This is a genomic window from Pristimantibacillus sp. Z349TD_6 (assembly GCF_056173205.1).
On sequence record NZ_CM149662.1, the window covers coordinates 7,550,856 to 7,608,526 of the forward strand.

Sequence of the window (57,671 nt, forward strand, 5' to 3'; positions counted from 1 at the left end):
TAAATAACTAATAGGAAATAACTAATAGGGCGAATCCGAGTAGCAAATGTCTACTGGGGTTCGCCCTAGAGGTTTTCTCAAACTAAATAATCATCCCTTATGATTGCTCGATAACGCAAACCGCAATACTCTGCTAATTGCCGCTGGCAGCACACTGACATGACTCTCATCACAAAATTTCACCATTTCAGAATAAAAGCCTTTTTCCGCAAGGGGCAGCAGCCGCTCAGCAAGCTGTTCTGCATCCTTCACCATAGCCGGAAGCTCGTCTGCACCAATAGTCAGCATCAGCCTCGGTAGATTGCCCTCTTTTATGAAACTCTTCTCAAAAGCTTCGGCTTCCTCCAGCACAGCATGATGATTCCACCAAATAGAGGGACTCCCTGCTGCATAGTTTTGAAATGCTTGAGGCCTTGTAAATAAGGCATGAAGGACTAGCAAACCTCCCAGCGAGTGCCCAAACAGGCTTTGTCTTGTCGTATTAATCGGATATTGTTTCTCAATCGCGGGGCGCAGCTCCGTCTCAATAAATTGGAGGAACGCATCCGCGCCCCCATGCTCTGGCCACTCCTGCCCATTCGGGCGAGCAGGCAGGTTCTGAACCTCTGCTGGCATTGTGAAATCATAACATCGCCTGCTCATCTCAAAGGGTTCCCTTGAAGGGTAACCGATGCCCACTATAACTACAGGATCATAACCATGCGGCTTGCGTGTTTGAAGGCGAGCGGCCTCCGCAAAGGTAGCGAATACAGCATCCCCATCCAGAGCATAAATAATTGGATAGCCCTCTGCCGGAGGCGGATCGCTCGGAATGGCTATCATCATTCGATACTCCAACTGCTTATGATTTGAGTAAATGACTTGCTCAAAACGGCCTTCGACGTAGTGGTTGCTAATATTGTTATGACTCATGGTGCAAGCAGCGTCACAACATCATTGATGATTTTTCCATAAGCAATCAGTCCGCTTCCTGTCCAATAAGTATCGTCAACCTCATAGACATGGCCAGCTTTGGCGTATGGCGTGTTCTTCCAGATCGCGTTGTCGGTGAGCTCCTTCATATTTGCAGTTCCCGTACCTTTGTTGTTCATTGTAAAAATAAAATCGGCATCTATGTCCGGTATAATTTCAAGTGAAACATCCATACTGTTCTTCGTTTCTACCAGCTTGCTCTTTCCAAGACCCAGTTCATGCGATAGAACGTATCCGCCAAAATAGTTGCCGCCAATCATATACATGCCTTTTCCATTAAAATTGATAAGTGCAGCCTTCTTGCCTTCCGCCATAGGCGCAAGCTTTGCCTTTGCTTCCTCTTTCTTCTTTTCATAATCCTTCAGCGCCTGTTCTGCCTCTGCCCCTTTGCCCAGCAAATCGCCAAGCTTTGTGACTGAGCTTACCAGATCACCTGCTGCGTTTTTAAATACATAAGTCGGCGCAATTTTGGAGTACTTCTCATAAACGCCATTTTCAGCATAGAAGGCTGTATGCAAAATAATTAAATCCGGCTCAAAAGCCATGACTACCTCTGGTGCGGGCGGAAGCCCGCCAACAAAGTTAACTTTAGGCACATCTGCTAATTGATCCTGCAAATATAACTGCCCATTTTTCCCATCTGCCCATTGCGCCACCGGCTTAACGCCTAAGACAATCATGGAATCCTCCATATATGGAGCAAAAACCTTAAGCGGCTTAGTCGGAATCGTAATCTCATGATCCAGCTCATCTGTCACTACCCGAGTTGAAGCTGTTGTCTCCGTTCCTTCAGAAGCTGCGGTTTCGTTCGGGACTGCTGTTTCTTGATTAGTCAATTCCGTTTCACCCTGCGAGCCGCATGCGGTTAGAAGGCTAATGCTCAGTATGAATACGAGCAGCACTAGTGCGCCCTTTTTGAACGATTTAATGAATGAATAGTCTCTGGCCTGCATAAAAATAATCTCCTCCTGTGATAACGTTTCTCATTTAAGAAGATTATATTTCATGCGCACGGGTGCTTCCATGGACTTTATCCGCATATGGGTTTGGACAATATCCTGTGAATAGAAGCAGCATCTCATCCAGCATTCGGTTAATGGCAAAAGCAGAGTATTCACACCATGGATCAGACGGAATAAGATAACTGCTGCCTTTCTCTACTGCTTTCAGCTTGCGCCATTCTACTTGATGTTGAAGCGTTAGCCAATACGTACGTGAAGCCCTCTCTGGACAGACCAATAACAGTAAGTGATCCGGATTAATCTCTTCAAGCTGCTTCAAGGATATTTCTTTATTGTAGAGCTTCTCTCCCTTATAAGCGGGATTCAGTCTCAAATCCTCATAAAGCACATCATGAATTGCCCTGTTGCAGTACATATGAAGGCCATTGCCATTAATGCGGATTACGGCAAAAGTTTCTTTGCCTACTGCTTCTTCCATTTTTTGTTTAGCAAAAGCCGCTTTCCGATTATAGTCTTCTATCCATGCTTTGGCTTGACGGTCTCGCCCAACAAATAATGCTATTTGATGAAGCTGTTCTTGCCAGCTTGTCTGCTTTGCAGGCACAAATAACGTCGGGGCAATGCCAGCAAGCTTCTGCTTCTCCTCTTCCAGCAAAACATCTCCTGCAACAATGGCATCCGGTCTGGCTGTTATTAACTTATTTAATTCTGTCCCGCTTTTCTCCTCGCCATAGCTCATATGCAGCTTAATCTCGTTTTGATAGACATTGTAGTAATATGGCGTCCACTTTGAATCAAGCGGAGCAGCCGCAGGTATCAAATTCAGCGCTAGCAATTGCCCCATGATGGCATGCGAATAAGCGGCGATGCGCCGCCTAGGATTTTTTATAAAAGCAGAGGGAGAGACGCCAACCTCTTTCTTAAACTTCCGGCTAAAATAAAACTCATCGCTATATCCTACCTTCAATGCAATTTCCCTCAGCCGCAAATCCGACTCGGTCAAATATCTTTTGGCACGATTGATGCGAAGATTCGTCAAATAATCGATTGCGCTCTGACCGTACGTTTTTTTGAACAAGTCTACAAAATATTTAGGACTGATGTTGGCCAGTTTAGCCAGTTGGTCAACGGATAAAGGCTCATGGTAATGCTCCTCCATAAAGCTTCGGATATTCAACAAATCCACCCGGGACGACCGAATGCGCTCCTCCTCTAGAAGACTGTTATCTGAGTCCATCATAATCCCCCTAAGCCTGCCCTAAAACAAATAGATTCATTATTTACGCAGGACTCTACTTAAATATTATTATTTTCAGTATATCAGTGGTGATAATCATTATCAATTAACAATGCAAATAAGCCCTTTATGCGAAGGGCTTCATGTTTCTTATCGTGAGTATTAGTTCTTTGTACAACGATTTATTTTGCCAACTTATCCGTTACTGTTAATAGAATACGCTTCATCACCCAGTAGAGGCTCGTACATCATAATTCCATGATTCTCTGTAACAAACTCATCTTCTAGTAGTATTTTCTCTGCGTTTAGTTAATGCACGCAAAACCTCTTTCGGAAATTACCAAACTATATTTCGTTGCTTGCGCTCTTTTAAATCAAATATAATTTAAATGAAATAGGAATTTAGTCCCTTGGTACAAAAGTATTGTTATCCCTATAATCAATGGAAGAGTAACAATTCTTATTCAACTGCTTTCAGTATCTCCTCTACCTTATCGGATATTTCCCTTTATACTAACAACTACAGCAAATATACGAGGAGCGACCGAATTGCACATCGATTTTTTGTTTACATTATTATTGAACATCCTCAGCTGCTTGATCCTCATTTGGTCCTTCTACAATGAGCATAAACAATATCGGATATTTAAAAAATCCAAAAAAAATGTTCAAGTATATAATCCATCTTTCCTTATTCCCGACAAAAAATTCACTCTCACGGTGCTGTCGTATGTAGTTATCGTTACGACCCTATGGATACTGCTTATCTTTGGTTTAGCGGATATCGTTTATAAGCACTGGTTTGCGTATGTTTTTCCCATTATGCTCACCACTATATTCTCTGGCGGTAAAATCAATTATTCAATTGGTGAAGATGGCGTGTACCATGCAAAAACAGTCATCCCTTGGGAGGATGTTGTTTATTATCAATTGACGGAAACAGATCCTTTCCATACAAAATTTTCACTCGACATCCATACAAAACATCAGGTTTTTCGCGGAGTAGTTCATGCTGATTCCAAAAAAAAATTACTTGTGCTGCTTCGAAATGTTCCGACATCAAGTAATGTAGATGAAATCCCAACTGAATAGGACGGGCTATTTTCCAATATAAAAAAACAAAAACAGCAGCCCTCGGGAATCCCATGGTCTACTGTTTTTTCGCTTTTATGTCCTTATACCCGCGCACGAATTCCATCAATATAAGCCTTTGACTCCGCCATCTGATGCTCTTTCGCTTCTTCCATGATGATGTGTACATGCGGCTTATATTGATTCAAAAGCTTCATATACAACTCATAGTTCATCTGTCCGAGGCCAGCAGTTACGGTAGCCAGCTCGCCACTCCCGAGCAGCATGCGATCCTTTGCATGAGCCGCGATAATACGATCACCGAGCAGTTCGAACGCTTGCTCAATGACCTCATCCTGCCTCGCAAAATTAGAAGATGTCAGCAGATTTCCAGGATCAATAACGACACCGATATTGGAGGAAGGAACCTCCCCCAGCATCCGAGCCAGCTCAGGAGCCGTTCCAATCAAATGGTTGTTTGCCGCTTCTAAACCGACAAAGACGCCCCACTTCTCAGCTTCCTCTACTAACTCCTCTAATGTCGCCTTCATCACAGACCAATCTCGGTCAGTGTAGTCTCCGCCTTCATTCCGTCCCGTTTCCGCAGCTACCATTGGCGCTCCGAAATACTTCGCATAACGCAGCAGCTCCTTGAATCGATTCACATTGGCACGGCGCAGCTGCTCGTCACGTTCAAATAAATGAACATAGCAGCCAAGCACCGAAATCGAAACGCCATGCTTATCGAACTGCTCGCCGATGGCATTCGCAAGACCTGGGCTTAAGTTCCCAGGCTTGCTGAAATCGACATCGCTAATCGCCTTCCACAAAGCTAGCTGCACATGGCTGAAGCCGCTCTCCGCAACCTTAGGAGCAAGCTCCTTGTACGGCAAGCTTCCGAATAAATGAGCGAGTACACCGACTGACATCTGATCGTCTCCTTCAAATTTAGGCGCTGCCCTCGAGTGCGACATCCACCTTCGGCGCGTACACTTTTTTGGCTAAATAAGATTGCGCAATCATGAACAACCCACCTGTTACCCAGTAAAGTGAGATCGCTGCCGGTGCCGATAGAGCGAATACGCCCATCAGTATCGGAGACAGGTAACCCATGAAAGCCATCTGCTTCTGCTGTGCAGCATTCGCATTTGGCTGCGTCGTCTGCGAAACCTTGAATTGTACAAAATAAACGAGCGCTGCGATAATCGGCAGCACAATATCTGGCGAGCCTAGCTTAAACCAAAGAAACGAATGATCCGCCAGCTCTGGCGTAAGCTTGATTGCGGAATATAGACCCATCAATATCGGCATCTGAATGAGCATTGGCAAACACCCGATAGCGAGCGGATTCACCTGATGCTTCTGGTAAAGCTGCATCGTTTCCTGCTGCAGCTTCTGCTTTGATGCTGCATCTGACTTGTTTTTGTACTTATCTTGGAGCTGCTTGAGCTCCGGCTGAAGGATAGCCATCTTTGTTTTCATCTGGTTCTGAGAGCGATACTGGCGCATCATGAGCGGCAGTAGAACAAGTCTGATCATAAGTGTAATGCCAATAATCGCAAAGCCGTAATTTCCGCCAAACATATCAGCCAAATATTGAAGCACCGCTGATAATGGGTAAATGACATAGTGGTTAAAAATACCCGGTGTATTTCCATCAATCGTACCACTAGCCGTACTACAGCCGCTAACTAGAAGCAGCCCTGCCAGCATCAAACCGGCCATTAATACACGTCCGTATTTTAAAGAAGTGAATACATTGTTCGTTTGCATAAAAATCCTCCTCGTTTGTTTGAAAATAGCTGAACAAACGAGTTGGAACAGTCTGCTATGTCATCATCTGGCGATTCTTTCCGCTTTACCTTGCGAACTAACCAATGATGCAGCGGAATTGAACGAATCAATACCTGCGGCAGCAAACTATACATTATACTTACAACCTGATTCCGTTCCCAGTACTCATAGGCACCAGAATGCAGATGCGAAGCGTAAGCATACGCTAATGAACAAAGCAGGCTGATTGAAATGAGATACGGTATGATGTCATGCAGTTCAAGCTCGAACAATGTACTCACCTCCCTTCATCTGAAAATAGTTTTCTTTCTATCTGGATATTATAACAGTAATTCTGATCAAATTACGACTGTCAAAATCTCGAATATGCAAACAAAAATGGCAGGCACTCATTTCTTCAATAAATGCAGTCTTTTCGCATAAATTATTCAGCATAAATATAAGTGGGTATTAATAAATATGCTGAAATTTTCACAAAAGTGGACCATTGGTTATTTACAAAGGATAGTGAACACCATATAATTTCTAATGTTGCAGGCGCATACGGCTGAAACGGAGCTATTTTATCAATATACACTCATCTCGTGATGACAGATAAGCCTGTTAAACCTATCACCTTAGAAGAAAGAGGACACCATGAATCGAAAAAAGCTCAAAGTCATTTATTTATCGCTTATCGTCTTTACGGTTCTGCTTATCGGACTCGGACAAGCCTTCCCTATGGGGAAAAGCAGCGCTTATTCCGTTAGTGCAGAGAGTGCGTCAAGCGCTCCAATTGTTGGTCAAAAAAAGAAGCTCATAATGGGCACGTCCGCCGATTATCCACCTTACGAAAGCGTCGATGCCAAAAACAACGGCGAATTCGTTGGATTGGATATCGATATAGCCAAGTATATCACTAGTCAGCTCGGATACGAACTGGAAATCACACACATGGATTTCAATGGGCTTGTTGCTGCGCTTCAGACCGGCCGAGTCGACTTCGTCATGTCCGCAATGTCCGCCACGGATGAGCGCAGGCAAAATGTCGATTTCTCTGATACGTATTACGCCGCTCGCAATACGATTGTTTCAAAGAAGTCTGCACCGCTCGAAACAGAAGCTTCTTTATCGGGTAAACTAGTCGCGACGCAGCTCGGCTCCACACAGGATCTTTACGCAGAAACGATTGAAGGAGCCACTCTTAAGAAGCTTAATAAGATTCCAGATCTTATTCAAGAGCTGAACTCCGGCCGTGTCGATGCGGCTATCGTAGAAGACGCTGTCGCCATTGAGATGACCAACCTTAACCCGGGTTTGGCGATGCATTTCCTGCCAGCTGAATCGGCGGAAAATGGTTACGCCATTGCATTTCCTAAGAAGTCCACTATTGTGAACGAGTTTAACGGTGTCCTCTCCGAAATGAAGGACGACGGCAAGCTCGATGAAATCGTGCAGAAATGGTTTACTGCTGAGAAGGAAGAATCCAATTCTCTTCTTAATTTGAACATCGACTTCAGTATACTGAAAGGATACACTCCTTATATTCTGAAGGGTGTATATGTCACGCTGCTCTTCACCCTTGTCTCCGCATTGTTCGGGCTTGTGTGGGGTACAGTGCTTTCCCTATTCAAAATATCCGGCATTAAGCCGCTCGAGTGGTTCGCAACCGCTTATACATCTATATTCCGCGGCACTCCGCTGCTTGTACAGCTGACCATTATTTATTATGCAACGCCGCAGCTATTCAATTACGATATACCTGCGTTAATGGCTGCCGGCCTTGCCTTCGGACTCAATTCAGCTGCCTATTTGTCAGAAACGATCCGCGGCGGCATTATGGCCGTAGACAAAGGGCAGCGTGAGGCTGCTATTGCACTCGGCATTCCGTACCGGAAGATGATGCTTCGCATTATATTCCCGCAGGCGCTTCGTAATATTTTGCCGGCGCTCGTGAACGAATGTGTTGCTTTGCTTAAGGAATCGTCACTCGTGTCTGTCATCGGGGTATCTGATTTGATGCGCCGTGCAGATGTGGTGCGCTCCACTGAGTTCCGCTCCATCGAAGTATTATTATTTATTGCTGCAATCTATTACGTGCTTGTGCTTGTCTTAACATCGTTTGCTCGAATGCTTGAAAGGAGGCTGCGCCGCAGTGATTAATGTAACCGACTTAACAAAAACCTTCGGCAAAAACCAAGTGCTAAAAGGAATTACAACAACCGTTGAAAAAGGAGAGGTCGTTGCTCTAATCGGACCATCCGGCTCAGGGAAATCCACCTTTCTACGTTGTTTAAATATGCTGGAGACACCGACTTCCGGCGAGATTACAATAGATGGAACAGCTATTACCGATCCCAAAACAAATATTGCCCGCGTGCGGCAGCGAATCGGCATGGTATTCCAGCATTTTCACCTATTCCCGCATATGACCGTGATCGACAATATTACGTTCGCACCCATTCAGGTCAAAGGAGTATCGCAGGATGAAGCGCGTAAGAAAGCGATGGAGCTGCTAGCTCGCGTAGGTCTCTCGGACAAAGCAGATAGTTATCCTTCCCGCTTATCCGGCGGTCAGAAGCAGCGCGTTGCGATCGCAAGAAGCTTAGCGATGGAGCCCGACATCCTGCTGTTCGATGAGCCAACCTCAGCGCTTGATCCAGAGATGGTCAAAGAGGTGCTTAATGTTATTCGCAGCCTTGCCGACAGCGGCATGACGATGCTTATTGTTACGCATGAGATGAAGTTTGCCCGCGAAGCCGCGGACACGATTTATTTCCTAGATAACGGCAAGCTTGTTGAAAAAACAAAGCCTGAGCAGTTTTTCACTAAGCCGCAAAGCGAGAGAGCTGCACGTTTTCTGGAACAGGTGCTTTAAAAAAGCTTATTAAGGATAACAGGTGCTAAACGCACATTTAAACAAAGCTCTGCGGCTCATTCTGCCGCAGAGCTTTCTCTTTTATCCGCTACCCCATCCGATCAACAAGCGACTCCATCTCAACACATGCCATAATAAAAGCGCCGACGCCGTGCAGATCGTTCTGACTCGTTGGGCGCGTGACGTAGTTTTCATAATCGCCAGCCGAGGTGCCAATGCAAATATCCGGCAGGATGAAACGCCCCTGGTCGTCTGCCTGCACCACTCGAACAAGCCCTTCAAACCCGCGCCTTGCCGCATCCAAGCACTCATCTCCAACAAGGCCAAGCTTATAGGCTCTTGCGAGCGTATAAACGAACAAACAAGTGCAAGAAGTTTCCAGCCAATTATCAGCCAAATGGCCTTTGTCCACAACCTGATACCAGAGCCCGCTTTCTCCATCCTGATACTTAATCAACGACTGGGAGAAATCAGCCAGCACGGCTTCCAGCTCAGCACGTCCCGCTTCGCCTTCCGCTATTTCATCAAGAAACTGAGCCACTGCAAGACCGTACCAGCCGAGTGACCGACCCCAAAACTCTGGCGAACAGCCGGTCTCAGGATCTGCCCAAGGCATCTGCTTGCTCTCATCCCAAGCGTGATAGAGCAGCCCCGTCTTTTCATCCCTCATATAGCGGCGCATCAGCCGCTCTTGATGCAGCACCATTTCGCGCAGCCCTATGTCTCCGTAGGCGTTCGCGTATTTTAGCGCAAATACTCCGCCCATATACAAGCCGTCCAGCCACATATTGTAGGCATATTTATCCTTGTGCCAAAAGCCGCCCTCCGAGGTGCGGTGCAGCGTGTTGAACAGGCCTCGCAGCTTCTCGGCTGCGATTCGGTATTTGCGCTCATCGCCTTGTTCATCTAAACGGAACAATAACAGCCCCACTTGGATAGCATCCAGCTCGTCACGGGCAAAATCAAAGTTGCCGCATCCATCCACCAGCTTGTCTACGTAGCGCTTAATATAAGCAGCGTAACGTTCATCCCCCTCCGCCTGCCACAGCATCTCCATCCCGCAAAGAAACACGCCTTGGTGATAATGCCAGCGGCCAGCAGGAGGAAGCTTTTCTGGCAAATAGGTGTCCATTAATGAATCACAAACGGCTCTCGCCCAATCGATAGGTGTCCATTTCACATCATTTCGCATTCAAACAGCGCTCCTCTCCATTTTCCCCTGTTACAGTTCAAGCTCAAACAAAATCAACCTTTAATCGAGCCCAGCATCGCACCCTTAGCGAAATGCTTTTGCAAGAACGGATATACGATCAGAATAGGCAGCGTCGCTACAACGATGACAGCCATCTTCACCGTCTGATCCGGCGGCGGAACCGCTGCATCCAGGTCAGAGCTGTAGTCTAGGCCGCTGGCCAGCACGACGATTTGGCGGAGCAGCACTTGAATCGGCCATTTGGCGCTGTCATCCAAGTACAGAATCGCGCTGAGATACGTATTCCAATAGGTGACCGCGTAAAATAATGAAATGGTAGCGATCGCGGGCATCGATAGCGGAAGCACGATACGGAACAAGATGCCGAAGTCGTTGCAGCCGTCGATTTTGGCCGATTCCTCAAGCCCTTCGGGTATATTTTGGAAAAAGTTTTTCAAAATAATAAGGTTGAACGCGCTGATTGCCGACGGAATAATAAGCGCTGCATAGCTGTCGATCAGCCCCATCTCGCGCACAACGAGAAATGTCGGAATGAGCCCGCCGCTGAACAGCATCGTAAATACGACGAGAAACATAATTCCCTTGCGCCCGTCGAGATCTCTTCGGGACAAGCCATAGGCCATCAACGCTGTTGTGAACATGCTGAACAGGGTGCCGACGATCGTAACGCCGGTCGATACCGTCATGGCGCGGAAAATCGTATTGGTCGAGAAAATGAATTTATAGGCATCAAAGCTCCAAATCGTCGGCACGAGGATGAACTTCTTCATCGCCATCTCGGCGCTTGTGGTGAAAGAACCGGCAACAACATGCAGAAACGGAAGCACCGTAACGAGCGCGATAATGGCAAGGAGCGTGAAGTTCACAATGGAAAATAGCCGCCCGCTAAACGTTTTATCCTCTACCATGCTGAATCCTCCTTAAGTTTTTGTAGTGTAGCTTCTGGCGATTTCAACCTTTGAGCATCTTATCCTAATAGATGCCTTCCTCGCCCATCTTCTTCGCGAGCCTATTGGCCGTCATTACAAGTACAAGCCCGATAAAGGATTTGAAGAAGCCAATCGCCGTGCTGTAGCTGAATTTCCCCTGTCTAAGTCCAGCTGTATAGACATAGGTGTCGATAATCTCAGCGACCTCACGATTCATCGAGTTCAGCAGCAGGTACACATGCTCAAAGCCAAGCTCAAGCACATCGCCGATCTTTAGAATGAGCAAAATAATAATAACGCTCCGAATGGCAGGCAGTGTAATATGCCATACCTGTCTAAGCCGGCCCGCTCCATCCATGCGTGCTGCCTCATAGAGGCCAGGATCGACGGAGGCGATGGCCGCCAAATATATGATCGTTCCCCAACCCGCTTCCCGCCAGATCACCTGAATGATATAGGTTGGTCTGAACCACTCGGGACTGAGCAGGAAATTGACTTTTTCGAATCCAAAGTACGCAAGCAGCTCGTTCACGATACCGCCGTCCGACGTTAGCATGACGAAGCTGATCGACACAATAATGACCCAAGACATAAAATGCGGCAAATACACAAGCGTCTGAAACGTCCGTTTGAAAAAAGAGAATCGAACCTCGTTCAGCATAAGCGCCAGCAGGATCGGAATCGGAAAATAAAATAATAAATTCATGCCAAACAGCAGCAGTGTATTCGTTAAAATGTTCAAAAAATCAGGCTCCGTGAACAAACGTTCAAAATGCTTGAAGCCAACCCACTCACTCCCGCCAATACCCTTGAACGGCTTATAGTCTTGAAAGGCAATAGCAAGCCCAAACATCGGAATATATTTAAAAATAATGAAGAAAAGCACGCCCGGCAGCAGCATGACATAGAGCCATTTGTTTTTCCAAAGCCGCTTCTTAAGCTCGCTCGTTCTAGGCTGAGGTACCCTTGCCAGTTGAACCGCGTTTTCCTGATGAGCTTCTTGCATATGGGTTCTTCCTTTCCACGGGAGGTTATAGAGACTGCTCGAGCATGCGAGCAGCCTCTATGGGCTATTCTTTATTTTTTGTAAGCAGCATTGTATTCCTCGATAATCTGAGCCCCGCCGCGCTTCTTCCAATCCTCAACCGCTTTGTCGAATCCAGCCTTATCAATCGATCCATAAATATATTTGTAAGTGGCATCCTTTATAATCTCCTGAAGCTCCGTGCCCTTCTCGGTATACGTTTTCGAATCAAGCGGCGCAGTAGGATCGGCAATGGCGATCTTCTCGTTCTCGATAATGAGCTGCTCCGCATGAATTCTCGCTGGAAGCTCGTGGAAACCATCGTACATACCGTTTGTTTCCGGCTCTCCAATTACGCTGTCCTTAAAGCCTTTGACCTCGCGCTCCGTAAGCTCTTTATCTGCCGATGCTTTTGCCTTGCCATCCACTACCGTATAATGAGTGCCTTCAATGCCCCAGAACATCATGTTCGCCACTTCCGGCGTCATCAGCTTATCGAAGTAAGCCAAAATCTTCTTCAGCTCGGCTTCATCTTTAATCGCAGATTTCGGGAATAACGCTACGTTGTTGTAGCCCGGAATGGACCAAGATGCCAGCTTCCCGTCTGGTCCGGCGATCATGCTGTGTGTATCAACGACTGCGGTCGGCACGTTTTTAACAAGGTCCTTCACTAGTGAGTCCACATCCTGCATGGAGCCGATGTATACGCCTGCCTTGCCGCTTGTGAACATATTGACTTGATCTGTTTTGCTTGTCGCTGCAAAGTCTACGTTCATCGCTTTGGCGTCACGAATTTTTTTGATAAAATCCATCGTGGCTGCATATTCAGGCGTCGTAAACTCTGGAACAAGCTGGCCGTCCCGCTCACCCCAGTTGTTCGGCGTGCCGAACCATGCGGAGGCCGTTTTGAACGCACCATATACAAGATCGTTTCGATCAGCTAAACCAATCGTGTCCGGCTTGTTGTTGCCATCCGGGTCGCCTGTCGTAAATTTCTCCATCATCGCAAACAGCTCATCCACGTTAGCCGGTGCGGCGAGGCCAAGCTTATCTGCCCAGTCCTTGCGATAAATGATGCCTTGGCGAGCAAGCGGTCTGCCGATGTATAACGAATATAGCTTGCCGTCCACTTTCGTATTGTTCAAAATCTCTTCCTTCAGCTTGCTCAGGTTAGGAAACTCGCTGAAATAAGGGCCAATCTCCCAAAACTGACCGTCTCTGATCGCTTCCTTCATTTGAACGAAGGTCGCTTGGTTCTTCAAATAAGTAACCTGCGGCAGCGAACCCGTCGCAAAGGATGCGTTCAGCTTCTCCTCATACGTGTCTGCCGGAAAAAATTGATACGTTAGTTTTGTGTTCGTCAACTTCTCCAGCTCGTTTTTGATTGTATCTGGCGGTGTCTCTGCGATGTTAAGAGGCAGCATGATCGTAATTTCAGTCGGCTTCTCCGGTTCTGCCGGTTTGTCTGTCTCTTCCGTCTTTGCTGGGCTGTCATTGGTTGCTGCTGGCGGCGTATTATTTTTTCCATTATTGCTGCCGCCGCTAGAACAAGCTGCGAGCAATAAACTAAATGTCAAAACTACGCCCATCAGAATCGAAAACGATTTTTTCTTCATACAGCGTTGACCTCCATATATCGTTTTGGTTGCTACCTCTTCAAGCTACCACCCGGAAGAAGAGTGCCGAAACAATCATTTGTTCATATGGCATATCGTTTTAGAGGCATCTGAGCTAATGATTATCGCCGCTTCTGGTGACACTTTTGACTGAATACCGCAACACAAAAAGGGTGAAGATCGCTCTTCACCCTCAAATCATGTATTTTATATGAAATGGCACTTATTTCATGGCGCCCTTTACTTCCAAGCAGAAACCTTGATCTTCTTATATTTGTTCACGAATCTTCTCTCCAGCTTCTTAAAAAAACCTTGGGTCTTTTTCTCTTCTTGTATGTTGCGCAGACCTCGTATAAGCAGCTGGTATCTCCATTCGTTATCATATCCGAGTTTATGTACTTCTTGGAAAAAATCAGGTTTCATCATACGTCACACTCCATGTCGTCTTATTCACTTCTGCCAACACTTAAGCAGATTCTTATTATATACTGCTGTTCTATGCAATTTCTAAACAAATTACGGGATTTTTCGACAATTATATATCTTTTTTATTTTAAAATCGATATTTATACCTAGTTCTTTATACTCATATGAACGCACTGCTATTTTTTATAAGCAAAAAAAATAGCAGCCATGCAGGGAATAAATAGCCTGCTTAGCCGCTCTATGAATAATGATATTGCCTACTGCTCTTTTACTATGCTGTCACTTGGAATTCAACCCGCTCATTGCTTCTTGAAATAAGCATCCGTATACTCGCTAATCATTAAGCTGCCGCCGCTGCGCTTCCAGCGTTCGACCTCCTGATAAAATCCTTCCATACTAATCTGTCCGAGAATATATTTGTATGTCGCGTCGGAAATGATTTTGTACAGCTCCATGCTCTTCTCATCGTACGTCTTCGATTCAAGGCCAATGACCTTGTCCGTCACGAGAAACTTATCGTTATCTGCGCTGAGACGCTCCGCCATCTCCCACATCGTTTCTTTCTCTGCTACCTTAAGTACATTCGGATTGCTTAAATCGGCAATCATAAGCGGATAAAGCGCGTTGACCTCTGTTACGCGCAGCTGCGACGTCTCTTCAGGCAGTTGAACCTCTTCACCCTCCAGAAGATAGTGCTTGCCTTCTATCCCGTAACGCATAAGATTGGCAACATCCTTATCCATCGTACGGTCAAAGAACGCAAGCTGCTCCAGCAGCTCCTCCTCCGTCCGAATCGCCTTTTTGGAAAATAAATAAAGGCCGTTATAATTCGGAATCGACCATACGCGATACCCTTCCGGTCCTTGAATGCGATTCACCAAGGTGAAGCGTGCAGCAGGATTGATCTGCTTCGCTTCATCCGAGAGCCGCTGCACGTCGGTCATGCTGCCGATATATACGCCTGCTGCGCCTCGTATAATGTTAGCCCGCTGCATCTCCTTGCTCGTTACCGCAAAATCTGCGTTTATGAGCTGCTCATCATACAGCTTCTTCATGAAATTCATCGTATCCATGTAGGCTGCCGTTTCGAACTCTGGAACTACCTTCTTATCGACGATACCCCAGTTGTTCGGCGTGCCGAAATAAGAGCTCAGCGTCTTAAAGGCTCCAAATACCAAATCATTACGGTCAGCCAGCCCGACGGTATCCTTTTTTCCATTGCGGTCCGGGTCACCGAGCGTAAACTGCCGAATGACCTCATACAGCTCCTCAATCGTTGCCGGCTTATCCAGCTTGAGATTATCCAGCCAGTCTTCCCTTATAATAACGCCTTGTCTAGACGATGGCCGCTCCGTGTAAAGCCCGTATATGCCGCCATCTATTGCGGATTGCCCCAAAATGCCGCTATTCAAATGCCTTAAATTCGGAAACCGCTCCAAATAAGGGCCGATCTCCCAGAAAGAGCCCGAACGAATGGCATTTTTCACAAAAATATAATCGGTATGCTTCACGAACGTCGCCTTCTTCAGCGAATTTGTGGAGAGAGCTGTGTTCATTTTATCTGTGTAGATGCCGTCCGGTACCCAGTTAATATCAAGCTTCACATTTGTTAAATCCTCGATGAGCGCAATGATCTCTTCACTTGGCGGATGTGGAAAGTGCAGCGGTGCCATAATGGAGATCGTCGTTTTTGTGTTTGCGTCTTTTCGCTCATTTGGAGCAGAAGATGCGGTGCATGAAGCGCAAATGAAAAGGATAAGCAGCACGACAAAAAAGCGACAGCCTGCGCGTATTCCTATGTTCCTTGAATGGATTACCACCTTAATCCCCCTTGTCTTATCAGCCTTTTCTCTTCATAATCTAAGGAAATGATTATTTGCGCGATAGATGATTATTGCTCAAAATGTATGCGTTTACTAAAATAAAGCTAATGCTCGCTCATTACTAGACAAGGTGTTGATAGCTGTGCGATCTTTAACCTTTTTAAGCAAGATGACGATCTTCGGCTTTCTGCTCAGCACGCTTCCCGTCATTTTTATCGGCGCATTCTCTTACGCGACCTCTTCCAGTGAAATTCAGAAAAATGTAAACCGCGGGAAAATGCAGCTTATCATGCAAATCAACTCCAATGTAGAGCAGAAATTGACGACTGTCAACCACACGCTGAATCAGGTTATTAACTCGACCGTGCTCAAAAAAGCGATGAATCAGCCGCTAACCGTCAACGATTTTGTGATGTATGATGACCTGCGGAACGAGATCCGCCATATGCAGTCCTTTGACACCAAGCTTGAGGATGTCATCCTGATCAATGAGCGCCATAACTGGATGATCAAAAATTCCGGACTATATTCGTTTGAACAATATGCTTATTTCGATGAACTGTCCAGCCTTATGCAAATGCCTGAAGGAACCTCATGGGTGCTTAACCCATCCAGCTGGTTTTATAGTGAGGAAGCCGCGGAAAGCGCTGCTTGCAGCTACAGCATCAGCCTCGTGAAGAAGCTGCCGACGAATGGGCTTGAAAAATACGGCTTGGCGCTTGCCAACATTCCGACCTGCAGCTTGCAGGAGCTGCTTAAGAGCGATGAGGATCCTTATTCGACGATTATGATTTTGGATGATCAATACCGCATTCTACTCCATCCTGACCAAGCATTGATCGGCAAGCCTGTGCTCGAGAGCGGACTGCATATGGGACAGCTCACTGAGCCCTCTGGGCAGTTTACAGAATCGATTGAACAGAAGGATTATTCCGTCACCTATTACCGTTCCGATCTAAACGGCTGGACCTATCTCTCAGCCACGTCCATTGCCGGCATGACGAAGGAATCAAATAAAATTGGCACGTATACACTTTATGTATGTCTATTTATGCTCACGCTATCCATGCTGCTCGCTTGGATCGGCTCACGGCATATGTATTCGCCAATTCAATTGCTGCTGAATCAAATCGGCGAGCGACTGACCGACATTCAGAAGCGGAAAACAAATGAATTTCAAGCGATTGGCGAACGCGTCACCCATTTATTCCAGTCCAAAACTGAGCTTGAAAAAGAGGTTAGACAGCATATTCATCAAGTGCGCACCTTCTTCTTCATGAAAGCCTTCCAAGGCAACATCAAGTCAAGTGAAATTCCGGAGAAGCTGGCTCAATTCGGCTACGACTCTCAGCTAAAAGAGTGGAAAATGATGGCCGCGATTACGCTGCAAATTGATTTTCCTGATAACAGCCGTTACTCCAAAAGTGATTTGGAGCTGCTCCTATTCGCTGTCCATAACATCATCGAGGAGCTTATTCCCTTTGAGCAGCGACTCGCTCCGATCATTATGGATCAAACGATTGTGACGATTATCGGCAGCGCAGAAGTGGGCAAGGACGCTTTCCACAATGCAAAATACGCGTTAACGGAGCATCTGCAGCAGCAGATCGCAAGCTACTTAAACGTGCAGGTCAGCATTGGCATGAGCTTGCCGTTCGACTCCTTCTCATCGCTGGCGACAGCGTATAGAGAAGGCCTTGAGGCACTGAAGCAGCGCATGAAATTAGGCGAAGGCATCATTATTCAGTATGAGAATGTAAATGCCGGCAAACATTATTTGAATCTCAACTACCCAGGGCATATCGAGAATGAGCTTATCGATGCGATTAAGCTGGCCGAGAAGGATAAATCGAAGGAGCTGCTGCGAGCATTTTTGCAGGCAGTATTTGTCGTGGAGCTATCGCCGCAGGAATATCAAATTCCGCTTGCCCGGCTGCTCAATAATCTGTTGATTGTTATGCAGGAATCAGGCGTAAGCTTAAATCAAATCCATCCATTAAAGGGATCGCTGCTTGAGGAGCTGCTTGAGCTGCATACCTCTGCCGAGATCGATGATTGGTTCTGGACTAGCGTTGTTTATCCGATGATCAACATATTCAAGGATCGTCAGGAGGCGCAGTACCATAACATTTCCGAGAAGATCATCGACCTCGTGCAGCATCTGTACGACACCGACCTTACGCTAGAAGAATGTGCATCGCGGCTCCACTATAATGCCAATTATTTAAGCAGCGTTTTCCGTAAGGAGACGAATTATTCGTTTAGCGAGTATTTATCGATGTACCGTTTCAAAATGGCAAAACAATGGCTCGCCGATAGCGAGCTGCCAATTAAAGACATCGCGGCAAAGCTGTGTTACAATAATCCGCAAAACTTCATCCGTTCCTTCCGCAAACAAGAGGGAATTACTCCAGGGCAATACCGCTATAAAAAACGCAGCGGATAGCCGATAAAAATAATGAAAGCTTTTGGAAAATAAATGCTCTTCAATATGAATGGGAGGCTTTACGCATGACACAACGACCGTCACGGGATGAATACTTTGATTATTATGAACAGTATATCGGCCTAGTAGGCGAAGGATCTGTTACGGAATGGCTTACAAAACAGCTCGCAAGCACAACTGAATTGCTTTCCGATATTCCCGAGGAGCAGGCTAATTACCGCTATGCGGAAGGAAAATGGACGCTTAAGGAAGTCATCGGTCACATCTCGGATAATGAGCGCGTCATGAGCTACCGTTTGCTTCGAATCGCACGGGGTGACAAAACACCTCTTGCTGGCTATGATCAGGACGAATTTATGAACGGCTCCACCTTTCAAGAATGGTCTTTATCACAAATAATCGAGGATTACATCTCGGTTCGCCGGGCTACTCTCGCTTTGTTGCGCGGCTTGTCGGATGAAGCATGGCTTCGCATAGGTGTAGCAAATGGCGGCAATATCTCCGCTAGAGCTCTCGCTTACATTATTGCTGGACATGAGATTCATCATTTGAACATCGTTCAGGATAAGTATTTAGGAAAATAAATCGTATTCGCTAATTCGCTCGTTAACCAAATGAGAAGCTAGATAAAATCCTATATGTAAACCTTTTATTATGATAAAATGGTTAACATATAGGATTTTTTGCATGAGGAGCGGTACTTCTATGACGATTCGATTACGAGGACACCATCTGCTATGTTTACTAGGCTACCGAGGTATGGGTTATTCGGATGATTTCTGCGTCAATATGACTGCTATTTACGAATTGCTGCTCGCAAAGCCTGAAACTGAAATTGAAATTATTTTAGGCCCAGACGATGTTTGCAAAGCGTATCCGCCGGACAAAGCCTATCATTGCGAGGGAACCGTCTACAGCTTGGATGCAGCGATACTCGCAAAGCTTGGGCTTGAAGTATCTGAGCGAGGAAGCTGGCAGTCCATATGTGACCGCGTAGCTGAAACGATGGTGCCTGAGGACATCAGTCATCTATGCACGACCTGCCCTTGGGAGAAATATGGCGTCTGTGCTGAGGGAGTTGGATTGCTTGTTGAGGGCAAGCCGCTGCCTAAATTAGGTGCGTAACAAATAATGAGGCAAGGAGCTGCTATCTTAGCGCTCCTTGCCTTATTTTTCAATGACAATCAAACCTTTACTGTTAATCTCGCTGAACAGTTTTTGCAATTAAGTGCTTAAGATCACGAATCCGAGTAGGGGAATCAACGCTTGAATGACTCAGCATGTCGCAAAGGGCAACAAGGTCCTCAAGCCTAGAGAGAAGCCTCCAGTTACCATTAAGAACTCCTCCGTTCTCCTGATAGGCTCGAATAAAATGTTGTTCAAATACAGAGCCGTCCTCCTCGTACCGCAGCATATTGGCAATATCAACATGCCTTCTCCACGAGAAGGCGAACTCCCAGTCGAGGACAGCCGATACAGAATAGCCATCCCTTTCATTTCGCATCAATATATTTAGACCATTGAAATCTGAATGTACAAGCACCGGTGTATCCATGCTTTCAAGCAATATGGAGCGATGTGTTTGGCAGAATGACCATACCTGCTCGGTAAGTTCGTCTCCCAGCCATTTACCGCAGGGACTGTGAAAGAGACATTTTTCAATGAAGGAAATAAACGGACCATCGTCCATTGCGAGAGGATGAACAATGGATAAATCTTTTTCCAGAAATCCGGATTCCGTAAACGTGAAGCTATGAATACGTGCCAGCACGCTGCCGACAGAAGATGCAGCAGCTGTCGCATCCTCAATCGATCCCGTTATCAACACATCACGTAGAAGAAAACCTTCTTTCCACTCCAGCACTGCCCAAGCTTTATCGAATGTGCAGCAGCTTGTATCAAGGTAGATATAGTCAGCTACAGGGACGGTTTCTCGTACAAGCTTAGCAATGGCAGCTTCTTTTTGTGCAATCTCTCCGCCTCCACGGAACAAACGAACCACATAGGGAGTCTCGCTGCCCTCCAAAAATATTTTGTAATTCGAATTGCTGTAGCCGGTACTCAATCTTTCCGCAGCAATAACCCTTTTTCCTGAAAGTACAGGTTTAATTAACTCATTTAATTGCTTGAAATCTAGAGAAATATGCTGTTCCGCTCGTTCCCAGCCTTCTTTCATCTATTCGGCTCCTTGCTCGATCTGCCAATTACCCGCATGACAGAATATTTTATTGGTTAACTCCAGTTGTCAGTCGCTGCATGCCGTTCATATAAGGCTGAAGCGCGGCTGGGATACGAATCGAGCCGTCTTCCTCCTGATGATTCTCGATGAGTGGAATGAGGATACGCGGGCTAGCCACTGCTGTGTTGTTGAGCGTATGGCAAAATTTTAACGAGCCATCCTCGGCACGGTACCGTATATTCGAGCGGCGTGCTTGAAAATCATGTAGATTCGACGACGAATGCGTCTCACCGTAAGCCTGCCTGCTCGGCATCCATGTCTCAATATCGTATTGCTTATACGTTTTTTGCGACATATCGCCAGTACATACTGCCATGACTCTGTAGGGCAGCTCAAGGCATTGAAGCAGTTCCTCGGCATTAGCCGTTATTTCCTGCAGTAGCGACTCCGACAACGCCGGATCAGCCTCGCACAAAATAACCTGCTCGACCTTGGCAAACTGATGTACACGGTATAGACCATGAACATCTCTGCCCGCCGAGCCGACCTCGCTGCGGAAGCATACCGATGCAGCAGCCAGCTTGATTGGCTCTCCTACCTCTATAATTTCGTCCGCGTAATAGGTAACCATAGGCACCTCCGAGGTGCCTACCAGCCATTTATCCTCGCCTGCAATCCGGTAGGTCTGATCCTCGCCAAGCGGGAAAAAGCCAGTATGCCTCATCGCTTCGGTGCGGACCATTAATGGTACTTCCAGCAGTGTGAAGCCTTTTCTCAACAGCAAATCGACAGCCAGCTGCTGCACGGCGCGATGGAGCAAAACGCCTGCCCCCTTCAAGTAATAATTGCGGCTGCCTGCTGCCTTCACGCCTCGCTGCACATCAATTATATGATGCAGATCACCCAGCGCCATATGATCCTTTGGTTCAAAAGGAAAACTCGGGGCTTCGCCAACACGCTTTTGCTCTATATTGTCCGCGTCCGATCGTCCATCTGGCGTGTCTGGCGATACGATATTAGGTACCAACGCCATGAGCTCAGCTGCATGCTGCTCTACTATCGCAAGCTCTGCTTCCACTGTGCCCAGCTTCTCATTCGTTTCCTTGACCTTATGCTTCGTTTCTTCCACTTCAGCTTGAGCATTCTGCCTCACAAGCGTGCCGATAAGATTCGAGAGCTTGTTGCGAATTTCCCGTAAAGCTTCCGATTCCTGCATTAGCTGACGTTTCTTCTCGTCCCAGAGCATCAGCTCTGCAATAGAAATCTGAATTCCCTTCTGATTCGCAACCGTCTGTACCTGCTCTTGATTTTGCCTAACCCATTTCATGTCCAACATGCTAACCGCGCTCCTTTTCATTTGAAAAACACAAAAAACGCCCTTCGTCCCAATGGGACGAGGAGCGTTTTTTACTCGCGGTGCCACCCAAATTGATTAAACAGACGCACTGTCTAATCCTCTTTGTTCCGCGATAACGGGCGGGCCCGGTAAACTTAGGGGGAAGGTGCTTCCCTCCCCTTGACGAGAACGCCTCCGAGTTGGATTCTCTTCACTGGCGTGATCCGATAATTAATTTTGTAGTAATATAACACATTATATAAGGCCAACACAAGTGTCATTGTGGAAATAAAATTCCAAATTGTCTTTTTAGTGTTCCTCATATGCAACTTTATCCACTTATTAACAGTCAGTAGGTTATATGAAGGAGAGGTGCATCTGTTGAGATATGGTCTTCTACTAACATTCGTACTCATCATGTTTGGGCTGGCAAGCTGTGAAAGCTCTGGAGCGAACAACGGCTTAACCACTCATACAGAGCAGGTGAACAAAGATCACCTGACGGAATCGTTGTCCAAATCTAACGATAAATTAATCATTGCCAAAAGAGTTGGCATGGAAAACCATTACGAAGATCATAAGGAAATAAACGAAAAGGAGTCCGTTTCTACAGTGAGGAATATTTTAAACAAAGGCGAATGGGAAGAAGTTAAATTCCTAATGACAAGACCAGCCGATTATAAAGTTCATTTCCAACCTACCGATGGGTCAGAAGCAAAAGCGGTATTATATGAGGTTTGGTTTACGAACGACATCGCTGAAATTTATATAAGCGGCATTCATTCTTATAAAAAAACGTCGCATGAGGATGCAGAAACGCTGGGTACTATTTTAAAATAACGGATGGATTAGAAAGAAATGAGGCATAGCGTAATGAAAATAATCCGTTCTCTTCTCCTTATAATCGTATTCATATCCCTATCTCTAACGATAGCACCTTCCAAAAGCTTCGCATGGTCATGTGCCGAGAGCGATGCACCCAAGCAATTGTTTAAAAAACATGATTTTGTATATATCGCTAAAGCTATGGAAACCTCCTATGAGGAATCAGCCGGTATGAATCCCAAAAGCAGAACAACCTTTGAGGTGAAATCAACATTAAAAGGCACCTCCAGCGATAAAGTAACCATTGTCACGACGGCTGGCAGCGAATTTACTGAAGGCACAGACTATCTTGTCTATGCTTATCAAACAACAAAGAAAAATTACTTATACAAGTATGAAGCAGGCGAAATAGCGACTGATACTTGGTGCGGCGGAACAAAACCATTGTCACTTGCAAGTTACGATCTTGAAGCGATAGATGAATATAAAAAGATGACTAACATGGTTTATTTTATTATTATTCCCATCGTTGCTGCCGCTGTTATCGTCACCGTATTCCTTCTATTGAAACGTAAAGGGAAACTAGGACGACGCTGATGCATTATTTTGGGGATTTATGATTGAGATTAGGACAACTCGTTTAAAATAACATGGAGACATAACTGATGGGCCGGATTAGACAAGCCCTTCATGAAGGAGGCTTCTCATGCTGAATGAGATAACAACAATACCGCACACGAATAGAAAGCGGAAAGGTTTTGCGGCTTTCGCCGCTTTTGGCATAACGATGACTTTATTAGCTGGCTGCAGTCAAACAGGAACGAGTGAAATGGGTGCTCAGCCTAATCCAGATTCCGCTGCAATCGCTCCCGCTAATCAAACCGAAGAAACTAATGCTGCATCAGAGAAGGATAACCCCTTCGCCGCCGCTGGCATTACGGATCCTAAAGCTTTTATCAAAATGTTTGAAGCGGTTAAGACAGCTGTTGCCGCGGGTGATAAAGAGGCCGTTGCAGACCTAGTGCTGCTGCCGCTTCGAGTAAACGGAAAAACATCAATGGAGATTACATCCAAAGCAGAGTTTATAGAGAAATATGATGCCATTATGACCAAACCCGTGAAGGATGCGCTAGCTGCTCAGAAGGTGGAGGATTTGTTCGTACGCGATCTAGGCGTAATGGTCGGAGACGGTGAGCTTTGGTTTGGCGCATCGGCCGAGGAGCCTCAAGCATACGGCATTATTGCCGTTAATCTAGAGGTTGATAGTGCGACAAAATAGATGAGAATGAACGGAATGCACAAAAAAACAGTCCACCTTCTTAACCGATGATGGGCTGTTTTACATGCATTCTAACCTATTTCTTCGTCAGAGCTTTTAACTCCTCGATCGCCATCGTGACAAGTTCCTCTCCCAATGTCGTTTCCGCTCCGTAAAAAAACAATACATTGGCTACATGGTGGGAACGATAAGGCGCCAAATCCGCCGCTGCCCAGCTATTAGCAAAATCCTCTAAGCCTTTTTTAGCCTCTTTGCTTGATGAATAAATATAAATACTAATACTTTGACTCGTATTATAGTTGAATTGCTCCGGATTAATATCGTTATAGGCTCTAGAAAATACAGCACCCGGGTTTATATCGGTTTTTGCGGTTAACGGAATGCCATGGCTTTCAAATACACTCTTTATTTGATCCAATGTTATCGTTTCTTCGTTTCTTTCGTTCGAACCGCCGCCATAAGCACAGCCTGTAACGGCTAAACAAATCATACAAACGATCATAATCATTTTCCTCATAACATCGCCCCTTTGACTGCTATGACGTGTAAATAAGGAAAAAAGTTACAATAGCTCATCCCAGCCCAGCCCTAATTCGGTAACGGTATCATGGCCTATTTGGATATCTTTTTTCGTAAAAGCCTTCGCTCCTAATCGATAGTAAAAGTTGATTGCACTATTTTTTTCCAGCACCCATACCATTAAGGTTTGATAATGATGTATTCTCAAATGATCGACCACAGCGGAAAATAGTGCTTTTCCGAACCCGAGCCCCTGGTACTCCTCCAGTAAGTATATGGAGTAAAGCTCTGCGTCGTAGTCGTATTGCTCACTTCTGCACTTCCCACCGTTTGCGAATCCTACTATCGTACCTTCATCATTTTCAACAACGTAAATCACTTCATCAGGGTTCGAGCGACTAAATACCCATAACCAATTTTTAATACGACTTTCGATGCTAAGCTTGGACAAATAATCATCCGAGATTATCCCTTTGTAGGTGGATTTCCAGCTCTCTACGTGAACATGAGCGATTTCAGGTACATCGTCAATCGTTGCCAGTCGAATCCGCATATGATCCTCTTTTCTAATCGCGCAAATGGAATGAATACACTTTATAAATCGGTTTGCCCATGTCTAACAACATAAATCATAGTACTAGCCTCATCATTTTATATATATATTTCCATTGGATATTTTTGGAATGAGTGATACTATGATTTTAGTTGATATGACTTCTATATCGCAAGATGGATGCAATATTGATTATGTTGAAATAAGCATATTATGTTCAGTACATAATTAGAATGGGAGGAACCAAAATGTTAGTTGTCACTACAGAAAATATTTCTGGCTATCATATTGATAAAGTATTAGGCCACACGTTTGGTGTTGTAGTAAGAAGCCGCGGCCTTGGAGGAAATATTACAGCCTCTGTGCGAAGTATATTCGGTGGAGAAATAAAAGAATATACAGAAATGATTGAAGATGCCCGTAAGGTCGCTATAGACCGTATGATTCAAAATGCACATGCCATGGGAGCAAATGCAATCGTGATGATGCGATTTGACTCTGGTGAAATCGGACAAACGATGTCTGAAATCGTCGCTTATGGTACTGCAGTTGTAGCTGAGAAAAATTAGCGATGCCCTATTTCATGAGCATTTACTTCGCCCTTCAATTGTTGGTAATTATTATCGCTATTATTAGCACGTTTATATATCGCCGTAGACGGCTAAAGCAACGCACGCTTCAGCCTCCAGCTGGTTTCCAGAAAACGAATGAAATATTTATTGATCCCACAACGGGCGTTCAGCAGCAAGTATGGTTTAACCCTAGTACTGGAGAAAGATTTTATGAAAGAACGGATAAGAATAAAAAATAAGCTAATTCACGGTGATTAAAGCTGCCTTGAATTAGCTTATTTTTTGTACATGTATTTAGAGTCCTGCTAAGCGCACTATAGCTTAACTACTCATAAGCCCGTATTTCAACAACTTCTGCATAAGGGCATCCATTTGTAGCTTCAATTACAACGCGGATCTTATTGGTACGGATAGGCTCCAGCTGATGCGTCCGTTTACGTTTTCTATTATCCGTCTCACGCAGCAGTACCTTCCACTGCTCATCGACAAAAGCCTCAATTCGATAATCCTTCACCAGTTCAGGAATAACTTCGAATGGCGTTCTATGATGATGCAGGTTGATTAAATCCTCATTCACATCATCATTGAAGGTAATATGAATATTGGATATGGAAACAGAGGAATCCCACTCAAGAGAAAGCCACTCCGGCTTATTGCTATCCATTCGATTAGACACCCATGTATGAGGACCGCCAAAAGGTCTTGTGTAGCCATCAATAGCAGATACCGCTTCGTATGCTGTAGTCTCAGGGAATGCCTTGAAGCAGAAAGGTGTTCTGTGCAGCCCTTTCATTTGCCAAGCCATGGTCTGCTGCGTATCCAAGAAACTGGAGAAATCAGCGGATGAATCGATCTTATTCTCGAAGCACAACACACCGTAAAGCGGCGTTTCAGACGTATACATTTGCAGCTCGGGGTTCGACTGAATGACAACGAATAAATTGATCGCTTCTTCCGCCTTATAATCAAGCGCAAAATCAACCCACTGCTTCGTTCCCTGCGTTACTTTCACGGTATGCTTGGATATAAGTCCCATTGGAATATAGTTTTCTTTTTTTCCGGTAGAATGAATTTCAATCGTCATTTCTGTATTCGCCAAAGCATCAACAAGCAAAGAAAGCTTATTTAGCTCCGAAGTGACCGGGAACGTTATTCCGACCGGATTCAGTAAAGAATAAACCTTAGACGCATCATCTATATGCACGTCTCTCATCGTACTCGAAGCAGCTGCTTGGGCGCTTCTCCCTAAATCGCCAGCATCCTCATTGCGAATACCAATAATGGAAGCATCTTGTCTAAGGAGTGTTTGCTGCAGCTCTGCAAGATGAGACTGACTTAGCTCTCTGGGCGTTATTCCCTTCATAGCAGAGAGGGCAGCTCCCGTCCCAGCCGCTTCACCCATTACCGCACAAGTAGCCATCACTCTAGTTGTGCCAAAAGCAACATGTGTCGCACTAACATTTCTGCCAGCGAACAATAAATTATTAACATTGCTGGAATACAGCGAACGGAACGGAATATGGTACGTACCATCAGCATGGAAGTGTTTGGAGCCGCTCTCTTCCGCATACATTCCCTTTGGTGGATGCAAATCGATGGACCAGCCGCCGAACGCTACTCGATCCTCAAATTGCTCCTGCGCCACGATATCATTCTGATTGAGGATATAATCACCAACAAATCTCCTGTATTCCCGCTTGCCTGGAAGAGATCCTACCCATTCCAGTGTCATATTATCCGCTTCAAACTTTCCTGAGTTTTTAATATAATCCCAGATTCCATAAATAACGGACCACAGCTCATCCCGTATTCTCTCGTTCTCATGAACGGTATCGAGCTCCCCGCCCCATTCAATCCACCAGTAGTGGCAGCCCGAATCTCCGCTTCGCATTACCCGGCGTACCGGTATGGAGGTTTGGGAAATATCCTTGGCAAAGCTTGGCGGGATATATTTGACTGGTTGGCCTGCATCCTTTGTATAAAATAAAATCGTGCTTCCGAGCGTGATGTCATCCGCAGCTTCAGGAGCCCAATCCTCCTTAAATTCATGATGCGCTTCCCGTCCAATTCGAAATTTTGCTCCTGCTAGAAAACCGACCAGACCGTCTCCGGTACAATCTAAAAACATTTTGCTCTCGAAGCGAATTTTGCGTTCAGACCCCATCATCCAGCCTGTCACGGAATGAATCTGACGATCCACCTCTGAGCCTGTTGCCTCAACCTCATGTACATCCGTGTTGAGGAACAGCTCAATGTTTTTCTCCGCTTTAACGGCCTCTAATACGATCAGATCCCAAAGATAAGGATTGCCATCAGGATTGCGATACTGATTTTCTACAAACAATTCACCCATAATACCCGTTTCTCTGGCATAACGATTCACGCCATGCCCTGTAGCGCCGCATACCCAAACGCGCACCTCGCTGCTGGAGTTGCCGCCCAAGACAGGCCGGTTCTGTACCAAGGATACTCTCTGTCCCAGTCTTGCCGCTGCAATGGCAGCGCAAACGCCGGCGAGCCCGCCGCCAATGACGGTTACTTCTGTCTTTATGATTTCAGATCTCATATCATAACGCTCCTTTTCTTTGTGAGTGATCAGCCCTTAACGGCAGAGCCGGATATGCCCTGAATAATATACTTTTGACCGATGATAAAAATTAGGATCATAGGGACAATCGCAGCGGTTGCCGCAGCCATCATGCCGTTGTAATCGACGTTATTTTCCAAAATAAAATTTTGCAATCCGAGCGGGATCGTATATAAATTGGGGCTGGATAAAAATACGAGCGCGTTCTCAAAGTCATTCCAGTGCCACGAGAAGTCGATAATCGTAAAGGTAGCTAGTGCCGGCTTCGCTAAAGGAAGAACAAGCTTAAAGAAAATGCGAAAATGGCCGGCACCGTCTATAAAAGCAGATTCCGTAATTTCCTTCGGAATGCTCATAAAAAATTGCCTTAGCATAAACACGCCAAAAATCGAGAACAAGCCCGGCAATATAAGCGCCCAATGCGTATTGTATATATGCATCCAGTTGAACATGATGAACTTCGGAACAAAAATAACCTGTGGCGGTATCATCATCATGGACAAGTAGACGAGAAACATGGCATTCCTGCCTCTAAACTCGATTCTCGCAAAACCGTAAGCAGCGAAAGCGGATAGAAACACTGCGCCAACTGTGCTAATAATGGAGATTTTAAGTGAATTCAAATAATAGGTGATGAAGTTATAGTCACCTGTCCAAATTCGTTCATGGCTTCTCCAATCAAGCTTAGAGGGCAGCCATCTTGTAAATACTTCGCTTGGACTCTGCAGGGACGTGCTGACCATCCATAGAAACGGAAGTATCATGAACACGCCGCAAATGAGCATGAGTACAGTTAACGGCATCTTGGTTTTGACAGAGCTGACTAGATTGTTCATTGAAAACTCCCCTTTCTAATAGTGGACCCAGCGCTTCTGGCTAATCCATTGAATAACGGTTATCCCCATAATAATAGCGAATAAGAACCATGATATCGCTGAAGCATAACCCATTTCATAATAGCTGAAGGCTGTTTTGTAAATGTATAGCGACAAGATCGTCGTGCTTCCGCTCGGACCGCCTTGTGTAATCGCTTGAATGATGGAGAAGGATTTCATCGTCATGATTAAGCCCGTAATGAGCAGCATAAAGGTAGTCGGACTAACAAGCGGCCATACAATTCGCCATGTGACCGTCCGGCTCTTCGCGCCGTCTATCTTCGCTGCTTCCAGCAGCTCAGGCGATACTTCTTGAAGCGCAGCAAGATAAATAATCATGTTGTAGCCTAACAAGAACCAGATCTGTATGATGTCAATCGCATACATCGCAGTCTCGGTATCAGCGAACCAGCCTGGCGGCGATACAATGCCAATCCAGCGAAGTATTTCATTGATGGGCCCTTGAGAGGGCTGAAACAAGAGCATCCAAACGAATGCAACAGCTACCCCGCTAGAAATATAGGGAAGAAAAAACATCCCCCGCAGCAGCCCTTTCATATATACATTCTTATTCAGAACGAGAGCGACGATAAAGGATAGTCCAAGCGATACTGGAACAGAAAGAAGGAATATCGCCGTATTCTTAATCGCATTATAAAACTGATCATCCTGGAACATTCGCTTTATATTGTCCATGCCCGTAAACGAGACATTTGGATTCGAAAATTGATAATCGGTAAAAATCAGTCCAAAGGAAAATAATGCAGGTACGACAAAAAACAATAATACGCCCAACATATTCGGAAGAATAAACACATAACCCAACCAGCTTTGCTTGCGCATCCAGCTCGTTTTACTCATAACAACCCGCCTTTCTTCGTTCACCCGTAAAAAAAAGTAAGAAGGACAAGGCTGCTCCTTCTTACTTTCTTTACGCAGCTTATTTCTTGATGAATTCGTTGTGCCGCTCTGCCATATTTTTCAACGTCGTGTCGATATCTTGCTTATTGAGGAAATACTTCTCATATTCTTCTTTGCGCGCATCGATCACTTGCTGAGGCACGTTAAGCTGGAATGATTCGAATTTGCCGAATACCACTTTGTTTAGAGAATCCCGATCATAATTTTCTTCATACCCTTTTAGGAGCAAATCGATCGCTTCCGTGCTGTCTACACTTTTGGATGACGGAATGCGTCCGCCCGGAGCCATTGGCAGCATTCCGCCATCAGCGTACCATTTCACAAATTCCCAAGCCGCTTCTTGATTTTTGGATTTCGCGTTAACCGAAATCACGTCGCCCAATCCGCCTGGATATTTGAAGTTGGTTTGATCCTTGGAGATACGCGGAATTGGTGCAAAAGCAATTTTGAAATCATGCGGGAAATCGACTAGATTGTTCGCATTACGGAAAATAAATTCACCCGCTGTCAGCATCGCTGTCTCGCCTTTTAGGAACATCGTATCCACCGGCATCTTGCTGGTCAGCTGCTCGCCATATTCCGGAGTTGATTTATCCTTGAACATCATGTTGTGCAAAATTTCAAACCCTTGTTTCCAATAAGCATTGTCGAAGTTCGATGTGCCGTCTGCTTTCACATAACCGTCTCCACCAATCGTACCGTCGAATTGCGTAGTGAATGCAGCATCATGCTGGAGCAAGCCCCATACATTAGGTTGTTTCAATTTCAGTGCATAATCCTGTAAATCGGACCACGTCCAATCTAGCGGAGGAATAGGCAAACCTGCCGCATCAAGCATATCTTTGTTCAACCAAATGAACGCCATGTTTTTCTTTGTAGGCATGCCGTAATACTTGTCGTTAATCATCCATTGCTTTGCTTCAGGACCCATTTGCTCGTCAATGTTGTAGTCTGTCTTTGCGCTCATATCTACGGCTACGCCAGCATCTATTCTCTTTTGAAGACGAGAGAGGGTGTAGTTCATATAAATATCTGCATCTTGCCCAGCAAGCAAAGCGGTATCCAGCTTTAAGTTGCCGGCATCATCATTAACGAACCGAACATATTCCACTTGTACATTGGGATTCTCGGCATTCCATGCGTCAACAACCGCTTGAGGTCCCGCTTCAGGAGGCACGCCGCCCCATAGCGTAAGCTTAATCTTTTTGGTTGTTGTGTCGCCGCTGTTTGTTGGTGTCCCCGAAACATTATTTTTGTTGTTCCCACCGCATCCAGCGATCAGAACCATGACAAGAATAAGAGAAAGAGCACTGATCAACATTCTGTTTTTTTTCATTTCTTTGCCCCCTACAAACTTGTTTAATTGCTTAGTTAAATCTTATCACCGGGCATTTCACGGGGTAAGGAACGATATTTGGCGATTCATGATACATTCTTTGGATCATTTATTTTGCTCTTTGCGATATTCACTTGGCGTCATGCCGCACCATCGCTTAAATATTTTAATAAAATAGTTGTCATTCTCGAATCCTACTTGCCTTGCAATCTCACCTATCGATTGGCTTGTTTCCTCAAGCAGCATCTTTGCTGCCTCGATTCGGCGGTTCTGTACATAGTGAATAAAGGTTTGGCTCGTTTTTTTCTTAAACAAATCACTCACATAGCTTGCATCCATAGAGATGAGCTCAGCTGCACGTTTTAATGTGATTTCCTCAGCGTAATGCTCCTCAATATGGCGAATAATTTTATTCATCTCTGGATGATCCGTAGGTTCAGACGTATTCTTCTTCGGAAACCACTTGGCTGCTTTTCTTAATTGCTCTCGCTGCTCTAGTTCAAGGGTTACCTTCTCTAGCGCCTGCTTCAACCCGCTCACATCCATTGAAAGCTTAAGTAAATAGCTGGACGCCCCGAACTCCAGCGACTGCCTTGCATACTCGAACTCATTCATACAGGTAAGCATAACGAATCGGCAATCAAGCCCTTCTTTCCTGACAGATTTCAGCAGCTCTACTCCATCCATCATGGGCATATCGATATCGGAAATAACCACGTCCGGCTGCAATTCTCGAATCGCCTGCAACGCTTCCTCGCCGTCATTAGCAGTGGCTATAATTTCAAAAGGAAGATTAGCTTTGCTCATCAGCTTGCTGAGACTCGCTCTTGCATGCTGTTCATCATCAACGATCAATACGGTCCACATCGCTGTCAGCCTCCTTCAAATAGGGTTTCGATAATAATAGGGGGAGATGCATCATAACCTTTGTTCCCCCTTCTGATGAGGCAAGGGTCAAGCCCGTACTCTGATTTTTGAAAAGAAGCTCCAAGCTTTCTCGAATATTTTGAATACCGATGCTCTTCCGCTTACGAAACACCTTCTTCTCTTTGGCACGTTCTACCCCTACTCCATTGTCCGCCACTTCAAGATACAAAAGATCATGTCTCGCCTCTGCTTTGATTTCAATTCGGCCGTCACTCCGTCTCCCTCCAAACCCATGTATAATGGCGTTTTCTACCAAAGGCTGAAGACAGAATTTCGGAACCAGTGCAAAGTTTAGCTCGTCACTTAGCTCATAGCTGACTGTAATATGCCCACCGAAGCGCGCGCTTTGTATGCGCATATAGGAATCAATAAGCGCAATCTCATCTTTCAGCAGGATAAGATCAACCTCTACATTCAATGTTGTCTCTAATATTTTTCCGAGCGAAACACAAATTTCATAAATGTCATCCTCATCCTTCTCAAGCGCTATGCTTTTAATAACATTAAGCGTATTCAAGAGAAAATGCGGGTTCATTTGAGATAAGAGAACCTGAAAGCGGACGACTTGCCTCTGACGTTCCTCTAATTGAAGCCGTTCCATTAAGCCATTTATATCGTCAATCATAGTATTGAAGCTTCGCGTGAGTGCAAGAATTTCACCTCGCCCTTGTTCTGGCAGCTTTACTTTGAGGTTGGTCTTGACCGATATCTCCATCTTTCGCTGCAGCGTTTTTAGAGGAACGGTAATCGTTGAAGAAATAAAATAGGTCATCATGACAAACACAAGCGTAATCAAACCGAAGATAGCGAAAAAGCGTTTTTTCAACGTTTCCACTTCTTCAAACAGCAAGGACAAGGGTACTTTTTTCACAATAAACCCATTTAACTGAGCAATACGGCTGAACGTATACAATACCTTCTCATCTTGGCTAACAATGGAGGCGGATGCAGAGGGCTCTTTTACTTCGAGCATCGCTGATAAAATGGCAGGATCAATCGCTTCATCGGCATCAGACTGCACCATTGATTTTCCTGTATGATCCAATAAATAATAAATGCCTTCGCGCTGCCTATCTCTCATCACCTTGTTGAACCATTGCTCATAATCGATGCTGATACGGGCATAGGCGTACTCTTTGAGATTCTCATCGCGGAGCATCTGATAGAGACTAAGCATATTTTGATTGGGTTTAATAACCGAACTCACATAATTGGTATCGCTTGCATTCCAAATGGAGCTTTCCCCTTCATTGGAGGAAAGCATCTTTACCCATGCTTCATTCGTAATTGAGGAGTAATTCAGTGGCTCACGAGGAGCAAAGGAGGTATAGGCATAACCTTGTTTATCTACCAGCGTATAATACACCGTTGCACCAGTCAGGAAGAAGCTGTTCTCAATGCTTGCGAACTTATTCTCCACCAGTTCCTTCCGAGTTAGCGGATCTTTCTGCTCCGGATTTTTCATAACCGAGCGGATAGTATCATCCTGTTCTAATAGCAGACCTGTCTTCATAACAAGCCCGAGCACATCTAGGAAAGACTTCTCGATATCGAGAAGCTGATCCTCGTTTTTGGCGGAGGCTTCCTCCTGTAGAACTCTTTCCGTTTCACTGAAATTATAAATAACTAATAAAACGAATGGAGCTAGCACTAACAGCAAAAAAGCCATCAATATTCTGTTTTTGAACGTTTCTGGAGTTAAGCCTCTAATCCATTTGTTCACGCGATATGCCCCCCAAGTGCTCTCATCTGTTTAAAAATTGATTCGACATACCTCTCAAGATAACGCGAATAGTCCGTAGGAGCAAGCTTGAAAATAAAGCTGATAACTCTCCTTCATCATGACATAAGCGAATGGATTGACCTAACTTGCGGTGTTTGCGCCCAGTGAAAAAAAAGGAGCCCCTATGGGCTCCTTCAAATGGCGTGTTGTCGCATACCGTAAATAATCGTCATGAAAGCACCTTCGTGCTCCGCTTAATTCTGCGTTTATAGAAAATCCATGAAATGAATAGCGATTCCTCTGCTTTATGGGTTGCAACCTTTTCTATGAAGTAAAAATCTTGGGGATCTACCTCTATTTTTGTAATGAGCAACACCGGGGATTCACTAATCCACTCGTCAAAAGACACGACAGAATGACTAACCATTTTGAACGTATCCTTTGGCAAAATGTACACCATTCCGCTCGTCCAAGGTGCTTTATTCTTAGTCTCGCTAGTGATAGAGAAGAAATAATAGCTCTGAGATGCCTTTACTTTTAAACAAGCATTTCGAAAGTTGCCTACCACCTTACTCCGATCAAAAACTGCATAAAACAATGGCCAAATGCCATCTTTTGTGCCAAATATGGCTTCTACATATTTACCGTTAAAAAGCGTCTGCTTTCTTAACTCGAATTGTTCAATATTTTTATGATTTGACCCGTGCATTATGACTGGTTTCGTCATTGCAATATACTGAATAAAACGGAATTTTGGAAATGTGCTGGCGTACATTATTTCAGATTTATTGCGGACAGCATCGGAATACAATCTTTCATATTCATTAACCTCGTCCTCTGTGAAATTAAATACAGGGGAGCGATAAAATAAAAGTCCCAGCAGCACTGATACTACCTTGGTTATCATACAATTCCCTCTATTCGGACAGAGCCATTATTTTTTCACGCTTCTTATGAAGGTATTGCCCACAACAAGCGTAACGGCGATAACAACAATAATAACTAGAGTATCCTCTGTATCGTGAACACGATGGGTTAAATCGAACAGATACCCTAATTCGAAAAACAGGATAACTAACCATATAGCAAAATAGTGTTTTGTGCTCATCGTATCAGCCTCTTTTTCGCTTCCAATTATTTTTCACAAGCATAAAAACGATAATCAACAAAAATAGGTCGCCTATATAAAACAGCACTGTATTTAAATTAATTGCTTTTCCTTCATATTCGCTCCCATACGCTGCCTTAATGAAAGAACCATCGTCCTGCTTTATCGCAATGGCCTCATTTATCGATATTTCCTTGATTGCGTAGTATTCCGTTCCTTTCGGATAAATGTTTGAGAAATTGCCAGAGTACGTTCCTTCTTCGTCTGAATAGGAAGTAACCTTACCGATTTTAGCGCCTATCTGTGTGGATTCCACTTGAGTATCTGAAACTATGTAAGACTTGCCGTCGTTCACAACGAAACGATGCGCCCAATCCGCATGAGCAGTCCCTAACGTAATAAATGAACTTACCGCGAAAAAAATGCTCATTAAAAACATAAACTTCCTCATTTGGCTCCACCTTCCTATATTGTATCTTATTATGACGAAAAGATAGAGACAGAGTTGCATGAGAATCATAATAAACAAATAAAGGGCTGTCTCAGAAGTAGGATTACCTACGCTTGAAACAGACCCTGCTTTGTTTTTTTGAAGGAGCTTGAAGGGGCTCAAGCATAACGATGCCCTTCTCCTATCATTCCTATAGCTTACGAACCTAATCACTCTTATTTAAACCATTCGTAAGGAATTAAAATTGTAACGAACTCCAGAATCGTTATTTTGAGAAAAATAGCTCGTAACACCATACATGGCATGCTATAGCGTCAATTAGGTTCGTTAAAATAAAACAAACGTAGTTTTTTGCATAATAAGCATAGTACAGTTCGTTAGAGTAAAGATCATGGGTTTTGGGTTGTGAACATCTGAGAGGCAGCTTCTTCCGCATAATTTAATATAAGTATACGTTGACCATGCCCCTCTATTCGATTCACAACTTGTTTAGCCGTCTCGAAATTAAAGGTGACGCGCCCAGTGGTCTCGAAACCTTCCGGCATCGGAACGAAGCTATGTACCTTCGCAACAACAAATACGGTATACGTATCTGTTTCCGTCCAATACCAGCAGGCAACAGGTATTCTCTCCGGCATCAGCAGCAGTCCGGCTTCCTCCACCGTCTCCCGATCTAGCGCCTCGTCAATGCTCTCGCCCGGTTCAATTCTTCCGCCAACCGTCGTCAGCGCCTGCTCATTGCGATCCCACACCATCACGATAGAGCCATCCTCGAGCAAAGGAATACTATGTATGCCAGCGATTCTTTTATCCGTCGGAAGCTCATTCACTCTCTTCAACATAAAACCCTCTCCTTCTACTTCTTGCGGCTATAAGCTGGAAAGCGCATTTCGAACAGCTAATATATATTTTGACTGATCCAGCGGATTGACGCCTCGCCTTACCCGTTCCGCCTTTACATCAGGCGGACATTCGCGGTATCCTGCGAAGAAGGTTGCAAGCGCACCTCTGCCCTTGGTTAGTGATCCAAATCTCGCAGGAAACTCGAGCGACGTAGCAACAGGAATGATCCCTTCAATTTCCATTCTCTCCTGCCTGACAACTGGCGTATCAAACTCACCTCGCATTAGAATGAGCTCGTTCATCAGCTTGCCGCCCGTCTCTTCTGGGGCAGAGAGGCGGAAGGACAGCATTGGCTCCAGCAGCTTTACTCCAATACGCGACAAGCCATCCATAATGCCCATCGGTGTTGCGACTGCAAAATCTAGCGGATGCGTATGCCATACATGATGTTCACCCTCAACGAGAGTAACCTTTATATCCGTTACCTCCCAGCCAAAGAGCCCCTGCTGAAGCGCTTCGGGCACGCTTCTTGCCACCTCGTTCTGATAGCGGTCAAGCAGCCGCTCTGATCGGACAACGGAGCTGAACGTTATCCCGCTCCCGCGCTCACCAGGCTCAATATGAAACCGCAGAATTGCCCAGCATGGCTTCGGCATCGTATAGGCAATGAAACCCTCGCCTGATTGAGCAGGCGTCTCTTTATAGATAACCGATGGCTGATCGAATTCAGCCTTTAAGCCGTACCGATTGTTCAGCACATGCGTGAGCACCTCAATCTGAATCGGCCCCATGACTTTCAGGTGCAGCTCGCGCTGCTCCTGCAGCCATTGCAAATCGAGCAGCGGATCTTCATCCGCCAGCTCATGCAGCGCTGCAACGACAGCCGGATATTCGGCTTCGTTGCTCCAGCGCACCTGTACCGTCAGCAGCGGAACAGCCATCCGCGTCTCACCGGGAACAAACTCATCGCTGCCTATAATGTCGCCAATGCGCGCCTGAGTCCAGCCGCAGACTGCTGCAATATCGCCTGCCGCGAGCAGCCCTACATCCTCGGCCTTTTGCCCATCGATTTTGCGTATCTGCGTAATTTTCTCTTCGATCTGCTGCGTCTCGTTGCGGACGGAATCACGATTGCGAATCACCCCGCTGTACAGGCGGACATAGGCGATTCTGCCCATCGCTGCATCGCGCTCAATACGGAAGACGACGCCCGACACCGGACCGTCTGAGACGATTTGGGGCGGCGGCAGCAGCGTAATCATCGCTTGCATGAGAGGCTCGATGCCTATCCCACGATTCGATGCGCCAAAAAGAATTGGAAATAATTCACCGCGCTGCGTGAGCTCAGGCAGCAGTTGATTCAGTTCTGCTTTGGGCAGTGTGCCGCTGTCCAAATATTGAACAAGCAGCGATTCATCTTGCTCTGCTACGGTCTCCTCCAGCTGCTGCAAATAAAGCTGCGCTTCCTCCGTCTCACTCCCCGATATTCCCGAAACGAGCAGGCTAACCGCACCGCTGAAACGATCCTCGATACCAAGCGGAGCCTGAACTGGCGCTGCTTGATTGGATAACAAACGCTTAATTTGCTGGATCGTTCCTATTGGATCTGCACCGATTCGGTCCAGCTTGTTCACGTAAATAAGAGTTGGAATGTTTCGTTCGCGCAGCGCATGCCATATGACTTCTGTCTGTGCCTGCACACCCTCGACTGCCGACAGAATAAGCACCGCTCCATCCATGACGCGCAGTGAACGTTCGACCTCAGATAGGAAATCGACGTGCCCCGGTGTATCGACCAGATTAATCGTTACTCCTTGCCAAGTAAAACGAGTTGCTGCTGCACGTACCGATATGCCTCTTGAGCGTTCCACTTCTAGAAAATCCGTCTGTGACGTGCCTGCATCCACGCTGCCAAGCGAACGAATGCGACCGCTATGGAATAAAATCTGCTCTGTTGTAGTCGTCTTCCCCGCATCAACGTGAGCAAATATTCCGATGTTCCTTATATATGTTGATGCATTTGGCTCCATATTGCATATCCCCTTACTCTCACTAGCTGTTCCTTTACTTATCCTACCGCTGAAAGCGTTTTACAGCAACAAAAAACGACCCGCCGGGCAAATGCCCGATGAGCCGTTAATAAATATGCTTCTTAATCCATTAGCCTTGATGAATCGCTTCAATATCGATTGAAATCTTCACTTCGTCGCCAATGAGCACGCCGCCCGTTTCAAGAGCAGCATTATACGTTAAGCCGTAGTCGCTGCGTTTCAGGCTGCCCGTCGCGCTAAAGCCTACTTTATCGTTGCCCCAAGGGTCTTTGCCTGCGCCTTCGAAGCTGACTGCAAATTTCTCGGAACGTGTCACGCCATGAAGGCTCACATCGCCAACAACGGAATATTCGCCGTCGTCTGTTTTTGTGATTGCCGTTGCAGTAAATACAAGCTTCGGAAACTGCTCGATATCAAAAAAATCATTGTTGCGCAAATGTGCGTCACGATCCTTGTTTCGTGTGTCCACGCTATCAAGATCAATCGTAAGCTGGATATCAGCTGAAGTCAGGTCATGCGCATCAGCGGAAATATTGGCTTCAAACGCATGAAAAGTACCTTTTACTTTTGCGATCATCATATGCTTTACCGAGAAATCGATGCTGCTGTGCGTGGAATCAACCGTCCATTGTGATTTTGCCATTTTAAAATTCCTCCAATAAAAATTATTAACTTACTTTTTAAAACTTACTAACTTATATTATGTATATTTATATATTATTGCGTAATCCTATTTATGTCAATTGCATTTACAAAAAAAAGACACCAGTGAAGTGGTTAAACTTCTCTGATGTCCATTATTCATTATGATTTGAGCAAGCAGCATTGCCTTAGCTCATCTTAACCCTCCAAAACTGCGGATTTCTCCTTATTATCACGCTTAACAAGCCCATATTTCTCCCATTTTCTACTCTTCCATCGGAAGAACATAATAACGGCTCGCAGCCATTCATCTGCTGCAATCGCCAGCCAAATACCAGCGAGGCCCAGATCAAGCTCGAATACGAAGAAGTAGCCAAGCGGCAAGCTCATTGCGACCATAGAACCCATTCCGATATACAGAGGGTACTTTGCATCGCCTGATGCACGCAGTGAGTTGATAAGCACGATATTAATCGTACGGCCAGTCTCCAGCACGATGCTCAGCAGGAGCACATTTATGCCTAGCCGAACAATTTCCTCATCGTCCGTAAACATTCGCATGAGCGGCTCGCGGAACAAAATAACGAGCAACACGGCAAGCAAGGTTACCGCACTTGCCCAGCGCACGCTTTTCCATACTTGACGGTAGGCAATCGTTTGCTCGCCTGCACCAACCATCCTGCCTACGATAATCGCAGTACCCATGCCAATTGCGAAAGCAAACAGATACGTAAACATCGAAATGTTATTCGCATAGTTTTTCGCCGCCAAGGAGGCCGCGCCAAGATACGTAGCATAATACAAAAATACGATTTGGCATGCCTGATACATCACCTGCTCCAGTGCAGACGGTATGCCGATTCTCAGTATTTTGAGGATATACTCCTTGGACAATGCAATATAATACTTGATTTCAATCCGTACTGACATAATCCGGTACAGCATCCAGAAGAAGACGATGAGCGCTAAACCACGACTAATGACCGATGACAGCGCCGCACCTTGAACTCCCATCTCCGGAAATCCGAATTTCCCGAAAATAAGCAAATAGTTTCCGATAATATGAACGATATTCATGCCAAGCGATACGAACATCGCTTCCTTTGTAAAACCATGTACACGAATAATGGCCGATATCGAGTTGATGATAGCTTGAAGGAAAATCATGCCGCCTACAATGGCTAGATAGCTTTTTGCATGTTCAAGTATTTCACCTTGCAAATTTAACGTTTGCAGCAAATGTCCGCCGAACAACACGAACATAAGGCTTATAAATATCCCGACTACTAGATTGAGCGAGATTGCGAGCGCTGATATTTTGGCAGCTTCTACATACTTGCGAGAACCGATATATTGCGCAACTACTATGGATGCCCCGTTGCCGATTACCTCTAATAGTAAGATTGCTATATGCAAATATTGATTTGATGCACCAACGCCGGATACAGCATTATCCGAAATTGCACTCAGCATCAGCGTATCTGCAATACCCATCAGCATAAACAAAAAGATTTCTAAAAATATGGGCCATGTCAGAAAAAATAAGCTTAAGCCCTTCTGATCCTTTTGCCCTGTTCCATTACCAGCCTCTGCTGTTGTCATGCTGTCACCTTCTTCTAATATAAAAAGTAAAACACAAGGTATCGTAGCATATAAAATAGCTTATTGCACGTTAGAATCGTACCTTTACATAAATAATTTTTTTGTATTTCTTCTACTAAAACAACCTTCCTATGATGCCGAGTCGTTACCTTTTTAGAAGCAGAAGATTCACAGTTAGAAAGAAAAATCAACTATTAAACATGTTATAATAGGTGTCTAATTTTATTCAGCGATACAGTAACAAATAAGGAGTGTACCTCATGAATTCAATATTGTTTATTGCAGCGTGGGCTATAGTTGGCATTTCTATTGGCGGTTTAATCGTGGTTTTTAAAAATAGAGCTAAGAAATAAGTATAAGCTAGCCTTCTTTACAATAAAAAAAGACTGTGCTTGGGTCGCCATAGCAACCTAAGTACAGTCTTTCTCTTTATAATATAAAATGATAGATATCATTATTGCTCTTCAGACTCTTCCTCAGCTGCTTCTTCTTCAGCTGACTCTTCTTCTGCTTCCTCAGAGGCTTCTTCCTCCGTAGCTGCAGCAGCTTCTTCCACTTCTTCTTCCAGTTCAGCCTCAACAGCTTCTACTACTTCTTCAGCTGGAGCCTCTTCCGAAATCAGTTCAGCGGTTTCTTCCACGCCTTCTTGAACTACTTCTTCTTCTTGGCTCATGTTTATTCACCTCCTACTTCTTATTACCTTAATTGTAGCGCTTTCATAGAACTAAACAAGAGGTGTAAAATGTCGTTTCATAGGAACTATTTTCGCATTTTGTATTGTTCGATTCCATTTGCGTTTCTTCGACTTTTTTTCCCCGCCAGAGGTCTAGTACTTCGTTCCGACTTACGGCGGTTTTGCATAACAGATGAACTAGATAAGATGTATAACGACTAGTAAAATCGCTTCTATAATATAACTGTATATGGTGCTATCATTACTTTCAGGGGGCTCATTCCATGCATTATTTATTCATTTATTTTGAACTCGGCACGTTAATGCTCTTTGTCATTTTTTCATTAATCGTTGCTGCCAAAGCATCAAAACTTGCTTATAGCCAAACCGAGCAGCAGCTTAATTACAAAACACGAAAGCTGTTATTTTGGTCTGTTTGCTTAAGCTTTCTTACGGTGGGAATTGCTGGAGCGGATTTAATACTGGCTTCGATGACGCATCCTCAGTTTTGGACACATCGGCTGCTCATTCACACGCCGTTTGCCATCATTCCAGTGCTGCTCATTTGGCTTGGTTCATACCCAAAAATGCGCAGGCTCATACGGCGAACGAACGCCCGGACTGAGAAGGCTAATGATGTAGCACGGCGCCGCCAAGCATCCGATCCCGTACTTATTGTTCCCTTTCAGCTAGCACCGCTTTGCTCATTTGCCATGCTTTATTTTGCTTTTATTCCGCCTCATTCATTCCGCTGGTCTTTCGTGACAATGACGACCACCTTCTTTTTGTTTATTGCTTGCATCGTCTGGATGCTTCAAACTCACCGCAACCAGCTTGCAGCGGAGGCACCACCCGTTTACCGCCCTTGGCTGCGCAAATTGCGCCATACTGGCGTTCTACTCGTTGTTATAGCCATACTGGGCATTCCCTTTATGATGGCCTTTGAGGGCAATCGCCTGTCTGAGCGGCTAAGCATTATCCCCGACGGAATAGATGAATCCTTTTCTCTGCATCCCTCGGAGCGCCAAATTGTCATCCAGCACTGACAACCCCTATGCAGAGGAGGAGTGAGTACTAGACTTTAGTCCAGCTAACCATTTTACCTACAGCAGGAGGACAGTTAATTTCATTGTATGCTATGCTGAATTCAGCCAAGCAAAAACGCCTTCAGCATCCTCTGGATACTGAAGCAGCTTTGACAGAGAAATATAAGAAAAGTAGGAGCAATTAATATACTTTCTTATATTTTAATAAAACGTTGATTGGGGTGCAATAAAACAATGAAGCTAAAAACCATTAGCGGGTTTGTCCTCCTGCTGCTCGGAGCTGTGTTATTTCTAAACCAAGGCGAAGAATTCGGCCCAGGCAAAATATTTGCCTACTTCTGGCCATCGTTATTCGTCATACCCGTTGGGCTTTTCTTTCACTGGCTGTATTTTTCTATGATTGGCAGACGTGGATCAGGCCTATTAATTCCGGGAGGCATTTTGTTCACTGCAGGTGTCGTTTGTCAGATCGCTATGTTATTCAACAATTGGGGGTACATGTGGCCGGGCTTTATTCTCGCCGTCGCCGTTGGCTTGTTCGAATTTTATTGGTTCGGCAATCGGAACAAATGGCTGCTTATTCCCATTAACATTTTGACTGTGTTGTCAATTCTCTTCTTCGCCGTCTTCTCCATTGGCTCCCTCTACAGCAAGTTTTTGCTCAGCCAGCCGATTATTGCGATCATCCTTATTCTCTGCGGCGCTGTCATCCTGCTGACGAAGAAGAAAGACATTTAACAACTCCCTCCTATGGTATGGTATAATCACATGCATCGCGAACCTAAGCACATGCTGCTTACGAGGTGGTTTGCTTCGCAAACCTAAGATTATGCTTACGAAGTGGTTTGCTTCGCAAACCTAGGATTATGCTTACGAAGTGGTTTGCTGCGCAAACCTTTAGGAGGAAATAAAAGATGTTGTCTTTTGAACAAAAGCTTGCAATAATTGAAGGCTTTCCTGAATTAGAACGGAAGGATGTTTCACTTGGCCGCACGAACTTCCATTACGAAGAAAGCGCACATGAGAAAAAGTCGGTCGTGCACCATCTACATCCGAACGGAAACGGTTATGTTTTCGCTGGCTTAGTTAAGGGTGTAGCAACCGATGACAAAGGCCTAGTCAACATTCGCGATTTCAACGAGGAAGAGCTTCGCTCGCTTATTGAGAAATCGATCCATTCTCTATCCATCGCACCGCCAGAGAAACCGGAATCGAAGAAAAAGAAAAAGCAAAAGGCACCGCAAGAAGAGCGCTGGATCGGACCGGACAATGCTGTGCTAACACTGCTGTTTGAAGAAGATCTTTGGTATCTATATGCCGATTTGAATCTGGAATCCGCTTTCGAGACCTACGAGGAAGCTGAGCAGTACTTAGAAGAAGAGCAATTCTCACGCGCCTAGCCGATACATGGCAACGAATGTTTGTTCATAGGTACCAAAATCCGTATTGCTTCATAAAAGGAGAAACGATCGCTGTTTCTCCTTTTTTCTGTGCGCCTAAACAGGATTTTTGTCATTCCGTGTCTAATTGTAAGTAGGAGCATCTTAGACCGTGGGAGGAATTATTTTTGTCGATTAAAGCTAAGCTATCCTTCTCCATATCCATAATAGTAGCTGTCATACTGACACTAAGCACCTTGCTCTATTACTACACAACAAAAACTGAAGCTGAGGCTAATCTAGAAGTTCAGTTTACTAATATTGCAAAGCAAATAAGCAGTACGGTCGAAGCGTCAGAGAACGCCCGCCAGTACATGGAGGACACGCTTGGCGACAAGCTGCGCATTGCCTCTCTAGCGGCAAAGTCACAGCTGGATCCCGAAATTAAAAATGTAACAAATGAGCAGCTCGTCAAGCTTAGCGCTCAGCTTGGCGTCGATCATATTACATTATGGCAGCGCTTTGGAAACGATGTTGTTGCGAAACGTTCCTCAGATCCCAATGAAATTAATATGAGCTCAAAAACCTGGGATTATTGGCATGTTGCCTTTTTACAGCTTTTCGACAAACATGAAGTAAACATTGTACAAGGTCAGAAGCTCAAAAACTTCTGGTCAGGCCCGTTTAATTTCTCAACGTCGGATCCGTCCGAAATTCGCAAATGGGGCTATTACCATGACGGTTCAACAAACTATATCATCAATCCATACGTCAACGCTCAGGTGCTGCTTGATTTCGACTATACCATTGGGACAGATGCAATCGTTAACAAGATCATTGCCGACCAATCCGATATTCTAGAAGTTACCGGATTCGACCTTGAGTTTTACGGCAAGGACAAAATTATTAAATACAAACAAGGCATTCCCGTTTACAACCTCGACGTTCGAGCCATCCCGTTTGGCGACTATAACTATCAGGATCAATCAAACGATTTTTTAAATATTCAACAAGTCAATAAAACCGGTAAGAGCCTTACTGTCAAAAGAAACATCAACGGCGTTCCGGTTATCAAAAACTTTATCCCGATTAAGACGAACAAAAACTATGTGTTTAGCGTTGTTTTTGATCAGAAAGCGATTCAAAAACCCGTTAATCAGCTGCTGGTTATGCAATTTGTCATTTCACTTGGGCTCGTGCTTATTACGATGATTGCGAGCTATTTCATAGCCGGCTTCATGCTGCGCGGTCTGAATCAAGTTATTCGTAAAGTAAACGCGATTGCTGCAGGAGATTTTGGGGAAGTCATTACGATACGCAGCGAGGATGAGTTAGGCTTGCTTGCCTCTCGTGTCGACACGATGGGCAATAATCTAAATCATTATACAACTCAGCTTAAAGCTGCTGCGGAAGAGCTGCAAAGCACGAAGCAGTATTTGGAATCCTTCGTCAATCATACATCGGACGCCATTCATGTCACTGATTTGGAAGGCCATGTCATACAGGTCAATATCGCTTTTGAAAAAATGTACGGCTGGAGCCAAGAAGAAGCGCTTGGCATCACGCTTGATAACGTTCCGCGAGGCTACTTAAGCTCACACCAAGAGCTTGAGGCCACTGTACTGCGAGGCGGCTCTGTAACAGACTATGAAACTGTGCGTTACAGTAAATCCGGCAATCTCATCGATCTCAGCATTACGATTTCTCCTATTCGCGACGAGCTGGGCACCATTATTGCGATTGCCACTATATCTCGGAATATTACTTCACGCAAACAAACAGAAGAAATTATTAGGCGCTCTGAGAAGCTATCGGTCGTTGGTCAAATCGCTGCGGGCGTGGCGCATGAGGTTCGCAATCCGCTTACGACACTGCGTGGCTTTGTACAGCTGCACAAGCAGACCGGCTCGTTATCGCCAGCTCATCTTGAGATTATGCTTGGCGAGCTCGATCAGATTAATATGATCGTGAGCGAGTTTCTCGTATTCGCTAAGCCGCAGGCCACGATCTATCAGCCTGTGAATATCATCCGCCTCGTTGGCGATATTATGATGCTGCTCGATTCAGAGGCAAAGATGAGCAATGTGCAGCTTGCCCTGCTCGCGGAAGCCGAGCTTCCTGAGGTGATTGGCGAGGCTAATCAGCTGAAGCAGGTTTTCGTAAATATTATGAAAAACGGCATTGAATCGATGACCAGCGGCGGTGTGCTTTCCGTAAAAGTGGCGTGTGATGCTAATAAGGTAATCATCCTGCAATTTATCGATCAAGGCTGCGGAATTGCCGAGAGTGATTTGCTTCGCCTAGGAGAGCCTTTCTTTACGAATAAAACGAGCGGAAATGGTCTCGGCCTTATGGTAAGCCAACAGATTATCGCTGCGCATAAGGGCACCATTGTGTTCCACAGCGAGCTTGGCTCAGGCACCTGCGTTGAAATATCATTGCCAACGGACAGCTAGGATAACGACCTTGCTGTCCGGTTTTATATTATTTTGTAGAAAATTAAGCTACTATGGTAAAATGTGTCCGTAGCCTATTACCCATCCATAGTTTTTTTTAATAAGTACGTATTATCATTCCGCTACATTGGGAGTCGCTTATGTCATGACTATGAATTCCCCTATGTCACAGTATATTATTATTGTCATTATTTCAGGCGTTCTTAGCGTGCTGCTTGCCATATATGCTTATTACAACAAGACTAAATTTTCGGGCATGAGCGTGTTTATGTGGATGACCGCTCTATCAGCCGTATACACCTTTGCTTTCGCATTTGAGCTTGCCAGCGATTCGCTTCAAGAAATCCGCTTTTGGTTAAACATTGAATATATAGGCATGCCCTTTATCGCTCCTTGCAGCCTCCTGCTCATCATGCACTATGTTGGGCTAAATAAATTCAATACGTTCAAAAAATCATGGGTCTTATTCGTTATTCCTGCCATAACGCTGCTCATGGTTACTACCAACGAATATCATAATCTCTTTTATAAAAACTTATATTTGCGGCCTCATGTTGCTACAACAGTGGTGGATGTAGTGCCTGGCATCTGGTATTACGTGCATGGCGGATACACTTTTGGATCTATGCTCGCCAGCTTGTTTATATTAGCGCGCCATTGGCAGAAGACAAAATCCATTTATCGCAAGCAAATGCTCACACTGGCAGTAGGCATTTCGCTCCCTATGCTAGGTGCGCTTATGTATGTGCTTGGTCAAACTCCGCTTGGGATGGACCCTGTTCCGATTCTTATGTGTGTGACATCCATATTGTATGTTACATCCATATTCTCGACTGCGCTGCTGACCGTTGCGCCTATCGCGCGGGAACATATTTTTGAGAGCATGCGCGACGGCGTTCTCGTTCTTAATTTAGAAAACCAAATCATGGACTTTAATGGCGCAGCCACAACGATTATTCCTGCGCTTACTCCTTTAGCGATTGGCCAGAAGCTGGATCACATCTGGAAGCGCGGAGCCGAATCAGGGGCCTTTTCCTTCGGAATGGACGAAACCGGAGAGTACGAGCAGGAGTTCAAATGGATTCGAGGCGGGGAAACGTTCTACTACCGGATAAGAGCCTCCAACTTATTAAAGCCAAATGGCCAGCTTGCTGGCAGAACCATCGTGATGATCGATGTGACGGAATACACGCTGCTTCAGAATAAGCTGCGCCATCTCGCGGAAATTGATGGGCTTACTTCTATTTATAATCGAACCTTCTTTATGGAAAAAAGCAGACAGCTGCTTTCCTCTGCCCATGAAACGAAGCAGCCGCTTTCGTTTATTTTGTTTGATATCGATTATTTCAAACAAATCAACGACCGTTATGGGCATAGCTTAGGCGATTTTGCATTGCAGCATGTCGTTATGATTTGCCAGCAAACGCTCCCGGCTGATGCCTTATTCGGACGTTATGGCGGAGAAGAGTTCGCTATAAGCTTGCCGAATACATCACTTGTACAAGCTGGTCAAATCGCTGAGCAGCTCCGTGCAGCCATTGCCGGAAATCCGCTCTACAGCGCGGCTAGAGCGATATCCATAACCGCTAGCTTCGGGGTCGCTGAGGCAAAAACCGCCGATGTTCCGCTTGAAGCGTTATTAAGTGAAGCAGACGTGGCACTCTACCAATCCAAGCATAGCGGAAGAAACGCTGTGCATTTGTCCAATCAGGACCGTGTACATGCAAATCAACAAAAATAACCATACTAGCATGAAAGAGATAGGTGGGATGACTTCATGTTTAAATTTGCCGCCTTGCGCGACATATTGCGTTTTCGGCCAAGTCCTCCGCAAGTGATGACCTTCGGCTTTATATTTCTCATATTGATTGGCGCCGAGCTCTTATCGCAGCCTATATCTTATTCGAATGACGTTTCGCTTTCTTATCTGGACGCTTTGTTTATGTCCACCAGCGCAATTTGCGTAACAGGACTTACTGTATTAAATCCCGGCACTCATTTTTCCACATTCGGTCAGGTTGTCATCATCGCATTAGCCCAAATCGGCGGATTAGGTTTTATGACGATGGCAACCTTATTTGCTTTGCTGTTTCGCAAGCGCATTTCGTTTCGGGAGCGGCTCGTGCTGCAAGAATCCATGAACTATGGCTCAACAGAAGGCATCGTACGCATGATTCGTAAAGTTCTACTCTACGCTCTAGTCATCGAGTTAACCGGGGCGCTACTGCTTAGCAGCTATTTCATGCTGGAAATGCCGGTCGGGAAGTCGATTTATTTTGGCATTTTCCATAGTATTTCTTTTTTCAACAATGCTGGCTTTGATTTGTTTTCCCAATTTCCCGAACGGGCAAGCAGTCTCATCCATTACGTAGAGGACCCGTTTGTAAATATCGTATCGATGCTGCTGATCTTTTTTGGCGGAATCGGGTTTATCGTCATATCAGAGCTCGTGAACTATCCAAAAAACAGAAAGCTCAGCTTACATAGCAAGGTTGTCTTGTCAGTTACCGGCCTTCTCACCGTAGTTGGCGCGATTGTTATTTTTGCCTTGGAGTTTTCCAATTCCAGTACGCTTCACCCGCTAACCGCAATCGGAAAAATTCTTGGCGCCTTGTTCCAATCGGTTACAGCTCGTTCAGCTGGTTTAAGTACGGTTGATCCCAGCATGCTGCGAGAGGTCACTCAGTTTTTCATCATTCTGCTTATGTTTATCGGCGCGGGCCCCGGCTCAACGGGCGGCGGTATTCGTGTAACGACCTTCGCTATTCTCATTGGAGCAATCGTAGCGATGATGAGGGGAAAAGAAGATGTTGTCTTGTTCCGTTATCGCATTTCCAAAACCCAAATTCATCAAGCGATTATGTTCACTATGATTGCGTTCTCGATTATTTGCGGGGCGACCATGCTTCTCTCCATCACAGAGACAGGGTCTTTTCTTGCCATATTGTTTGAAGCGACCTCGGCCTACTGTACGGTCGGCATGTCAGCAGGACTAACGAGCCACTTGAGTGAAATCGGAAAAATTATTATTATTTTGCTTATGTTTGTCGGACGGCTAGGGCCTGTCACGTTGGCCTTTGCGCTTAACACGCGTACCAAAAAAGAGCTCTACCGCTACCCTGAAGGCAAAATCACGATTGGGTAGGCTCGCATTTGCATCGATAATCTAGTGAATGATACGATAGCTAAAGGCTAGTCGTTCCGGAAGGCTACTAAAGGAGTTAACGTCATCATGATTAAAAATTCACATAACGATTCGATACTGAAATTTCGTGAGGAATGGCGCAATAGCAGTAAACGAGTGCTGATCGTGACTGCGGTTGATGCCGAGCGCGATGCGGTTCTTCGCGGGCTAGATGAATTAAACCGTGTCGACGTCATAACGGCTGGAGTAGGCGCAGCGTCGGCGGCAGCACGCACAGCGGCGTACTTAACGGCGGCAGCTGAATCCTACGATTTGGTTATAAGCGCTGGCATTGGCGGCGGTTTTGTCGGAAAAGCAGAGATAGGCTCATTAGTCGTTGCCGACCTCATTGTTGCTGCTGACCTAGGTGCCGAGACGCAGGATGGTTTCCTTAGCTTGGACGAGCTGGGGTTCGGTTCAGCACGTATTGCTGTAAGCACGACTTGGAATGATCGTTTGTATGCTGCTATTCAATCAGCCGGCTTATCGGTTTGCAGCGGCGCTATTCTTACCGTTACAACAGCAACAGGTACGGCTGAGACCACTGCTGCGCTAAGCAAGCGGATCAGCGGCGCGTCTGCGGAAGGAATGGAAGGCCATGGCGTAGCAGTAGCTGCATCCGCACTTGGTATTCCAGTTACTGAAATTCGCTCGATATCCAATGCGGTTGGACCGCGGGATCGCTCCGCATGGCGCATTGGAGAAGCATTAGCCTCATTAGAAGCAGCTAGTAAAGCCATACGGGAGGTTTTTTAAAATGAATATCGCTTATTCACCCTGTCCAAATGATACTTTCGTTTTCCATGCTTGGGCGCACGGGCTTATTCCGGGTGCACCTGAGCTGGACGTTACCTATGCCGATATCGATATTACGAACAATTGGGCCGCAAAAGGCAAAGGACCCGAAGTCATGAAAATATCTTACGCTGCACTCCCTTGGGTGTTGGAAGATTATAAGCTTCTACCTTGTGGAGGCGCACTGGGCAGAGGCTGCGGACCGCTCGTATTAACTGCCGGAGAAATAAAAAATGCTTCTGATCTAGCAGGCAAACGAGTAGCTGTACCAAGTGAGCGCTCAACCGCTTATCTTTTATTCCGATTATGGGCGGCTCAGCATATTCCGAACGGGGATCTCGAAATTGTCGTCATGCCCTTCCACGAAATTATGCCTGCCGTTCGCGATGGTCAAATCGATGCGGGACTCGTTATTCATGAAGCCCGCTTCACTTATCCCACATATGGGCTCAGCATGCTGACTGATCTGGGCAGCTGGTGGGAATCAGATACAGGCTTGGCAATTCCGCTTGGAGCCATCATTGCCAAGCGCTCGCTGGACACAGATGCCATTACCAATTGGGTTCGCGAATCTGTTGAATATGCATGGGCTAATCCCGAGGAGTCTCGCCCCTATATTATGATGCATGCGCAGGAGCTCTCACCAGACGTTGCGCAGGCGCACATCGATTTATACGTCAATGAGTTTACTGGAAATCTTGGTGACGACGGGTATGCCGCGATAACTGCACTGCTTGGCCGTGCTGCTGAAGAAGGGCTCGTCCCAAGCTTTGACTTGTCACTGCTGCGCTAGCGCAAAGCTATTTAAAAACGAAGGCCTCGCAGCAGACCCGCTCCCATCTACACTGCACTTACCTGCAATGTAGCGACTCATCAGACGACTGCTTGTGAGCTGCGTTTTTTGCAGCAAGATTAACAACAATACCCCCAATTCCGACGAATTGGGGGATTTCTATTATAATGGCTTCAACAGAGCAAAAGCGCTGCCTTACTTTTCACTAGCCTTGTTTTCACACGCAAACCGATCTGTTTAGTCCGCACCCAAAAAGAAGAGGGTGCGCCTAAAGTAGATAAATCTACATAAGGCGCACCCTCTTCTATCACAGCTGCACTCTGACCTCACTTGCTGGAATCCTTTTCTATGACCGTAAGCGGGCCAAACGGGTCCGCAGATGAATCTTCATCTGCTTCGACAAAGCGCTTAAGCGCAAACAGTTTATTTTCCCAATAACGCTCATAATAGGCCAGCCATCGCTTCAGCTCAAGGAGAGGCTCAGGGTCGAGCCGGTAACGCGTTTCCCGTCCAACCTTCCTATCCTTAACGAGTCCAGCATCCGCCAAAACACGCAAATGCTTCGAAACCGCCGTACGACTCATCGTGAAATGACCGCTTATAACGGTAACCGGCAGCTCCTCATCCCCAAGCAAATGCAGCAGCTTGCGACGCGTTGGGTCAGCAATAGCCTGAAACACATCATGCTTTGGTGCGGGCTCAGCCATATTAGGCCTCTACATAAGCGCTAAGTTTCTGAACAAGACCAACCCAGCCGCCTGACATGCGATCACGAACCTCTGCATGCGACTGTCCGAACTCAGTAACTTTGTTCGCATCCCAGCCAGAGTGAACAAGGGTGAATTCCGTTTTACCTTGCAAATCAGACAGTTCGAAGCTGAGCGACCAATCCTTGCCCCATTCAAAGGTTAGGCGAGTCGGCGGTTCAAGCACGGTTACTTTGCAGGGGGAATTCCCGAAAGGTCCCGCTTCCAAATGAAATTCATAACCAAGCTCCGCTTGAAAATTGTTCGGCATAAACCATGCGGCAATACCCTCGGATGTTGCAACAGCATCCCATACTTTTTGAATCGGCGCGTTAAGTATCAGCGTTTGTCTAATATCAGACAGCGTACCTTGTGTATTATTGTTTTCCAACTCATGACCTCCATTTAATGTATCTTGGCAGTTTATAGACAACAATATGAAACCATTTGGTTTCGTAATGAGATTATATAACACCTTTTGGTTGCACGTCAAATAGGTAAACCAAGCCAATCGCTAGTTTACCCATTTGACTCTTCCCTTATTTCATATCGTATTATAGAACCTGCCTCATTAGTGAAGTGCGCCAAACGACTGCTTACTTTAAGCTAAACACGCATATCAAACGTCCGATCCGAATTTGCCACTTGCCCTATCGAAGCTTTTGGCGCCACTGCGCTGACATACAGAAAAATAATGAACACCATTTGAACAAGCGGCAGTACTGAATTGTTTCACTTTTTGTACTTATGCCTTCGTCATCGCTTCCGCCCATTTGCCGCCTACCAGCTTCCCGTTAGAGAAAGCCGCGGTGCGAGCCGGAGCATAAGCCAGTGCATGCTTCGCATTCAGCGCAGCTACCAGCATAAAGCTGGCAGGATCGCCTGCTTTGGGCGCAAGTGTCCCCGCTGAAATAAGCGGATAGGTTTGCAGCAGCTCGTCATCAAGTATCCAGCCGAATTTTTCTGCCAGCTTCGCACCTCTTGCTAGCAAATCGCCGTTGCCGAATGGGCTCCAAGCATCGAGAATATTATCCGAGCCGACGTGTACGCGAACGCCTTCTGCTACAAGCTGATCTACGCGAGGCATTGGTCTATCGAGTGGAACGCTCGTAATGATCGCTACGTCATTTGCCTTAAGCTGCTGAGCGAGCTCTTTAGACTCTCCTTCGCTCACTTGCCCTAAGCAATACGCATGGCTAACTGCTGTTCTTCCGCCTTTATTCGCTTGTGCCGTCAGTTCAGCAAAGCGGCTTATCGTATATAGACCTAAGTGGCCGGGATCATGCAAGTGAAGGTCAACGCCCACATTAAACTCTGCACTAAGCTCAAACATAGCTTCAAGACTCCGATCGACTTTGCGATCAAGCCCCGCCGGATCAACACCGCCGACATATTCGGCTCCAGCACGCATAGCTTCCTTCATCACCTGCAAGGAATCGGATCGAAGCAAACCCTGCTGCGGGAATGCAACGATCTCCATTTCCATAACTCCACGGTACTCTTCCCGCACGGTTAGCACATCCTCCAAATGCGAGATGCCGAGCTCTGGATCAACATCTACATGCGTCCGGATTTTGGTGGTGCCATGGCTGAGGAGCAAATCGATTAGACGACGCGCACGTTCGGCTGCCGTAGTCGGCAGTGAAGCCAGCATGGACTTCTCAAACGCCAATTGTCCAAGCAATGTGATAAAGGGCTGCAGCGGCTTCCACGGCTCGCCCAAAAAATGTTTGTCCAAATGGATATGCATATCGGTCGTCGCAGGCAAATACTGCAATCCCTCAGCATCCCTTACGCTTCCTGTATTCACGCCAGCAGAATCATTATTGCTTGACGTTATTTCTGAAATCGTACCCTTCTGTAAGTCTAATGTCATATCAAATAATTGATCATTAATAAGAACTCGATTTAGTTGTGTGATGTTCAACTTTTCCACCCTCTGCCATTTTATTGGATTAATATGTGCCTAGTTAGGCTGTTATCATACGAGCATTCTGTAATTATACGGACATTCTATATCAACGCTTAGGCTTGTAAAAAACCTTGCAAGCTGCTCGTGACACGGGTTTCTGCCACCTTAACACCACGTTTCCATACCGTTCTGTGCTCCGGCTTACCGAGCAGAATGTCCCGTTCAGACGGTTCTGCAAATAACACCATATCAGCTTCTGAGCCCAGCTGCAGTCCATAGCTCTTGACCCCAAGCGCTCTTGCGGCTCCCACTGTCAGCATCTTAATCAATTGGCGAGCATCGCCTTCACCACCCATATATGCGGTTACTGCAAGCAGCCATGCGATCTCCAGCGGATCAGCTTTGCCAAACGGAGTAAACGGGTTGCGTATATTGTTAACGCCGACAACAACGTTCACCCCCTTCTCAAGCAGCATACCTACCGGTGTTAGCCCGCGTCGCTGCTTCTCCTGATCACCTCTGCCGCCAATAAACAAGTCGGTGGCCGGCAGTGTCATGATATGAAGATTGGCTTCCTTAATCAGATCAGCAACAACTTCCGCTTGCCTGCGTTCCAGCGAACCGAGCGAGGTTACATGCCCTGCGGATACAAGGCCTTGCATCCCTGCTGCAATCGTTCTGTCAGCAATTTTAACAATTGCAAGCTGTTCGGCGTTATCCGAGAAATCAGCGTGAAAATCGATCGGCTTGCCGTATTTCTCCGCAAGTTCAAATACATACTGCAGATGCGCTTCAAGGTCATCATCCTGATACGTTATGCCGCCTACCACATCGCCTCCGGAACGCATGGCTTCATCCATGAGTTCAGCCGTACCTGGACTTTTGAATATACCCTCTTGAGGAAACACTACAATTTGTATATCAAGGGCGTGTTTCACCTTCTCCTTCAGCTCAAGCACAGCCTCAAAGGCTGTCAAACCAAGGATAGGATCAACCTCCACATGGCAGCGCATATGCGTGACACCGCTGCGAATCGCTTCACGAATAACAGCAAGCGAACGCGACTTCATATCTGCCGGGGTGAAGTCATGCTTCATATCCGCGGTCATGCGAATCGCCTCAGATAAAGAGGCTGCTTCCTGAGCCATTCGCGAGAGCAGATAAGATTTCTCCAAATGAATATGCGGCTCTACAAAACCCGGCAGCAGCATCCCGCCAGCAGCGAACTCTATGAGCTGTGCTTCGGGTACAAATTCGCTCCCGCTTGGCGCTAGATACTCGATCTTTCCCTGCCGCACTCCAATATCCATGAGCCTTGTTTCATTCCGTAAACGAACTTGTGTGAGAAGTGAATCCAGCAATGTCCTCACCTCCGATTATCATGTGGACGATGAGACAAACCTTACGGAGAGGCTCACCCTTCAATTGTTATTTGGCATATAAACCCTTGAAAAGAGCATACCTGCTTGCCTACGAACTGTCATTGTACGTTCAATACAAATCTTATTTATATTTTTAGATGAAACGTCTAACATATCCTTTACAGCATTCTTGATTACTGCTAGCTTTTATATCAGGAACTAAACCGGAGAGGGATGAATAAGAATGCTGCTCGAACAATTGCTGTTACACCCAATATTTTCTGGATCAACGGTCATTGCAGGCCACAGCGGCTTATCCCGTGTCGTTGAAACCGTTAATATTATGGATGCCCCCGACATCATTCATTTCTTAAAGCCTGGCGAGCTGCTGCTTACAAACGGCTACTTTATGAAGGAAAATCCTGAAGCTCTACTCGATCTGATATTGAAGATGAATCAATTGAAATGCTCTGGCCTAGCGGTAAAAACGAGACGTTTTGCCCTCGACATTCCCCAAGAAATCAAGGATGCGGCTGATCGTATCCCGTTTCCGATTATCGAAATCTCTTCGGTTGAGCATTCGCTCGGAGAAATCTTGCAGCGCTCGACCAGCGTTATTTTAGATAATAAAAATGATGAACTGCAGCATTCGCTGACCGTCCACAAACAATTTGCTTCAATGATCATGAAAGGAAACGGTATTCCCGAAATTGTAACTGCCCTTACGCAGCTGCTTCACTCTCCTGTTGTGCTGCTTAGCAGCAAGCTGCAGGTTACGTCTCACTCGCATCACTTCAAGCTGCCTAAGTTTCTGCCTCTCGTATCAGCTGTCGAAGCCGTTCTAAGCAGCCAGCCCTCTCTTCAAACTGCAGCACACCACTGCTTGCTTGATCCCGCTTTACACGAATACCGCCATGTAGCGATCTATCCGATATTCACCTATAGGCATGAGGGTTATTTGATTACCTTTCAGCCAAAACAAGCCTCATCAAACCAACATGACTTAACGCTAGAGCAGGCGTCGAATGTCATAGGCATGGAGATGTCGAAGCTGCAGGCGGTAAAGGAGCGTTCACGTCGGTACAAAAATGAATTTTTCTCCGATTTAATTGATGGTTTTATCGGTTCTGAGCAGGAGGCTTTGCATCGCGGCAAAAAATACGGTCTCAAGCAAAAAGGGAAATATCTGCTTTTAGCGGCAAAGAAGGATGAGCAGACAAATTCTAGAGAAAGCCAAACAACTAATGCTGCGGCTCTGTTCGACGAGCGCCTGATCTCTGAGCGTGATGTGCAATATGAGCTGATTAAGCGCCATTTTTCCTTGCTGGGTGAAGTGTTCGTTATGTTTACCAAAAATGATTTGTTCGGAATGCTCTTGTTCATTCAAGAGTCCAAGTGGGAGGAGGGTACGTTCCTCAAGCATTTATCCGCTATGACGTCTCAGCTGTTTGAGCAATCCCAGCTTAGCATCTCGCTTGGCGTCGGCAATCCGGTCACTAACGTACTAGATATCGGACTGTCGTATAATGAGGCAGTCAAAGCGCTGCAAATCGGTTACCAAATGAAAAAAACGAGGTTTGTTCAGTCCTATCAATCCAAGGATATCAGCTATCTCTTCCGTATGATTCCCGATGATGAGCTGAAGCAGTTTTACGAGGAAACGTTTCAGTGCTTCTCTTCTATTGATGAAACCGAGCAAAAGGAGCTGATGCGGACGCTGAATATGTATTACGATACACAATGCCAGCTCGTCGAAACGTCCAAGCGGCTTTTTGTGCACCGCAATACGGTTATTTATCGATTGGACAAATGCGAGAAGCTGATGGGCATTAAGCTCAAAGATCCCACTGAAAGCCTTCGCTTGCGTATCGCCTTCGCTATCGAGCCGTTATTACGAATAGATCCTAGTCGTTAGAAAGTTAGAAATAAAAAAAGGGACGATCCCCGGCCGCATTGCGCCCTAGAGAAAGTCCCTTCTAAACTACAGCTATTCTAAATTCGCATGATTGCCATACATCGCTTGTCCGCTCAACGCCTGCTTCTCCATCAATCGCAAAACAATAGCGTCGCATACAATCAGCAGCATTTGCTCAAATAATGAGCCCATCGGCTGAATCGTAGCCGCTTCATTCGCTGCCTGATCCTTCGGGGCTCCTGGCAGCTTGACGACGATGTCAGCCAAATTGCCGATCGTCGATGCCGGCGAGAGGGTTAATGCGCCTACCGCAGCTTCCAAGCTTCGCGCTTTCTCCGCCATCGGCACCAGCGATTTTGTCTCGCCAGAGCCCGAGCCAATCAGAAGTAGATCTCCTTTGCTGAGGCTGCGCGTAACCGTCTCACCAACGACATACACATCCAAGCCGAGATGCATCAGTCTCATCGCGAACGCCCGCATCATCAGTCCCGAGCGGCCTGCTCCTGCCACAAATACGCGTCTTGCCGAGCCAACAGCCTCAGAGAGCAGCTCCAATTGTTCCTCTGCCAGCTGACCCGAGGCTTGATTCAGCTCTTGCATAATAGCAGCTAGATTATTCTCTTTTGGCATCATTCGAATTAACCTTGTTTAATCAATTGCTGCATTTCGGCAGCTGCTGCTTTAATATCGGCTTGTCCCGTAATGCCGCCGC

The 57,671-nt window shown here is 45.7% G+C and carries 56 protein-coding genes (2 of these 56 cut by a window edge); 20 read left to right on the plus strand and 36 right to left on the minus strand.

Going from position 1 to position 57,671, the window contains the following annotated elements:
- A protein-coding gene (locus AC0VYE_RS32710) for a chromate transporter (protein WP_076266338.1) crosses the window boundary here: on the plus strand, positions 1–3 show its 3' end. The gene continues 543 nt to the left of window position 1, outside the view; the window shows 3 of its 546 coding nt (coding positions 544–546); its start codon lies off the left edge, out of view; the stop codon is at positions 1–3.
- 87 nt (positions 4–90) lie between these two features.
- On the opposite strand, the gene AC0VYE_RS32715 is transcribed toward AC0VYE_RS32710, so the two are convergent.
- The 3 genes from AC0VYE_RS32715 to AC0VYE_RS32725 are packed head-to-tail and all read right to left on the minus strand — an operon-like array spanning position 91 to position 3,174.
- Entirely contained in the window at positions 91–912 is an 822-nt protein-coding gene (locus AC0VYE_RS32715; protein WP_475444962.1) for an alpha/beta hydrolase, read from the minus strand.
- The gene (locus AC0VYE_RS32720; protein WP_475444964.1) at positions 909–1,925 is read right to left on the minus strand and encodes an ABC transporter substrate-binding protein; all 1,017 of its coding nucleotides are present in this window, start codon (positions 1,923–1,925) and stop codon (positions 909–911) included. The genes AC0VYE_RS32715 and AC0VYE_RS32720 overlap by 4 nt, the downstream gene beginning before the upstream one ends.
- Positions 1,926–1,968: 43 nt before the next feature.
- Positions 1,969–3,174: an AraC family transcriptional regulator gene (locus tag AC0VYE_RS32725; RefSeq protein WP_475444966.1), complete on the minus strand. Its 1,206-nt coding sequence runs from the start codon at positions 3,172–3,174 to the stop codon at positions 1,969–1,971.
- 546 nt (positions 3,175–3,720) lie between these two features.
- Here AC0VYE_RS32725 and AC0VYE_RS32730 point away from each other — a divergent pair.
- Positions 3,721–4,263, plus strand: coding sequence for a DUF5673 domain-containing protein (locus AC0VYE_RS32730; protein ID WP_475444968.1), 543 nt, complete (start codon positions 3,721–3,723; stop codon positions 4,261–4,263).
- 83 nt (positions 4,264–4,346) lie between these two features.
- On the opposite strand, the gene AC0VYE_RS32735 is transcribed toward AC0VYE_RS32730, so the two are convergent.
- The 3 genes from AC0VYE_RS32735 to AC0VYE_RS32745 are packed head-to-tail and all read right to left on the minus strand — an operon-like array spanning position 4,347 to position 6,308.
- The gene (locus tag AC0VYE_RS32735) at positions 4,347–5,171 is read right to left on the minus strand and encodes a sugar phosphate isomerase/epimerase family protein (RefSeq protein ID WP_475444970.1); all 825 of its coding nucleotides are present in this window, start codon (positions 5,169–5,171) and stop codon (positions 4,347–4,349) included.
- Between the two features lie 19 nt (positions 5,172–5,190).
- Entirely contained in the window at positions 5,191–6,015 is an 825-nt protein-coding gene (yidC, locus tag AC0VYE_RS32740) for a membrane protein insertase YidC (RefSeq protein WP_076266344.1), read from the minus strand.
- Positions 5,985–6,308 (minus strand): hypothetical protein, encoded by a 324-nt coding sequence (locus AC0VYE_RS32745; RefSeq protein WP_076266345.1) that lies wholly within the window; start codon positions 6,306–6,308, stop codon positions 5,985–5,987. Before AC0VYE_RS32745 ends, yidC begins: the two co-directional genes overlap by 31 nt.
- A gap of 364 nt (positions 6,309–6,672) precedes the next feature.
- Between AC0VYE_RS32745 and AC0VYE_RS32750 the strand changes: the two genes are divergently transcribed.
- Both AC0VYE_RS32750 and AC0VYE_RS32755 read left to right on the plus strand, forming a co-directional pair.
- Positions 6,673–8,178 (plus strand): ABC transporter substrate-binding protein/permease, encoded by a 1,506-nt coding sequence (locus AC0VYE_RS32750; protein ID WP_475444973.1) that lies wholly within the window; start codon positions 6,673–6,675, stop codon positions 8,176–8,178.
- Positions 8,171–8,893, plus strand: a complete 723-nt coding sequence (locus AC0VYE_RS32755; RefSeq protein WP_076266347.1) for an amino acid ABC transporter ATP-binding protein — start codon at positions 8,171–8,173, stop codon at positions 8,891–8,893. Before AC0VYE_RS32750 ends, AC0VYE_RS32755 begins: the two co-directional genes overlap by 8 nt.
- 88 nt (positions 8,894–8,981) lie before the next feature.
- Here the strand turns inward: AC0VYE_RS32755 and AC0VYE_RS32760 are convergent, their stop codons facing one another.
- The 6 genes from AC0VYE_RS32760 to AC0VYE_RS32785 form a co-directional block, all read right to left on the minus strand.
- Complete coding sequence (locus AC0VYE_RS32760; RefSeq protein WP_475444976.1) at positions 8,982–10,085, minus strand: glycoside hydrolase family 88/105 protein; 1,104 nt, start codon at positions 10,083–10,085, stop codon at positions 8,982–8,984.
- 53 nt (positions 10,086–10,138) lie between these two features.
- Positions 10,139–11,014 (minus strand): carbohydrate ABC transporter permease, encoded by an 876-nt coding sequence (locus tag AC0VYE_RS32765; RefSeq protein WP_076266349.1) that lies wholly within the window; start codon positions 11,012–11,014, stop codon positions 10,139–10,141.
- Between the two features lie 64 nt (positions 11,015–11,078).
- A complete protein-coding gene (locus AC0VYE_RS32770; RefSeq protein ID WP_076266350.1) occupies positions 11,079–12,041 on the minus strand; it encodes an ABC transporter permease in 963 nt (320 codons plus the stop codon).
- A 71-nt stretch (positions 12,042–12,112) separates the two neighbouring features.
- Positions 12,113–13,675, minus strand: coding sequence for an extracellular solute-binding protein (locus AC0VYE_RS32775; RefSeq protein ID WP_475444979.1), 1,563 nt, complete (start codon positions 13,673–13,675; stop codon positions 12,113–12,115).
- 240 nt (positions 13,676–13,915) lie between these two features.
- Entirely contained in the window at positions 13,916–14,101 is a 186-nt protein-coding gene (locus AC0VYE_RS32780; protein ID WP_076266352.1) for a hypothetical protein, read from the minus strand.
- A gap of 299 nt (positions 14,102–14,400) precedes the next feature.
- Positions 14,401–15,921: an extracellular solute-binding protein gene (locus AC0VYE_RS32785; RefSeq protein ID WP_475444981.1), complete on the minus strand. Its 1,521-nt coding sequence runs from the start codon at positions 15,919–15,921 to the stop codon at positions 14,401–14,403.
- A gap of 145 nt (positions 15,922–16,066) precedes the next feature.
- On the opposite strand from AC0VYE_RS32785, the gene AC0VYE_RS32790 reads away from it, so the two are divergent.
- The 3 genes from AC0VYE_RS32790 to AC0VYE_RS32800 all read left to right on the plus strand — a co-directional run bounded on the left by AC0VYE_RS32790 (position 16,067) and on the right by AC0VYE_RS32800 (position 19,495).
- Complete coding sequence (locus AC0VYE_RS32790; protein WP_475444983.1) at positions 16,067–18,370, plus strand: AraC family transcriptional regulator; 2,304 nt, start codon at positions 16,067–16,069, stop codon at positions 18,368–18,370.
- Positions 18,371–18,435: 65 nt separating this feature from the next.
- On the plus strand, positions 18,436–18,954 hold the full coding sequence (locus AC0VYE_RS32795) for a DinB family protein (RefSeq protein WP_475444985.1): 519 nt from the start codon (positions 18,436–18,438) through the stop codon (positions 18,952–18,954).
- A gap of 121 nt (positions 18,955–19,075) precedes the next feature.
- On the plus strand, positions 19,076–19,495 hold the full coding sequence (locus tag AC0VYE_RS32800; protein ID WP_076266355.1) for a DUF1284 domain-containing protein: 420 nt from the start codon (positions 19,076–19,078) through the stop codon (positions 19,493–19,495).
- A 73-nt stretch (positions 19,496–19,568) separates the two neighbouring features.
- On the opposite strand, the gene AC0VYE_RS32805 is transcribed toward AC0VYE_RS32800, so the two are convergent.
- Positions 19,569–20,546 carry a phosphotransferase family protein gene (locus tag AC0VYE_RS32805; protein ID WP_475444987.1) on the minus strand — a complete coding sequence of 326 codons (978 nt, stop codon included), beginning with the start codon at positions 20,544–20,546 and terminating at the stop codon, positions 19,569–19,571.
- A gap of 49 nt (positions 20,547–20,595) precedes the next feature.
- Positions 20,596–21,885, minus strand: a complete 1,290-nt coding sequence (gene serS / locus AC0VYE_RS32810) for a serine--tRNA ligase (RefSeq protein ID WP_475444989.1) — start codon at positions 21,883–21,885, stop codon at positions 20,596–20,598.
- A gap of 381 nt (positions 21,886–22,266) precedes the next feature.
- Here serS and AC0VYE_RS32815 point away from each other — a divergent pair, with 381 nt between their 5' ends.
- From AC0VYE_RS32815 to AC0VYE_RS32825, 3 genes are all read left to right on the plus strand, one after another.
- On the plus strand, positions 22,267–22,725 hold the full coding sequence (locus tag AC0VYE_RS32815) for a hypothetical protein (RefSeq protein WP_475444991.1): 459 nt from the start codon (positions 22,267–22,269) through the stop codon (positions 22,723–22,725).
- Positions 22,726–22,758: 33 nt separating this feature from the next.
- On the plus strand, positions 22,759–23,307 hold the full coding sequence (locus AC0VYE_RS32820) for a hypothetical protein (RefSeq protein WP_076266359.1): 549 nt from the start codon (positions 22,759–22,761) through the stop codon (positions 23,305–23,307).
- Between the two features lie 109 nt (positions 23,308–23,416).
- The gene (locus AC0VYE_RS32825) at positions 23,417–23,989 is read left to right on the plus strand and encodes a hypothetical protein (protein WP_475444993.1); all 573 of its coding nucleotides are present in this window, start codon (positions 23,417–23,419) and stop codon (positions 23,987–23,989) included.
- Between the two features lie 76 nt (positions 23,990–24,065).
- On the opposite strand, the gene AC0VYE_RS32830 is transcribed toward AC0VYE_RS32825, so the two are convergent.
- Both AC0VYE_RS32830 and AC0VYE_RS32835 read right to left on the minus strand, forming a co-directional pair.
- Positions 24,066–24,506 (minus strand): hypothetical protein, encoded by a 441-nt coding sequence (locus AC0VYE_RS32830; protein ID WP_475444995.1) that lies wholly within the window; start codon positions 24,504–24,506, stop codon positions 24,066–24,068.
- 45 nt (positions 24,507–24,551) lie between these two features.
- A complete protein-coding gene (locus AC0VYE_RS32835; RefSeq protein WP_475444997.1) occupies positions 24,552–25,061 on the minus strand; it encodes an N-acetyltransferase family protein in 510 nt (169 codons plus the stop codon).
- Between the two features lie 248 nt (positions 25,062–25,309).
- Between AC0VYE_RS32835 and AC0VYE_RS32840 the strand changes: the two genes are divergently transcribed.
- Complete coding sequence (locus AC0VYE_RS32840) at positions 25,310–25,630, plus strand: heavy metal-binding domain-containing protein (RefSeq protein ID WP_475444999.1); 321 nt, start codon at positions 25,310–25,312, stop codon at positions 25,628–25,630.
- Between the two features lie 328 nt (positions 25,631–25,958).
- On the opposite strand, the gene AC0VYE_RS32845 is transcribed toward AC0VYE_RS32840, so the two are convergent.
- From AC0VYE_RS32845 to AC0VYE_RS32910, 14 genes are all read right to left on the minus strand, one after another.
- On the minus strand, positions 25,959–28,199 hold the full coding sequence (locus AC0VYE_RS32845) for an FAD-dependent oxidoreductase (RefSeq protein ID WP_475445000.1): 2,241 nt from the start codon (positions 28,197–28,199) through the stop codon (positions 25,959–25,961).
- 29 nt (positions 28,200–28,228) lie between these two features.
- On the minus strand, positions 28,229–29,056 hold the full coding sequence (locus AC0VYE_RS32850) for a carbohydrate ABC transporter permease (protein WP_076266365.1): 828 nt from the start codon (positions 29,054–29,056) through the stop codon (positions 28,229–28,231).
- A 15-nt stretch (positions 29,057–29,071) separates the two neighbouring features.
- Positions 29,072–29,956: a carbohydrate ABC transporter permease gene (locus AC0VYE_RS32855; RefSeq protein WP_441910038.1), complete on the minus strand. Its 885-nt coding sequence runs from the start codon at positions 29,954–29,956 to the stop codon at positions 29,072–29,074.
- A 79-nt stretch (positions 29,957–30,035) separates the two neighbouring features.
- On the minus strand, positions 30,036–31,352 hold the full coding sequence (locus tag AC0VYE_RS32860; protein WP_475445003.1) for an ABC transporter substrate-binding protein: 1,317 nt from the start codon (positions 31,350–31,352) through the stop codon (positions 30,036–30,038).
- Positions 31,353–31,457: 105 nt separating this feature from the next.
- Positions 31,458–32,219 carry a response regulator transcription factor gene (locus AC0VYE_RS32865; RefSeq protein WP_076266368.1) on the minus strand — a complete coding sequence of 254 codons (762 nt, stop codon included), beginning with the start codon at positions 32,217–32,219 and terminating at the stop codon, positions 31,458–31,460.
- A complete protein-coding gene (locus tag AC0VYE_RS32870; RefSeq protein ID WP_475445005.1) occupies positions 32,197–34,002 on the minus strand; it encodes a sensor histidine kinase in 1,806 nt (601 codons plus the stop codon). Before AC0VYE_RS32870 ends, AC0VYE_RS32865 begins: the two co-directional genes overlap by 23 nt.
- Before the next feature lie 229 nt (positions 34,003–34,231).
- The gene (locus AC0VYE_RS32875) at positions 34,232–34,909 is read right to left on the minus strand and encodes a hypothetical protein (protein WP_475445007.1); all 678 of its coding nucleotides are present in this window, start codon (positions 34,907–34,909) and stop codon (positions 34,232–34,234) included.
- Between the two features lie 27 nt (positions 34,910–34,936).
- Positions 34,937–35,110, minus strand: a complete 174-nt coding sequence (locus tag AC0VYE_RS32880; RefSeq protein ID WP_179089745.1) for a hypothetical protein — start codon at positions 35,108–35,110, stop codon at positions 34,937–34,939.
- A gap of 4 nt (positions 35,111–35,114) precedes the next feature.
- Positions 35,115–35,561 carry a hypothetical protein gene (locus AC0VYE_RS32885; RefSeq protein WP_475445008.1) on the minus strand — a complete coding sequence of 149 codons (447 nt, stop codon included), beginning with the start codon at positions 35,559–35,561 and terminating at the stop codon, positions 35,115–35,117.
- A gap of 389 nt (positions 35,562–35,950) precedes the next feature.
- Positions 35,951–36,403, minus strand: a complete 453-nt coding sequence (locus tag AC0VYE_RS32890) for an NUDIX domain-containing protein (RefSeq protein ID WP_475445010.1) — start codon at positions 36,401–36,403, stop codon at positions 35,951–35,953.
- Between the two features lie 27 nt (positions 36,404–36,430).
- A complete protein-coding gene (locus AC0VYE_RS32895) occupies positions 36,431–38,434 on the minus strand; it encodes a GTP-binding protein (RefSeq protein ID WP_475445012.1) in 2,004 nt (667 codons plus the stop codon).
- A 130-nt stretch (positions 38,435–38,564) separates the two neighbouring features.
- Positions 38,565–39,098 (minus strand): YceI family protein, encoded by a 534-nt coding sequence (locus AC0VYE_RS32900; RefSeq protein ID WP_076266374.1) that lies wholly within the window; start codon positions 39,096–39,098, stop codon positions 38,565–38,567.
- Positions 39,099–39,295: 197 nt separating this feature from the next.
- Complete coding sequence (locus AC0VYE_RS32905; RefSeq protein ID WP_475445013.1) at positions 39,296–40,699, minus strand: MATE family efflux transporter; 1,404 nt, start codon at positions 40,697–40,699, stop codon at positions 39,296–39,298.
- A gap of 454 nt (positions 40,700–41,153) precedes the next feature.
- On the minus strand, positions 41,154–41,372 hold the full coding sequence (locus AC0VYE_RS32910; RefSeq protein ID WP_076266376.1) for a hypothetical protein: 219 nt from the start codon (positions 41,370–41,372) through the stop codon (positions 41,154–41,156).
- 284 nt (positions 41,373–41,656) lie between these two features.
- Between AC0VYE_RS32910 and AC0VYE_RS32915 the strand changes: the two genes are divergently transcribed.
- From AC0VYE_RS32915 to AC0VYE_RS32950, 8 genes are all read left to right on the plus strand, one after another.
- Positions 41,657–42,418 (plus strand): hypothetical protein, encoded by a 762-nt coding sequence (locus AC0VYE_RS32915; protein WP_076266377.1) that lies wholly within the window; start codon positions 41,657–41,659, stop codon positions 42,416–42,418.
- A gap of 234 nt (positions 42,419–42,652) precedes the next feature.
- A complete protein-coding gene (locus AC0VYE_RS32920; protein ID WP_076266378.1) occupies positions 42,653–43,156 on the plus strand; it encodes a hypothetical protein in 504 nt (167 codons plus the stop codon).
- A gap of 176 nt (positions 43,157–43,332) precedes the next feature.
- Entirely contained in the window at positions 43,333–43,818 is a 486-nt protein-coding gene (locus AC0VYE_RS32925) for a hypothetical protein (RefSeq protein WP_076266379.1), read from the plus strand.
- Between the two features lie 167 nt (positions 43,819–43,985).
- On the plus strand, positions 43,986–46,253 hold the full coding sequence (locus AC0VYE_RS32930; RefSeq protein ID WP_076266380.1) for a PAS domain S-box protein: 2,268 nt from the start codon (positions 43,986–43,988) through the stop codon (positions 46,251–46,253).
- A 145-nt stretch (positions 46,254–46,398) separates the two neighbouring features.
- Positions 46,399–47,994, plus strand: coding sequence for a histidine kinase N-terminal 7TM domain-containing diguanylate cyclase (locus AC0VYE_RS32935; RefSeq protein ID WP_083681628.1), 1,596 nt, complete (start codon positions 46,399–46,401; stop codon positions 47,992–47,994).
- Between the two features lie 36 nt (positions 47,995–48,030).
- Positions 48,031–49,398: a TrkH family potassium uptake protein gene (locus tag AC0VYE_RS32940; RefSeq protein ID WP_076266381.1), complete on the plus strand. Its 1,368-nt coding sequence runs from the start codon at positions 48,031–48,033 to the stop codon at positions 49,396–49,398.
- An 87-nt stretch (positions 49,399–49,485) separates the two neighbouring features.
- Complete coding sequence (locus AC0VYE_RS32945; protein WP_475445018.1) at positions 49,486–50,193, plus strand: futalosine hydrolase; 708 nt, start codon at positions 49,486–49,488, stop codon at positions 50,191–50,193.
- Position 50,194: 1 nt separating this feature from the next.
- On the plus strand, positions 50,195–51,025 hold the full coding sequence (locus tag AC0VYE_RS32950; RefSeq protein ID WP_076266382.1) for a 1,4-dihydroxy-6-naphthoate synthase: 831 nt from the start codon (positions 50,195–50,197) through the stop codon (positions 51,023–51,025).
- Positions 51,026–51,351: 326 nt separating this feature from the next.
- On the opposite strand, the gene AC0VYE_RS32955 is transcribed toward AC0VYE_RS32950, so the two are convergent.
- From AC0VYE_RS32955 to AC0VYE_RS32970, 4 genes are all read right to left on the minus strand, one after another.
- Positions 51,352–51,732 carry an ArsR/SmtB family transcription factor gene (locus AC0VYE_RS32955; protein WP_076266383.1) on the minus strand — a complete coding sequence of 127 codons (381 nt, stop codon included), beginning with the start codon at positions 51,730–51,732 and terminating at the stop codon, positions 51,352–51,354.
- 1 nt (position 51,733) lies between these two features.
- Positions 51,734–52,162: an SRPBCC family protein gene (locus AC0VYE_RS32960; protein ID WP_076266384.1), complete on the minus strand. Its 429-nt coding sequence runs from the start codon at positions 52,160–52,162 to the stop codon at positions 51,734–51,736.
- A 354-nt stretch (positions 52,163–52,516) separates the two neighbouring features.
- On the minus strand, positions 52,517–53,698 hold the full coding sequence (locus AC0VYE_RS32965) for an amidohydrolase family protein (RefSeq protein ID WP_475445020.1): 1,182 nt from the start codon (positions 53,696–53,698) through the stop codon (positions 52,517–52,519).
- A 98-nt stretch (positions 53,699–53,796) separates the two neighbouring features.
- A complete protein-coding gene (locus AC0VYE_RS32970; RefSeq protein WP_475445022.1) occupies positions 53,797–55,044 on the minus strand; it encodes an amidohydrolase family protein in 1,248 nt (415 codons plus the stop codon).
- Positions 55,045–55,288: 244 nt separating this feature from the next.
- Here AC0VYE_RS32970 and AC0VYE_RS32975 point away from each other — a divergent pair, with 244 nt between their 5' ends.
- Positions 55,289–56,959: a PucR family transcriptional regulator gene (locus tag AC0VYE_RS32975; protein WP_475445024.1), complete on the plus strand. Its 1,671-nt coding sequence runs from the start codon at positions 55,289–55,291 to the stop codon at positions 56,957–56,959.
- A gap of 72 nt (positions 56,960–57,031) precedes the next feature.
- Here the strand turns inward: AC0VYE_RS32975 and hxlB are convergent, their stop codons facing one another.
- On the minus strand, positions 57,032–57,589 hold the full coding sequence (gene hxlB / locus AC0VYE_RS32980) for a 6-phospho-3-hexuloisomerase (protein WP_475449807.1): 558 nt from the start codon (positions 57,587–57,589) through the stop codon (positions 57,032–57,034).
- Between the two features lie 8 nt (positions 57,590–57,597).
- Positions 57,598–57,671, minus strand: partial view of a 3-hexulose-6-phosphate synthase gene (gene hxlA, locus AC0VYE_RS32985; RefSeq protein ID WP_076266387.1) — the end only. 559 nt of this gene lie beyond the right edge of the window; 74 of the gene's 633 nt are visible here — the last part of the coding sequence; its start codon lies beyond the right edge, outside the window; it ends in the stop codon at positions 57,598–57,600.

Bases quoted from the DNA above. Each gene is read 5' to 3' on its own strand.
- AC0VYE_RS32940 (WP_076266381.1), top strand. From the start codon at position 48,031: ATGTTTAAATTTGCCGCCTTGCGCGACATATTGCGTTTTCGGCCAAGT.
- AC0VYE_RS32775 (WP_475444979.1), bottom strand. From the start codon at position 13,675: ATGAAGAAAAAATCGTTTTCGATTCTGATGGGCGTAGTTTTGACATTT.
- AC0VYE_RS32820 (WP_076266359.1), top strand. From the start codon at position 22,759: ATGAAAATAATCCGTTCTCTTCTCCTTATAATCGTATTCATATCCCTA.
- AC0VYE_RS32865 (WP_076266368.1), bottom strand. From the start codon at position 32,219: ATGTGGACCGTATTGATCGTTGATGATGAACAGCATGCAAGAGCGAGT.
- hxlB (WP_475449807.1), bottom strand. From the start codon at position 57,589: ATGCCAAAAGAGAATAATCTAGCTGCTATTATGCAAGAGCTGAATCAA.
- AC0VYE_RS32955 (WP_076266383.1), bottom strand. From the start codon at position 51,732: ATGGCTGAGCCCGCACCAAAGCATGATGTGTTTCAGGCTATTGCTGAC.
- AC0VYE_RS32945 (WP_475445018.1), top strand. From the start codon at position 49,486: ATGATTAAAAATTCACATAACGATTCGATACTGAAATTTCGTGAGGAA.
- AC0VYE_RS32835 (WP_475444997.1), bottom strand. From the start codon at position 25,061: ATGCGGATTCGACTGGCAACGATTGACGATGTACCTGAAATCGCTCAT.
- AC0VYE_RS32805 (WP_475444987.1), bottom strand. From the start codon at position 20,546: ATGAAAGAAGGCTGGGAACGAGCGGAACAGCATATTTCTCTAGATTTC.
- AC0VYE_RS32950 (WP_076266382.1), top strand. From the start codon at position 50,195: ATGAATATCGCTTATTCACCCTGTCCAAATGATACTTTCGTTTTCCAT.
- AC0VYE_RS32825 (WP_475444993.1), top strand. From the start codon at position 23,417: ATGCTGAATGAGATAACAACAATACCGCACACGAATAGAAAGCGGAAA.
- AC0VYE_RS32975 (WP_475445024.1), top strand. From the start codon at position 55,289: ATGCTGCTCGAACAATTGCTGTTACACCCAATATTTTCTGGATCAACG.
- AC0VYE_RS32850 (WP_076266365.1), bottom strand. From the start codon at position 29,056: ATGAACAATCTAGTCAGCTCTGTCAAAACCAAGATGCCGTTAACTGTA.
- AC0VYE_RS32720 (WP_475444964.1), bottom strand. From the start codon at position 1,925: ATGCAGGCCAGAGACTATTCATTCATTAAATCGTTCAAAAAGGGCGCA.
- AC0VYE_RS32885 (WP_475445008.1), bottom strand. From the start codon at position 35,561: ATGAGGAAGTTTATGTTTTTAATGAGCATTTTTTTCGCGGTAAGTTCA.
- AC0VYE_RS32765 (WP_076266349.1), bottom strand. From the start codon at position 11,014: ATGGTAGAGGATAAAACGTTTAGCGGGCGGCTATTTTCCATTGTGAAC.
- AC0VYE_RS32855 (WP_441910038.1), bottom strand. From the start codon at position 29,956: ATGAGTAAAACGAGCTGGATGCGCAAGCAAAGCTGGTTGGGTTATGTG.
- AC0VYE_RS32770 (WP_076266350.1), bottom strand. From the start codon at position 12,041: ATGCAAGAAGCTCATCAGGAAAACGCGGTTCAACTGGCAAGGGTACCT.
- AC0VYE_RS32895 (WP_475445012.1), bottom strand. From the start codon at position 38,434: ATGGAGCCAAATGCATCAACATATATAAGGAACATCGGAATATTTGCT.
- AC0VYE_RS32760 (WP_475444976.1), bottom strand. From the start codon at position 10,085: ATGCGAAATGATGTGAAATGGACACCTATCGATTGGGCGAGAGCCGTT.
- AC0VYE_RS32715 (WP_475444962.1), bottom strand. From the start codon at position 912: ATGAGTCATAACAATATTAGCAACCACTACGTCGAAGGCCGTTTTGAG.
- AC0VYE_RS32780 (WP_076266352.1), bottom strand. From the start codon at position 14,101: ATGATGAAACCTGATTTTTTCCAAGAAGTACATAAACTCGGATATGAT.
- AC0VYE_RS32875 (WP_475445007.1), bottom strand. From the start codon at position 34,909: ATGATAACCAAGGTAGTATCAGTGCTGCTGGGACTTTTATTTTATCGC.
- AC0VYE_RS32800 (WP_076266355.1), top strand. From the start codon at position 19,076: ATGACGATTCGATTACGAGGACACCATCTGCTATGTTTACTAGGCTAC.
- AC0VYE_RS32795 (WP_475444985.1), top strand. From the start codon at position 18,436: ATGACACAACGACCGTCACGGGATGAATACTTTGATTATTATGAACAG.
- AC0VYE_RS32915 (WP_076266377.1), top strand. From the start codon at position 41,657: ATGCATTATTTATTCATTTATTTTGAACTCGGCACGTTAATGCTCTTT.
- AC0VYE_RS32920 (WP_076266378.1), top strand. From the start codon at position 42,653: ATGAAGCTAAAAACCATTAGCGGGTTTGTCCTCCTGCTGCTCGGAGCT.
- serS (WP_475444989.1), bottom strand. From the start codon at position 21,885: ATGTTGGACATGAAATGGGTTAGGCAAAATCAAGAGCAGGTACAGACG.
- AC0VYE_RS32880 (WP_179089745.1), bottom strand. From the start codon at position 35,110: ATGAGCACAAAACACTATTTTGCTATATGGTTAGTTATCCTGTTTTTC.
- AC0VYE_RS32925 (WP_076266379.1), top strand. From the start codon at position 43,333: ATGTTGTCTTTTGAACAAAAGCTTGCAATAATTGAAGGCTTTCCTGAA.
- AC0VYE_RS32910 (WP_076266376.1), bottom strand. From the start codon at position 41,372: ATGAGCCAAGAAGAAGAAGTAGTTCAAGAAGGCGTGGAAGAAACCGCT.
- AC0VYE_RS32845 (WP_475445000.1), bottom strand. From the start codon at position 28,199: ATGAGATCTGAAATCATAAAGACAGAAGTAACCGTCATTGGCGGCGGG.
- AC0VYE_RS32935 (WP_083681628.1), top strand. From the start codon at position 46,399: ATGACTATGAATTCCCCTATGTCACAGTATATTATTATTGTCATTATT.
- AC0VYE_RS32750 (WP_475444973.1), top strand. From the start codon at position 6,673: ATGAATCGAAAAAAGCTCAAAGTCATTTATTTATCGCTTATCGTCTTT.
- AC0VYE_RS32725 (WP_475444966.1), bottom strand. From the start codon at position 3,174: ATGATGGACTCAGATAACAGTCTTCTAGAGGAGGAGCGCATTCGGTCG.
- AC0VYE_RS32735 (WP_475444970.1), bottom strand. From the start codon at position 5,171: ATGTCAGTCGGTGTACTCGCTCATTTATTCGGAAGCTTGCCGTACAAG.
- AC0VYE_RS32840 (WP_475444999.1), top strand. From the start codon at position 25,310: ATGTTAGTTGTCACTACAGAAAATATTTCTGGCTATCATATTGATAAA.
- AC0VYE_RS32890 (WP_475445010.1), bottom strand. From the start codon at position 36,403: ATGTTGAAGAGAGTGAATGAGCTTCCGACGGATAAAAGAATCGCTGGC.
- yidC (WP_076266344.1), bottom strand. From the start codon at position 6,015: ATGCAAACGAACAATGTATTCACTTCTTTAAAATACGGACGTGTATTA.
- AC0VYE_RS32900 (WP_076266374.1), bottom strand. From the start codon at position 39,098: ATGGCAAAATCACAATGGACGGTTGATTCCACGCACAGCAGCATCGAT.
- AC0VYE_RS32860 (WP_475445003.1), bottom strand. From the start codon at position 31,352: ATGAAAAAAAACAGAATGTTGATCAGTGCTCTTTCTCTTATTCTTGTC.
- AC0VYE_RS32905 (WP_475445013.1), bottom strand. From the start codon at position 40,699: ATGACAACAGCAGAGGCTGGTAATGGAACAGGGCAAAAGGATCAGAAG.
- AC0VYE_RS32830 (WP_475444995.1), bottom strand. From the start codon at position 24,506: ATGAGGAAAATGATTATGATCGTTTGTATGATTTGTTTAGCCGTTACA.